The following is a 49953-nucleotide window of genomic DNA, read 5'->3' as shown; positions in this document are numbered from 1 at the left end:
GGTCAAAAACACTGTCATTGCTGACCATCCATTGAATCCCATTGTTTTTCATACATGCAACGTGGTAGAAATCCTTCATGACTTCCTCAAAAGATAAAACGCCCTCTTTTTTCTGACTCATGGAGTCTTCAGCCTATATAATTTTAACCATTTTCTGTGGACTTCTCTCTCCTTGGAAAAACTCTGCTTCTTAAAGCCCAACCATTGACCCGAAATCATGAGAGAGTCCAATTGGGAAAATTTATCAGCCACTGTCATTTTTTTGAGCTCTTTTCTTTGAACTTCATGAACTGCTAACCAGCGCCCTACTTCATTCTTGTCCTCGGTTCTTTCTTCCATTCATGGGCTCCTTCCAAAATTCTGCTGTAACTTTTATACAATTCTACAGCATAACATGTTCGTGCACATGTTAATTTTAATGATCTTTCGAGATCATCGTGTGTGATGAAAGTTCTTCCCATCGTGTTTTTTTGTAGTCGCCCGATTCATCGGGCAATCCATGCAGGGGGCACACGGCAGCCCCATAAATGGGGCGACTACAACTTCTTGCTATAGCGCTTTATCCTGAGTGGAATCGGCGCATATGCCTATTTATAATGAGGTGGCCCTGGATTTCTAGACGAAAAGACCCTGTTTACGATCCCCAAACTCCTTCGCGAAGGATTCCGCAAACTGCCTAGCTTTTAACGTATCAATCTTTTTAATCCGTAAAAGTTCATCTACAGAAATATCCAATCCTGCTTCCTTCACCTTCGCTTCAGGATTTTTCAAGAATGAATCTAAAAACTTCTCGTCCGCTAATGCCTTCCCGATCAATTGCTCCAAACCTTTTTGGCTCATACAAACTCCTTTCACAGTCCCGTTTGTTTACGAGACGCAAATTCCTTCGAAAAAGATTCTGCAAAACTTCTCGCCTTGGCAGAATCCATTTTCTTAATCTGAACGATCTCTTCCGCTGAAATATCAAGCCCGTTCTCTCTGACTTTCCCTTCTGGGTTCTTCAAAAACTCTTCTAAGAACCTTACATCCAACAACACCTTTCCAATCAACTGCTCGATTCCTTTTTGACTCATAGAAAACTCTCCTTTCCTCCGTGAACTACAACCTTTATAAGCATTTCAAAAAACTTTTAAAAAGCGGGTGATAGAGCGAATACTCTCCTCGTTCATGTTTCGTGACCAAATTCTTATTCGTTAACATTCTAAGGTAATTACGAATACCTTTTATCCTGATATCTTGCGGCATAAATGGACCATCAGAAAGATGTGCAGCCGATCTTAGAATCTCCTTTTCCCTTGCACTCGCAATTGAATAATCCACTTCAAACCTTTCTCTCACCATAATGGCTTCAATCTTCGGATAAAACTTTTTAAAATTCTTGATCGTAATCCTCTTCCCTGTGTTTAGGCTGATGAGTTCTCGCATGATAAAATGAATAAAGAATGGATGTCCTGTTGTTAACCGATAGACCTCAGCGATTACGGCTTCTTCTATTCTGACACCGATACCCGATTGCTTGATCGGCTTGAGAACAACCTCTCTAGCCTCATCCCTGGAAAACAATCCCAAGGAATATTTGATATTAAAGAACCGTGTGAGAGGTTCAGCCAACTCACGCACTTGGGTAAACATCTCTCTTCTACCCGTACAACACAAGATAAAATTGCAACCATGACGGGGCAATCCCTGAAAAATACCTCGCAAATCATACAAGGCCTCGCCACAACGCTCTGCAAGATAATGGAGATCATCCAGCATGAGAATCACCGTATCAATCCCGATCTTTTCTAAAATTTCCCAAAGATGAATGAGCGCCTCCTCAAATTGAGTCGCTAAAGATTTTTTTCGGATTCTCTTCTCGACGGACACTGAACCAACCTCTACAGAAGAGATCCTCCAATTTCTGATTTCATTTCGAATTTTGGCCACCAGAGAAGCTTGCGTCACAAAGTTGCGATCAATATCATCTATCACCTTTTCAGAAAAACTGGCGAAGGAATTGCAGGCCACGGGGACCAGCTCTATGAGACTACAAAAGATTCGACGGGGATGGGCCTCTTCCAATGCAATCGCTTCAAACTTTCTTAACACGGAGGACTTCCCTATTCCCCATTCTCCCAATATTGCGATGTTGTCCGGGGTAGGATTCTTTGTCTGGGTGGAACGTTCCACTGCGCGCCAAAATGTATTTAAGACATCCCGTCTATTCGCAAAATACTGAGGATTGACTGGATAGGTCGGAGAAAACGGATTTTTCATGACCCTGCTGTATGAAATGTTAAATATGTTAAATACAATATATTACATTTTATACATTCGAGACATCTTGTCAAGAGCAATCGCTGTCTCATTTCTTAATTTCTCATAGCCCCTTTCATCCAAAGGCCCCTTGTCTTCTATCTACAAACGTTTGTGAAAAAGCTTCTGCAAAATGCCTTACCTTCTCAGCATCCATTTTCTTAATCTATGAAAGTTCCTCCGCAGAAATATCCAACCCTGTCTCCTTTGCCCTTCCTTCCGGATTTTTCAAAAACTCTTCCAAAAACTTCCCGTCCGACAACGCCTTCCCAATTAACTGTTCAATTCCTTTCTGGCTCATAAAAACCCTCCTTCATTTAATTCGCCCAATCTCCTTCCCAACTTCAAAAAAAATTTCCATGAAAGAATGTCAATACCACTCTCAAAGAAAAGGAATACCGATTGCTTGCTGCCTTTTGCCAAATTCCTTCGCGAAAGATTCAGAAAATTGCCTTGCCTTGACAGCATCTACTTTTTTAAGCTGCCCAAGCTCTTCAGATGAGACATCGAAACCGGCCTCTTTTACCTTCCCCTCTGGATTTTTCAAAAAATCTTCCAGAAATTGCTTATCCACCAACGCCTTCCCAATTAACTGTTCAATTCCTTTCTGACTCATAATCATCTCCCCCTTTTAATGTTCAATACTCACTGCATCACCCCTACCCACCCCCAACAAAGACTGTAATTTCAATTTCAGATAACGCTCGCGTATCTCTTTGACTTCCCTCGTCCTTCCCTCTAAAAATAAAACAAGGGAAGGTAGGGAAAACGATTCTAAAAGCCTTAATACCCGATCATCCAACTCCACCACCTTCTGGAACAAATCCTCCAACGAGGTCTTTCGTAACAACCTCTCAAAAAAAACATCTCCAAGATTGGCAGAGGAATTCGCATCTTCAAATTCCAAGGATTGAGATAAGGGATGGGTAAAATGTTGTGTTTTTAAATCACGTTCCAAACTTCCAAAATCATTTAATAATTGACTGGAGGTAGCCAAAAGATCAATGATTCTAGAAAGGCAGGGTAAATCTTGTTCCTGATTTGCCATCAAAAGAACGGCAGCAACGGGCACCTTTGCAAAGGCCAATTTCTTCCCTTCCATCAAGAGCTCATCCGCTACCAAAGGTCTGATCTTTCCCCGACAATTCTTGATTTCCCAGGCCGTGGCCTGTGAGAAATCAAGCCAAGCCGTTCTAAAATACCTCCAGAAGTTCGAATGAGCAGGAAAGAGTTCATAATCAATTTGAAAACATTCCCGAATAAATTCATTGGCCAAGAGAAGCATGACTGGATTATGACCTTCCTTATGGTCATAAATATCATCTTGAATGCGAATGTAAAGGTAACCCAAAAGAGCTGCCCGAACAATTTTTTGCACCCTCTCGAGGAATAAAACTGGATCAGGGACATGCGTCTCGTATTTTTGGGCAACCCAAAAGGGCAAGAGAAGGCCGGGAAAGGCCAGATCATTGTTCAAAAAAGCCGTGCGATAGGGATAGCCCGTAGAGGCGAACTCGCCTCCGAGAGACTTGAGAGGTTCAGGGAGATGGCCGATAAAGGCATCTATCTGATGAACAATCTCTTCCACTTCTTGATGGGCATCGATTTTGATCAATAGAAAATCCCCCCACAGAAAGAAGTAACAAAAGCCAATATAAGGTATTCTAGAACAATTTCAAATAAAAATACAAAGAAAGGTTTATAAAACATCTAAAACTTCCCTACTTGCGTCCGAGACTTAAAAAGAATAGTATCGGCACTATTGAGAGGTTTTTTCATGACAGCAGAACAAATTAAGTCAAGAATTCTCGAATGGGCCAAAGGAACTGAGGCCCAAGTCATTGATCTTACGGGCACCCAAGATCATTATCAAGCCGTGATCATTTCTCCAATCTTTACTGGAAAAATGATGATGGAACAACATAAAATGGTCTATGCTTTATTTCAAAAAGAGATTCAGTCTGGGGAACTTCATGCCCTCACTCTTAAAACTTACAGTCCAGAGCAGCATGAAAATCCAAATATCAAAAATCAAAATGACAATGCAAAACTTAAAATGTCTCCCTTGCAATAGCGATAGAAATTTTGGATTTTAGTCTGTCATTTTGCATTTTGATTTTTGGATTTTGAATTAACAATGAAGGTAAACGAAAGTAATTTAAAGGAGTATTTATGTCTCATCCCCTTCATCAAAAAATAGACGAAAAAATAAAATCAAATCCTGTTCTTATATTTATGAAAGGAACTCCAGAAGAACCCCAATGTGGATTTTCTGCAAAGGCTTGTGAAGTTTTGAAAGCAGCCGGAGTGAAAAATCTCGTAGGAGTGAATGTCCTGGCCGATGACGCACTTTGGGAAGCCTTGGAGGATTACACCCAGTGGCCAACCGTTCCTCAGATTTTTATTCATGGAAATTTCATCGGCGGCTGCGACATTGTTACTGAAATGTATGAACGCGGAGAACTTCAGGAGATGCTGAAGGAAGAGGGGCATCAATAAAGGACATTTTCACAATACATTCAACATGTGTCGTCTGTGGAAAAAGATCGAGGGGTTGAACTTCAAGAATTGAAAAACCCTTTTCAGTGAATTTGATTAAATCTCTTGCTAGAGTTTTGAGATGACAAGAAACATAAATCACATGGTCTGGAGCTAAATCAGCGATTGAATCGATGACCCATGGCTCACATCCTTGACGTGGAGGATCAAGGACGACAACTTTGGGCTTAATCTTTTCTGACTGGAGCTGGAGAAGACCCCCTCTCGCATCTTTAGATAAAAAACGAATGTTTGTCATTTCATTGATGCTTGCATTTTCTTGGGCATCTTCGACGGCTCGAGAAACATTTTCGATTCCATAAACCTGTTTTACTTTCTTCGCTAAAGATAATCCAATCAGCCCTACCCCACAATAAAGGTCAACGATATTTTCTGTTCCCTTAGGGTTAATCATTTTTTCAACCACGTCACAAATCTTTTCAGCCTGGAATGTATTAGCCTGAAAAAAACTTTTGGGTGAAATTTTAAATTTCAAATCATGAATCTTTTCGTAAATAAAAGGCTTTCCGATGATCAACCTCGAAGTAGGCCCTAAAATAATATTCGTTTTTTGGGAATTGATATTTTGAATAACAGAGACAATTTGGGGGAATTGAGAGCAAATGTCTTTGGCTAAATTTTCGATTTGAGGGACATCGGCTTCTCTTGTGACCCAGATCAGCATGACCTCTCCCGTGTGGACCCCTTCTCTGACCAAAATGTGACGTAACACCCCTTCATCCTGAACCTCATCATAAGGGAAAATATCCAAAGAGGAAATGAGTTTGGCTGTTGTTTGAATCACTTGATTTGCTATTTCAGTTTGAACCAGGCAATTTTCTATTGAAACAAGCTCATGCGTTCCGGGTCGGAAAAATCCTGTAATAACTTGACCTTTTTCTAATCCTACAGGTTGCTGAGCCTTATTTCGGTAATGGTAAATCTGAGAGGAAGGCAGTGTTTCTTTAATGATCCCTTCCCTCACGCCTGGAACATTCCTTAATGCCTCTTCCACACTTTTTCGTTTGGCTACTAATTGAGCTTGCTCTTCCATATGCTGCCATTGACAGCCTCCACAGGAATAAAAATAGGGGCATGGGGGCTCCATCCTTGAAGAAGAGGGGACAAGGACTTCAAGAATTTCAGCACGGGCAAAATTTTTTCGCACTTCAATAATATCAACCTTCAGCTCTTCCTTTGGAATGGCATAAGGAACATAAACAGGAATCTGATTGATAAAACCGATGGCTTCTCCGCGTTCGGAAAAACCTTCTATCTTTAGATGATGCTTTTGGTGGAGCTTGAGTGGATTTTTCATAGGTTTTATTGTGAAGATTGGGTTTTCATCTAAGTGGATAAAAATAGATTATAGTCCACAGTCAACAGTCGATAGTCGACAGATTTAAAGGAAGTATCTTTTCTATGGACTGTAGACCGTGGACTATAGACTAATTCTCATCGATCATCCGAATCCTTGGCTCATGGCGTCCTCCCTCAAAGGGGGTCAAAAGCCATAGATCTACAAGCTCTAAAGCTGTTTCAAGCGAAATCAGTCTTTGTCCCAGGGAGATCATGTTTGCATTGTTATGTTGACGGGCCAAACGGGCTGAATCAGGATTCCAGCACAAGGCACATCGAACCCCTTGAACTCGATTAGCGACCATGGCCTCTCCATTGCCGGATCCCCCAAGCACAATTCCCCGTTCATATTCTCCCCGGGCAACGGCCTGGGCAACGGGACGAATAAAAAGAGGATAATCAACAGGGCTTTCAGAATGGGTTCCGAAATCTTTAACCTCATAGCCTAAAGCAAGGAGATGTTTTTTGATTTCTTCTTTATATCTGAAACCTGCATGATCAGATCCAATAGCAATTTTCATTTTTAAATCCTTTAAATTTTTCAACATCTTACTAAATTTTGATGAGAGAATGAAAACTAAAATCCGATTTTGGATTTTGGATAAAAACTTTAAATAAAAATGGCATAAAGGTGTCGGATATCCTAAAATTTTGACATGTTACGCTGGATTTTGATTATCATTTTTTTAAATTTCAATATTTATTCTTTGACAGAAGGAGTGGAATCTTCTCAACCGAATATTTTCCTTGAGGAAACACAAGGGGTTCTCCCCCTCTTCATCAAGGTCAAACAACGGGTCGGTCAAAAAGGGCAATGGGATTCTTATCGGGATCCGGACATCTACAATTTTACCCAGCAAGCTTCCCTCGACATTGAGTTCACGAATGAATCTAGCAACGCATTTAAAAATCTTAAATTGGTTTATTTTATTTACGTTACTTCAGCCGAGGTAAAAGATCCTCACATTGCAGGGTCGGGAAGCCATGAATTTTCTTTAGGTAGTTTGGAAACCCTTCATTACAAAACGAATGAACAATCCTTTAAGGGACAAAAAACGGCTTTTGAATATTCCCCAAACCATCGAAAGGGAGACCGGTATTATGGATATGTGATCGGTGTCTGGGAGGGAGAAAAATTGATTGGTTTTGATGCGAATCCAGGCACCCTCAAGAAAACCCAAAATCATCTTTCTAAAATTCAAGAAGGTATTTCAGAAAATCATCCCGCCGAAACAAAAATCAAGGGTAGCAACTCAAAAGCTGAAAAATTAAACTCAAAAAAACATGAATCCTGAAAAACCCTTATTTTCCAAGACCTCTCAAAAAGGTTCCAGATCGAAGACGCCCGCAAGCGACTGCGGAGGCGTACTTTTTGATGGTACGCCGCACAAAGAAGCGCAGCGGGCAACGCAGCAGATGGGCCTTTTTCAGAGGTCTCGTCCCATTTATAACGCACTTGCTAAAAAAATCCTCATCCTCGATGGCGCCATGGGCACCATGATCCAAACCTATCAACTTCAAGAAAAGGATTATCGAGGAAGGCTCTTTTCCAATCATCCTTGCGATGTTAAAGGAAACAATGATCTTCTCTCCCTCACACAACCCCCTATGATCCAAGCCATTCATCGGGCTTATTTAGAAGCGGGGGCCGATATCATCGAGACCAATACTTTTAGCTCGAATGCCATTTCCATGGCCGATTATCAAATGGAAAATCAAGTTTATACCATGAATTTTGCCTCGGCCCAACTTGCAAAATCGGTGGCAGATGAATTTAAGAAGTCGGGAGAACTTCGCTTTGTCGCGGGAGCCATTGGGCCGACGAACCGCACGGCTTCTCTTTCTCCCAATGTAAACGACCCGGGTTTTCGAGCAGTAACATTTGATGATTTGGTAAAGGCTTACATGGAACAAGTACGAGGACTCGTGGCCGGGGGGGTTGACCTTTTGCTCGTCGAAACCATTTTCGATACGCTCAATGCCAAGGCGGCTCTCTTTGCCATTGAACAATTTTTTGAGGAGAATAAAATTCGTCTCCCGATCATGGTTTCAGTCACGATTACGGATGCCAGCGGCCGCACCCTCTCAGGTCAAACAATCGAGGCTTTTTGGAATTCGATTTCTCATGTTCCCCTTCTTTCAGTTGGAATTAATTGTGCCTTAGGGGCAAAAGAAATGGGCCCTTATTTAGAAGAGCTGTCCGGGATTGCCTCTTGTTTTGTGAGCTGTTATCCCAATGCGGGGCTTCCCAACCAATTTGCAGCGTATGATCAAACCGCAGAAGAAATGGCGCATTTAATTAAAAATTTTGCTCAAAAAGGATGGGTCAATATTGTTGGCGGTTGTTGTGGAACCACCCCCCTCCATATTCAAAAAATAGCTCAAGCGGTTAAAAATATTCCTCCTCGAAAAATTCCGGTGATTGAACCCATGCTGCGTTTAAGCGGCCTTGAAGCCATGAATGCCAGGGCAGGAATCAATTTTATTAATATAGGAGAGCGAACCAACATTACGGGTTCTCCCCAATTTTCAAAAGCTATTTTGGGAGGAGATTTTGAAAAGGGGCTTGCCATTGCCCGTCAGCAAGTAGAAAACGGGGCTCAGATTATTGATATCAATATGGATGAAGGGATGCTCGACTGTGAAGCCACGATGACACGTTTTCTTCATTTACTTAGCTCAGAGCCTGACATTACCAAGGTTCCAATGATGATTGATTCTTCAAAAGGGTCGGTCATTGAAGCGGGCCTCAAATGTGTTCAAGGAAAATCCATTGTCAACTCGATCAGTCTCAAAGAGGGGGAGGAAGCCTTCATCGAACATGCAAAAAAAATCCATCAGTATGGAGCAGCCATGGTCGTCATGGCCTTTGATGAAAAAGGGCAGGCCGCAGATTACGAAAGCAAGGTCGCCGTTTGTAAAAGGTCTTATGAGGTTTTAACAAAAAGGGCAGGGATCCCTCCCCAAGATATTATCTTTGATCCGAATATTTTAACAGTTGCGACGGGGATGGAGGAGCACAATCCTTATGCGGTTGATTTTATTAGGGCTACGCAAGAAATTAAACGAATACTGCCTCACGCGTATGTGAGTGGTGGAGTGAGCAATATTTCCTTTTCCTTTCGAGGAAACAATGTCGTGCGAGAGGCGATGCATTCAGCCTTTCTCTACCATGCCATCAAAGCAGGGTTGGATATGGGCATTGTCAATGCGGGGCAGTTGGCCGTCTATGAAGAAATCCCCAAGGATTTTTTGGAGCTTGTGGAAGATGTTCTTTTGAACCGGAGGCTGGACGCCACCGAACGCCTACTTCAATTTGCCCAAACAGTGAAGAAGAAAGAAAAGGCCCCTGTTGAAGAAGCTTCATGGCGTATGAAGACCGTCGAAGAGCGCCTGTCTCATGCCTTGGTGAAGGGAGTGGTCGATTATATTGATCAAGATGTTGAAGAGGCACGGCAGAAATATGCCAGACCCATTCAAATCATTGAAGGTCCTCTGATGAGCGGGATGAATATTGTTGGAGATTTATTTGGATCAGGAAAAATGTTTCTTCCTCAAGTGGTTAAAAGCGCTCGCGTCATGAAAAAAGCGGTTGCCTATCTTCTTCCTTTTATGGAGAAAGATAAATCAGAAGCCCAATCGAAAAAGGCCGGGAAAATCCTCCTGGCCACTGTGAAGGGGGATGTTCACGATATCGGGAAAAATATTGTGGGTGTTGTTTTAGGATGCAATAACTATGAAGTCATTGATTTGGGAGTCATGACCCCTTCTTCTAAAATTCTTCAAACGGCCCATGATGAAAAAGTGGATATCATTGGTTTAAGCGGACTCATCACCCCTTCTTTAGATGAAATGGTTCATGTGGCAAAAGAATTAGATCGTGAGGGATTCAAGCTTCCTCTTTTAATTGGAGGGGCGACCACCTCTAGAATTCATACGGCGGTCAAAATTGCTCCTCACTATCAAGGGTCGACCACCCATGTTTTAGATGCCTCACGTGCCGTAGGCGTTGTTTCAAATCTTCTTAATTCTCAAGAAAAAGAAGCTTTCATCGCAAAAACGAATACCGCTTATGAAGAGCTTCGCAAAACCCATGCGGCGGGCCAAACCCGAAAAATTCTGTCTCTGGAGAAAGCCCGCGAAAAGAGGCTTCAATTAAATTTTGATCCTGCTCCATCTTGCCCTTCTTTCTTAGGTGTGAAAATTCTTGAGGATTATCCCCTTCAAGAGATTCGCTCTTATATTGATTGGACGATGTTTTTTGTAACCTGGGAATTGAAAGGTCGATACCCAAAAATTTTTGACGATCCTAAAGTGGGCTCCGAGGCAAAAAAACTCTACGAGGATGCCCAACAACTTTTAGACCGAATCATTCAAGAAAAATGGTTGAGGGCTCAAGCTGTAATTGGATTTTTTCCAGCGAATCGGATAGGCGATGATATTGAACTTTACAGCGATGAAAAACGCGAAAGCGTTATAACTACTTTTCATATGCTCCGTCAACAAATAGAGAAAGAAGAGGGACAATTGAATTTTTCTTTGAGTGATTTTATTGCCCCTAAGGAAAGAGGCGTTAAAGATTATTTGGGTTGTTTTGCGCTCACCGCAGGAATCGGTATTGAAAAATGGGTTGAGCACTTCGAGAAAAATCACGATGATTATTCAAGTATTATGATCAAAGCACTGGCCGATCGATGCGCCGAAGCCTTGGCAGAACGAATGCATGAACGGGTGAGAAAAGAATTCTGGGGTTATAGCAAGATTGAAAATTTAACTCCAGATGCCCTGATTCGAGAACAATATCAAGGGATTCGTCCGGCCCACGGTTATCCGGCCTGTCCTGACCACACCGAAAAAAAAAATCTTTTTGATTTGCTCAAATGCAAGGAAAATGCAGGGATCGAACTCACTGAAAATTTTTCCATGTGGCCTGCCGCCTCGGTGAGCGGACTTTATTTTTCCCATTCGGAATCAAAATATTTTTCGATTGGTAAAATTGGAAAAGATCAAATCGAAGACTATGCCCGTCGAAAGGGAATGAAGGTTGAAGAGATGGAACGCTGGCTGTCACCTTATTTGGCTTATTAAGCTCAATGAGACAGCAATGGATATTCTTTCGGATGCTTCAGGGATTTTAACTCAAGATCGATATCCAAATCTGGCCAGTAAAGATGGGAGTGATGAAGAAGTTCGACATGATAGATCGAAGAGACCTGAGCATTCTTAAACCAGGGATATTCTTTAAAGGAGAGAAAAAATTCCTCTCCTTTCACCAAAATCCAAAGACCCTGTCGCAAAATGTCTTGAACTTCAACTTGAGAAGTGCTTTTTCCAAGCACGGGTGATTTCATCTTTTTTCCTTTCAACTACATTTTGCAATTCTCGAAGCTCTTTTGAGGACAGTCGGTAGTGTTCGCACAAAGATACAATGGGCTCAATCCAAAATTTTGCTTCTCCCGCTGGACAAGAAACGTGTACGTGAATCTTTTTTTCCTCACGGGAGAAGAAAAAGAAACGATAATTCTTGTATCGAAACACTGTCGGGCTCATTCGCTATCTAATATATCATAAGTTCTAACTCTATATCAAATGCTTGAGGAGATGAACATGAACGGCATTTTTTATTTGAACGAGTTATTGTTTTCTTCCAAATCTTCGAGAAGAACCATCATGAGTTTGCCATTTGCATGTTCCTCTTTTTCACGGTAAGCATGAATTAAATTCCTTAGGACGCGACTGATGATGGCAGTAGCGCTCGGAATATTTTGAAGGATGTCATAGGTCACTGGGGATAGATTTTGATTGATTTTGATGATTTCCTTTGGATCTATAAACTTTCCACCATTAAAACAATCCACCAGAAAAATTTTCCCTTCAAGAGAAACCCTGGCCAGAAAATGTCTTGGAAAATTACACCCTTCAATCTCCATACTGAGGCGATGTCCAACAAGAATATAAATGATGGTGAGACTGATCGGAAGACCTAATTTTTTTTCAAGGACATACATCAGATTACTGTGAAGGGGCTCGATTGTATCAGAAGGAGCCCCTTTTAATTTCTTTGTTTGAAATAAGAACTCTGCAAGCTTTGACGCATCTTTCTTTTCATACAGAGTCAAGTACTCATGGGCTAAATCATCAAGCAAAGATTCTAGGGGAGGATGCACTCCATTTCTTTCATATTGAAACTGGGCCAAGAGACTCATCGCCATTTCTAATTTTGCTTTTTCTCCTTTTAAAAAAAACCAGCTTGACCACGCTTCCTGTAGCCATTGGCGGCTTTCGGCTTGAAGAATATCTTGAAGAACCTTTTTTTGGATCGGGGTAGGAGGCTCTGGCAAATGGATAAGGGCCTCTTCGAGTCGCGGGCCTAAAGCACGCAGCTCTTTCAAAATCGCTTCCTGAACGACAGGTGAATCGTCATCCAAAAGTTTGAGAAGATAGGGAAGTTGAGTTTCGTTGGCCATCTTGTCCTTTATCAATAAATGAATGATAACTTATTGCTTATCGCTTACAACTGAATTTTCTGGATAATGAAAATGAATCGGAATTTCCATTGCAGGATGAAGACTCTTGTGAACGGGGCAGCTCAGGGCAGCGGCTTCCAGGGCTTGCTGCTCTTTTTCCCCTAACTTTACCGGAACATAAATGTTCACGTCTAATTTCTGTACGCGGCGAGGGGCTTCCTGCATATGTTTTTCGACACGGACCTTCATCCCCTTAAGTTCGATTCCACGGCGCTTCGCAAAAATACCCATCATGGTTGCCATACAAGTTCCCAAAGCCGTTGCTAAAAGGTCTGTGGGCGAAAAACTTTCCCCTCGGCCCTGATTATCAACCGGCGCATCGGTCGAAAGAGTAGCCTTGCTAGGCCCATGAAGTGCCGAACAATGCAAGTCCCCTTCATATTCAATCAGAATTTCGACCATATTCTTCTTCCTTATTAATTTCAATGATCCTTCGAGATCATCGCAATACAGGTGGCGCAAATTTGGGGTCCCTTCGCCCGCAGGCCCTCAGTGGACGAAGGCAAAGGCACCCCTCTTTTACCTTACCCTGAACTTCTTCTATCCCACACAAAAAATTTTTGCCGGACCCTGGTCGCTGGAACCACGAGGTCCGAGGACGAAGGGACCCCAAATTTGCGCCAGACCCCGTTTCCATTCAATTTTTATTATTGATATGAGCTAACTCATCTTCCACATTTTTTCAGAGTATTCTTTCACCATTCGATGAGTATTAAAAAAACCTGCCTCGGCAATACATCGAATCATCATGTCAATCCATTCTGAGTCGGCTTGAACAGAATCTTTTCTGTGCGTGTGATAATAAAGTTTAACCAATTCTTCAAGCGCCTGATAAAGGGCATTCGCATCATCATCCATTCTTAGAAAGTGTTCACTTTCAACCATCCCCCCCTCTGAGCGAAACCCAAAAATTTTACCAATTTCAGCGTCAGCGGCTTCAGCGACCCACCCATCTAACGTGCTTAATTGAAGGACCCCATTTAAAATGGCCTTCATTCCACTGGTTCCAGAGGCCTCAAAAGGAGGCAAAGGATTATTGAGCCAAACGTCTGCGGAACTCGTAAGAAGCTTACCAAAATAGGTATCATAATTCTCAAGCATGATAATTTTCACATCATGATACATCATATTCAACTTATCGATTCGCGATAGAATATCACTGATAATCCCTCGCCCAACATTATCATTCGGATGGGCCTTACCTGCAATTAAAATTTGAATCCGTCCGACACGTCGTGCAATTTCTATCAAGCGTTCAGGATAATGCAACAAAAGTCCGGGCCTCTTATAACCCGCAATTCTTCTGGCCCAGCAGATGGTAAAAACATCTTTATCCAGTTTCCAAGGGTCTAGTAACTTACACAGATTGGTTTTATTTTCCTGATGCGCCTGCCAAAGTTTTTCTCTGAAGGGGGTATCATCGGCCAATTTCATTACATTCTTAAGCGTGGTTGGATCCTTCCGCCAAGGTCCAATTTTAGCTTGATACTCATCTAAAAGAGTGGCAATCGATTGAGAAATCCAGGTTAAATGATGAACCCCGTTTGTAATGGCCAGAAGTTTCTCTTGAAAATCAGGGAATTGAAGACGGGTTACTTTTCCATGAAGTTGAGAGACGGCATTGATCTGACAAGTGGCATTCATGGCCAGGCGTGTGAGATTGATCATGCCCTGCTGATGAGGATCCATGCTTAATTTGCGAACTAAATTCATATGTTCAGGGGGAAGGATTTTTTCTGCAAGCGTCACCGGAAAGCGATCATGACCTGCCGCAACAGGGGTATGACAGGTGTATCCAAATTTCTTCTGGAGCTTTCGACAATCCTCTTCGCTCAAACCGCTGGCCTTTTCAATATAGGCAAAGGCCGCATGTCCTTCATTCAGATGGTACCAATCAATCGCATAACCCAACTCTTCCAGAGCAAGCATCCCTCCAACCCCTAAAATGGTTCTCTGCAAAAATTTCCACCATTCATCGTCACTGCGATAGAGTCTATACGTCAATTTTCGATTGGACTCGGTATTCTCAGGAAGATGGGAATCCAAGAGAACCAGAGGAATCACATGTTGATCATCATGACTATAAATATGATATTTCCAAAGTTTGAGAAAAATCGTATCTTCTTTCAGTTGAATCTTAACCCGATTCTTTAAAGGGACGAGCCCCGGCAAAGAATAAGGGTCCCAGAGAAGCGGCATGGGAATTTGCCCATCATGAAAGAGAAATTTTTGCTCAAAATATCCCTCATGCCATAAAATACCCACCCCCACAAGAGAAATGCCTAAATCAGCAGCACTCTTTAAAGTATCCCCCGCTAAAACACCCAGTCCTCCGCTATAGATAGGAAGGTCAGGAGGACGTTCCACTTTCAACTTATGAAAATAATCCATCGCCCTCAAATTTGAAAAAACTTCATGCGGATAATGGGTCATTCTCTGATGAACATGGGTTCCTGTAAAGGGACGATAAATATTGGGAGCAATTCCATATTCCATGGAAAAATAGGCCACGGACCTTACTGAAGAAGAACTGAGTTTCTCCTCTGCTCTCTTAAGAACAGAGAAAGGTCTCCCAAAATAAGAATCCCCTTTAATGTCCTCTTTATAGCGTGTCTCCAAATGTTCAATCTGAGACAAAATTTTATTTTGAGCCATGTTTAAATTCCTTACTTTCTTCTACTTCAAAACCCATGCCCTCAATCATTTGACGAGCCTCGATGGCCTGTTGCCCTGGTGTCGTCAAATATCCTTCCACAAAAATAGAATTGGCTGGATAAATCACAAATCGCTGAAGCTCTTTTAGATTAAATTCTCGTCCCCCAGCCGCCCGAACTTCTTTTTCAGGGTTCAAAAATCGAAAAACGCAAAGAGCCAGAATCCCTTTTACAGGATCAAGAAATTTCGCCCCATTGAGCGGGGTCCCATCGATGGGATGAAGAAAATTAAGGGGAATAGAATCAATATCTATGTCCCGGACTGTAAAAGCCAAATCAAGAATATCCTCGTCTGTTTCCCCCATTCCAATAATTCCTCCTGAGCACGTGGAAAGACCAGCGGCTTTAACCGCTTGAAGCGTATTTAAGCGGTCTTCATAGGTATGAGTTTTACAAATTTCAGGATAAAATCGCTCGGAGGTATTGAGATTATGATTCACCCAACCTACACCGCTTTCTTTTAGCCTCTTGGCTTTAGGAAGATCCATGAGCCCTAAGGAACAACAAATTTCAAGGGTCGGGTATTTCTCTTTAACAGCACCCACCACTTCGACCAAATGGTCAATATCTCGATCGCTGGGACCTCGCCCACTGGTGACCATACAAAAACGTTTAGCCCCTGATTTCACAGCTTTATCAGCAGCTTCGAGCAATGTTTTTTGAGGAAGGAGGCCGTATTTTTCAATCGGGGCTTTTGAAATCACCGACTGAGAACAGTAATGACAATCCTCGGGGCAAAGCCCGCTTCGGGTATTTTGTAAAAGACATAGCTTGACCCTTCGACCATGAAAATGTTCTCGGACCGGAAGAACTGCCTCCAACACCTTTTCAAAATCTTTGGCAGGGGCCTGGAGAACATTCCGAGCTTCGTCACGCGTAATAGACTTTCCCTTCAAAACTCTTTCTGATAATTCAAGATAGTTCATTTAGATTCCCAAATAGACCACAGACTACGGACCACAGACTATACCATGGACTACGAACCTTTTAAGTCTCTGGTCTCTAGTCTCTGGTCTCTGTTCTTCGGTCTCTGGTCTCTGGTCTGTAGTTTTAATCCAAAAGTCTTAATTGTTTTCTTTAATTCTTCAACCTGATCCGTTGGAGGAGCGCAGGAGCGGCTTGCACAAAGAAAGGCGACGGCTTCCTCAGCGTTTTCTTGAGAACGGATTTGCATTCTCAAATCTTCTGATAAAACTGAATCACTCCCTGCCTCTTTTCCCATCGGTAGAACCATTTTATGAGGCCGATAGACCTGATGGGCTGCCCAAACAAGAAATCGAAAGGACGGCTCCTCTTTCTTTCCCACCACCGCAACTTTAACCGGATCTTCTAAATGAAATGCCAAGGCCCGTACATACGTTGCAACTTCCGTCCCACCTTTTTCGGCTGATGGAGCAAACGCTTTTAACGTTTCTTCAGCTTTCTCGCGATACAATTTATTTCCGGTCAGCCAGTAAAGATGATCAAGCACCATGGCCAAAATAGGATTGGCCGCAGGAGTCGGATTATCTTCAAAGGATTTATGCTGATGTTTTAAAAGTCCTAAACTTTCCTTTTCAGGAATCGTATCAAAAAATCCTCCTTTTGAATCCCAAAATTTTTCAATGCAAAAATGAATGAGCTCAATCACATGATCCCGATACTTAACGTCTCCCGTCATTTCATAGGCTTGCCAGCAGGCATGGGCCATTTGGGCCTGATCATCTAAAACATTTTTCACCCATGGTTTTCCATCATGAATGCTATGGGACATCCCCTCGCCAGGAATATAGGCATGGTCCCATAAAAAATCGACTGTTTTTAAAGCAAACGTCTTTCCCTCCTCAAACCCCAGCGCCTTAAAAACCTCAAAGTAGGCGCAAACCATCATTGCATTCCAATTAATATAAATATTTTTATCAATCGACGGTTTTCCCCGATGATCGCGCGAAGCCTTTAATAAAGCCTTTCCGTTTTCAATGAGGGCTTCAACTTCTTTCAATTCAAGCTTCATCGACTGGGCTATTTCGCTTGCGTCTTTGGCAAGAGATAAGATATTTTTCTGATTTTTCCCAGAATCTTCAAGCCCCCAATAACGCTCCATCACCCGAAAAGTCAATAAATCCAAAACCGATTTAATTTCTGAAACAGTCCAGCGATAATAATGCCCATCCTCATCCCCAAGGGTATCGGCATCCTGACTGGCATAGAACCCTCCTTTTTCCTGATCGGAAAATTCCTCCTGTATGAATTGAAATAGACGGGTTGTCGTCTCTTTAAAAAATTTTTCCTGGGTCACCTGATAGGCATGAGCAAAATTTTCCAAGAGACCTGCATTCACATCCAGCATGACTTCAAAGTGAGGAACCTTCCATTCCCGATCGACAGAATATCGGTGGAAGGCCCCACCCAACTGATCATGGATTCCTCCACGTGACATGGCTTCTAATGTCATCTTAAAAAAATCCAAAATTTTTGAGTCCCCTTTTTGAATGGACTCTTCGAGTAAAAACTCTAAAGCCCCTGAATCCGGAAATTTTGGATTTCGCCCGAAGCCTCCATATTTTGCGTCAAGCGATCGAGACATATTCTGTAAAATTGTATCGATCAACTCAGCCGAAATTTCTCCCGACTGATCGCGCCCTTCTTGAAAAGAGCTCAAACTCAAAGTTAATTCCTTCGCATCTTTTTCGAGACTCTCTTTTTTCTTTTGATAAAGCTCGGCAATTTTTGGAAGAAGATTTTTCATGCCCGGCATCCCTGACCGATCTTCCGCTGGGAAAAAGGTCCCTCCATAAAAGGCCTCTCCTTGGGGTGTAAGAAAAGCTGTCAAAGGCCAGCCTCCCTGCCCAGAAATAGCCGCCACAGCCTCTTGATAGCGCTGATCCACATCCGGTCTTTCATCGCGATCGACTTTAATCGGAATAAAATATTTCTGAATGATTTTTGCAACCTCTGGATTTTCATAACTCTCCTGGTCCATCACATGACACCAGTGACACCAAACAGCGCCAATGTCTAAAAGAATCGGTTTATCTTCCTTTTGAGCTTTTTGAAAAGCTTCTTCACCCCACGGATACCATTCGATCGGTTGATGAGCTGCGCTTCTCAAGTAGGCGCTCGGAGAGTTAATGAGACGAGGATTTGTTTTATCCATATTCTTTTCAGTGGCCATGGCAGGAAGTTCCAAAAAAAATGTCAGAAGAAACAGCGGAAATAAATGATTCCATTTTTTCATAGTTTTTTATGGATCTCTACCACAATTTTGATTTTTGATGTTTGATTTTTGATATCAATTTCCTAATGGGCCGTTACTACTTACTACATTTCTCACACTCACACGCTTTTCTTAAAGCATCAAAAGAATAAATCCCTGTATCATGTCCGTCGGCCCACGTGAGCGCAATCGCGTAGCCTCCTATTTTTCTCACACCTATAATGGTAAAACGACCGGGATGGATTCCCATTCCCCGTTTAAGATCGTGCGAGCACATCGCACAAGGGCAAATACGTCTGAGCGTTTCCCCCCGATAAATGCTCTCGTGCCCATCCTCCCACAGGATCCCAAGTTCTCCAGAAGGAAAATGTTGAATCTCTTTCGGCTGAATGGACATGACAGAATAGTACCTCGGACTGGGAATATCGTACACCCTAATTTTTTCGTGGATGATCTTCCCTCTTCAAGATACGATATGAAATATGAAAATATACACTCAAACGGGAGATCAGGGTAAAACGGGCTTGATCGGAGGAGCCCGCGTTTGGAAAGATGATTTGAGAATTGAAGCTTATGGAACCGTCGATGAACTCAATGGGGCCATGGGAATGGCCTGTGGCCTACTTGAAAATTCGAAAATTTCGAAAAAAATAAAAGTTTTTGTTGACACATCTCTTAAAAAAATCCAAAGCGAACTTTTTGATCTGGGCTGTCAACTCGCCAATCCAAAATCCCAAGGGAATCTCCCTCAGATTTCGGAAGAATCTGTTAAAAATTTAGAACTTCTCATCGATCAAATGGAAAGAGATCTTCCTCCCCTAAAACAGTTTATTCTTCCGGGTGGCCCTCTCCTTTCAGGATGCCTTCACCTGGCCCGAGGCATTTGCCGCAGGGCAGAGCGAAGGACGATTCAACTTTCAAAAAAGGAATCCGTCGATCTTGTCGCGATTCGCTATCTTAACCGTTTAAGCGATCTTTTGTTTGTCTTTGCCAGATGGCTCCAGCATAAAATGGGATTCGAGGACATCCCCTGGAAGAATTCTCGACTGGGTAAAAAAAATTAAGCGTTTAAGAGTGAAAAATAAAAATTACGAAGCTTATTGTTTATTTTCATAAAATATTGAAAATAGAATTCATTCGTGAAATAATTCATTTATAGAGTGAGGCTTGTAGAAAGGAAGGGAAATTTGGCAAAATTTGTTTTTATTGTCTTGGGCGGTCTTATGGTGGCCTTCTCTTCCCTCAGTTGTGGATCTCAAGACATTATCAAAGTGCATGATCCTTGCGGGTGCATCTCAACTTGCTCCTGTGTCCACTGTGTCCTGGTCTCCCATGTTTGCGATTGTGACCCTAAAATACAATAACCCTTCATATGGGTTCATTAAATAGTATAGAATCCTGTCGCTTTAAAAACCCAAAGCTGAAAATAAATTTCCCCGCAACAAACGGCGAAAATGGATTTCACTTTTTAATGGGGCTGTAGCTCAGTTGGTAGAGCACGTCGTTCGCAACGACGGGGTCAGGGGTTCGATTCCCCTCAGCTCCACCCTATTGTATTTTTAGCATTACCCCTTCCAAAAATATCTTTCGGCTGCTGAAAAAATTCTTTTCCTTATCTTCTCCTGAAAGGGCTTAAAGTAGCCGTAGCCTCTAGAAGTTTTCGATTCTCTACAGGCAGGATAAAACTTACTGTTGTTCCCTCGGCTGGCCGACTTTCTACAACGATTTTTCCGCCATGGGCTTCTATAATCATTTTACTGGTGGTCAGTCCCAATCGAGCCCAACCTATTTTTAATCTGATGGCTCAACTCGCCTGCCATGGTTCTGACAAGTTTCATTTCCTGCTCCCGGATTCCAGCCTCCAGCCGCTTATAATCCAGAACCAGCGCCAATTGATTTCCCAAGCGATGAAGAAGCTCCAAATCAATTTAATGAAAACTCGCATGATCACAATATTGACCTGAACGGCCTGCTCGCTGTTCAACACACTTGAAAGCATGGTTACGCCTTGCTCTGTAAAGGCATAAGGTACGCACCTAAAACCTGCGTGAAGAGTATCATTTTTCAGGCAATGGGGACAAATTTTTAATTTTGAGCAACGTTGAGCGGTTGAAGACAAAGATGATGGAATTCTTAGGGACTGATGAAGGAAAGAGATGGATGGCGTTGCGAAAGAACAATGTTGAGCCAGTCTTTGGAAATATCAATTTCAATGATCTTTCGAGATCATCGTGTGCGATGAAAGTCCAGAGTCTCCCTATAGTTAACCCCAAAAACTGGACCACCTGTTAAGATAGAAAACTGTGTCAATAAAAGGACAGGAGGTCAAGCTTAGACTACGACTTCTTTTATTCTTTTAAAAACAACAAAAACAAAAAAGGTGACATTTCTAAATTGGCTTTACACATTTGGAAAAATCCATTGTCATTATTTTAATCGAATGTTACATTGCTCGGATCATGAATGTTCAAGGGGCTCAAAAGCCTCGAGTGGAAATTCCAGAACTTAGAGAAGAAGGGGCTCCCAAAGAAGGTAACCCTCAAACGCTCGATCGCCGACTCTTTATGCAGTTTTTATGTTTCACGGATTGTCGAGAGGTCAACACACTTGTTGAACCCCTTCGAGCTTCTGGTTTAGAAGGCGTTCTTTATTTAGATGTGAATGATCCTCAAGGAGTTGGGCTTTTGGTCTTGAGTGAAGATCCGGATGTCTTTACAAAAAAGATGAGACCTCTTCTTCTTTTAAATCCTTTCGTTCAGCTTAGCCCCCGGCCAGAATTGACGATGTTGGGCCGGACTTACTCAAGCGGCCATGAACAAAATTTAGAAGATTGGCTTTTAGCTAAGCCGCGTCGTAATCTTTCAAATCCCGCCCTGTCCTGGGCCGTTTGGTATCCTTTGAAGCGCAAACCTGAATTTGAACTTCTTTCCAAGGAGGAGCAGCGGGGAATTTTGATGGAACATGCGAAGCTGGGCATGAGTTATGGGGCCGCTGATTTGGCGCATGATGTTCGTCTTGCCTGTCATGGACTCGATCAGAATAACAATGAATTTGTGATTGGCATTATCTCGTCCAAACTTCACTCCATTTCTCGGCTTGTTCAAGACATGCGTAAAACTCAGCAGACGGCCAAATACATTGAGTCCATGGGACCCTTCTTCGTTGGGCAAGTTTTATTCTCATCGGTAAGACTTGAAGTTTGAAGTAATGGGTTAGCTTGTATTTTTTTATCGTTGCCATCCAATCCTTTCTTTCATCGCACATGATGATCTCGAAGGATCATTGAAATTGATATCACTGTTGTCCGGTTAGAAGATTTAAAACATAGCCTGAAGAGCCGCAATTCCTTAATGTAGGTCGGTTTAAGGGGAAGATATTTGCGATGGATGCAAGCATGATTAACTGATCAGTAGTGATGTCCATTAATAAAAACCCGATGGGTCGCATCAAAGAACAAAATATTAATAAAATATTCGACGAATATTTGTATAATATTCGTCGAATATTTATTGACATGGTTGTATCGTTCTGGTAAGGTTTTAACATGCCGCTCGACATTTCCTCTGTCCTAAAAGAAGGCAAAGGCCAAAAGATTGAATTCAAGGAAGGACTTTCTTTCTTGGCCCCTGAGTTCGTTGCGTTTGCGAATGCAAGCGGAGGGAGGCTTTATGTTGGAATCACGGATCGGGGAGAGGTTCACCCCACGGCCCTCACCAACAGACTCAAAAGTCAAATCACTGATATCGCCAGAAACTGTGATCCTCCCATCGAGATCAAGATCTCTCAAGCAGACGACAAGGTCATCACGGTCGAGATCCCCGAAGGTAAAGACAAACCCTACAAATGCAAAGAGGGATGTTTCCTCAGGATTGGACCCAATACTCAAAAATTAAAACGGGATGAAATTGTTCAGCTCATACAACATGCAGGAAAGATACACTTTGATGAGCTCATCAATGAGCGCTTTATTTTCCAGAAAGATTTTGACAAGGACGAGTGGGAAAAATACAGAAAACTGGCTGGCTACCCTTCCAACATCGAAAGTAAAGACGCCCTTGTCAATATCGGGGTTGCATCGCATCGAGAAAAGAAAATTTTATTGACGAACGCCGCCCTTTTATTCTTTGCAAAAAATCCCCAACAATTCTTTCCAGAGGCCAGCGTCACATGCCTCAAGTACCGAGGACAAACCCGTTACGATATTATCGATCGTTACGAATGCAAGGGAAACATTTTAAAACAATTGGAAGAAACCCTCACCTTTTTCGGACGCTACAATGCACGGCAGATCAAGATCACTGGCGCTCCTAGGCATGAAGAGTGGGAAGACTATCCATCCGTTGCCATTCGAGAAGCCGTGATCAATGCCCTGATCCATCGGGATTATCTCTATGACATCTCTCACATCTACCTTCATATTTATGACGGGCATTTGGAATTGGATAATCCCGGCGGATTCATTCGAGGACTGAGTTTGGAAGATCTTGGCTCGAAGGCTGCCCGTCGAAACCGCATGCTGGCGGATCTCATGCAACGGGCAGGCTACATTGAAAATGCCGGGACAGGGATACTCAGAATACAGGAGGCCTTAAAACGCAACAACAATCCGCCCGCCCAAATTTCAGCAACAAACTTCTTTTCACTGCGACTGATCGCCAGACCTAAAAACCTGACAGAGGATGATCTCACGGATCGCCAAAGAAAACTCTATGCCTTCCTGACCCAAAGAGGAAAGGTCTCTACGACAGATTGCACCCAAATCATGGGAGTCGGGTCTGATACCATCCTGAGTGAATTGAAGGCATTGCTCTTGAAAAATCTTATTCAGAAAACAGGAAAGGGTAAAAACACGAGATATTTTATATGAAACGTCTTGTTCTTCTTATTTCAATTGCGGCATTTGTTGGCGCTTTACACACGGCCCTTTATTTATCCCCCTGGGGTCACTCGCTTGAAATGAAATTTTTGGATCTTTGGTTTCATCTCCGAGGGCTCGTCCCATCCCCGGGAAATGTCGTGGTTGTTGCCATGGATGAAGATAGTTATGGCACTCTGGGTCTTTCTCCAACTCAGGCCTGGCCAAGGATCAAACATGCTGAACTCTTAAAGAGATTGAGTGAGGCCGGAGCGAAACGTGTTGTTTTTGATGTTTTATTTTTAGGGGAAAGTCTCGATCCCGAAGTCGATCAGAAATTGGCCATGGCCTTTCACCTCATACCCACGGTTCTGGGAGCGGATTATGGTGTGATCGAAGAGGGGTCTTATCATAAGGAAGGGCTCGTTCTTCCTTTGAAAGATTTTCGGAAACATACTCAAACAGCTCTGGTCGGACTCCCCGAAGAAGAGGGATATATTCGAAGATTTTGGGTGAAACGATCGGAACTCACATCAAATTTTTCTACACTGGCCGAAGTAGCCGTGGGGGATAAAATTTCTCACCTACCCGATGAGAATGATCTCATTAATTATTATGGCCCTCCTCGGACCCTTCCCACCTATTCCTATTATCAAGCCCTCGAACAAGAACATCCTCTCCCTCCAGAAACCTTCCGCGACAAAATTGTTTTTGTGGGACTCTCTTTACGGACAGAATTGGGCCCGGCCCAAAAAGATGCCTACTTAACCCCTTTTTCAAAAGAAGGGCGTATGTTCGGTGTCGAAATCCATGCAACCGCAGCGGAAAATCTCATTCGTCAAGATTGGATTTCTCAAAGCCCCTTCAATCTGGAGGCCCTCTTTTTAGCGGTCTGGACCTTTATGTTAAGTCTTCTTCTCTTTCGATTCAAACCCCAGAGAGGAATCTGGATTCTTCTAGGGGCTGAAACCCTTTGGGTTTTGGCAGCCTACATGAGCTTTTTGAAAGAGGTTTTTCTGCCAGGGGCCGTTCTAAACGTGATGATTCTTCCCTTTAATTTTCTGGTCAGCACCCTTTACTATTATGTCATCACCCGCCGTAAAAAAAGGCAGCTCCAACGAGCCTTTGAATTCTACCTCTCCCCAGAAATGGCTCGTGAGGTCGCCCATCATCCGCAAGCTTTGAGGCTTGGGGGAGAAAAGGTGGTTGCAACAGCTCTCTTCACAGACATTGAAGGCTTCACAGAAAAGGCAGAAGGGATGACTCCAGAAAATGTGGCCACCCTGCTCAACGCCTATTTTACTGAGGTGATGGACGCCATTTTTGAGAAAAAAGGAACTTTAATTAAATTCATTGGGGATGCGGTGTTTGCCCTTTGGGGAGCTCCGATTAAGACCGATCAACATGCTCAATGGGCTTGTGAGACGGCCCTTGCCATTCAAGAAGAGATCAAAAAATTTAACGCTTCAGGCCGATTCCCTCCCCTTAAAACCCGCATCGGCATTCATACAGGACCGATGGTCGTTGGGAATCTGGGCTCCAAGCGAAGGTTTGACTTTACCGCCATTGGAGACTGCGTCAATCTGGCCTCCCGCGTCGAAGGCCTTAATAAATATTTTGGGACTCAAATTTTGATCACCGATGCCGTCCTTACTCAATCAAAATCGATCGCCCATCTCGAGTTAGGATCGGTTCAAGTCGTTGGGAAAAAAGAATGTGTCCCTCTTTATACTTTGCTTCATGAACCTCTTCCTAAAAGCATCGAAACTTCATGGATGAGCGCCCTTCAAAAATTTAAAAATCAAGATTGGGATGAGGCCTCTAAATTATTCGAAAAACTTTATCTCAAAAATACTCTTCTGAAGAAATCCTGTGAACTTTATCTTGAACAAATTAAATTTCATCGTGTTCACCCGCCCGCTCAAGAATGGAAAGGGGAAATTGTTTTTACTGCTAAATGATGGGATGGATTACAATTCAATGGATGGGACTATTTCGAATCCAGCTCTTTTAAAATGTTTATCAAACGTAAATACCTTTTGAATGTTTCTCCTTTTCATGAGGACAAATGAAATGCAATCCGTAAAGCTGACTTTCTGATCGGCGTATTTTTCAAAGAGTACGATCGCGTTTAACTCGTCTTCCTCGTCTGGGCGAAGGATGATCAATCTTTTTGAGGAATATAGATTTTTCGCTCTTTCAGCAGCAAAGCAATATCCTGTTCGACGAGCCAGTAGGGTAAACATTTCGTCAAGAACAAAATTGCTGGTGAAATGGCTTTCATCGGAGTTTTCGAGCAAAGACCAGTATTTTGAGGATAATGCGTGATACTGATCGCGACTTGTGAAACGAGGGAGAAAAGCACTGGTGTCAATAAAAATCACGCATCATCTCCATAGAGATAATCGTCGTGTCTTTCCGACAGGTCTTTTGGAACTTTTCCACGAAAGACAGCTTTGTCGGCAAAAAAAGGATCTAAAGACTTTGTATTTTTTGTCTTTCTAATAGCCTTTTTCAATGTTTCTCTTACGAATTCCCCAAAAGAAATGCCCATTTTTTGGGCCATTTGCACGGCCTTGAATTTTAAATCTAATGGCAACATGATCGTTGTTCTGTGCATATCTCCCTCACTTATATATGCATCATATCATAGCCATAACTTTTGTCAATCCCTATTCAGATCCCTTGTTATAAGTGAGCAATGTTTTTGCATTCTTGAAACGGGTTGGAAGTTTGGTATTATCAAAGGCGCTACTCTGCCCGCCTCGCCCGACTTGAAGTCAGTCAAGTCGTGGCGGGTTTTCAACTTGTCGAGGACGATGCCGGGTAAAAGACAGGTAAGTTTTTAAAGGAGTTTGTTTGCTTAAATTTTTCATCATTGAAAGATATGTTTATGATTCTCATTGGCTTGTGTGCTTTTCTAGCGACTTTCCTTGGAGGGTTATTTGCCCTTAAATTTAAGGACAAGCTCCATCTCTTTATTGGGTTTAGCGCAGGGGCTGTGATTGGGGTTGCCTTTTTCGACTTACTCCCCGAAGCCATTGAACTGGGGAACAAGGTTCATACCCCTTTATTCATCACCTCCCTTACAGGACTTGGATTTGTGATCTATATGTTACTGGATCGGACCTCGCTTCTTCACTCACATCCCGATGAGGCGTGTAAAAACCCTATTCATCATGAGAGAAGGGGACAACTGGGGGCCGGAAGTTTATCCCTTCATAGTTTGATCGATGGGATTGCGATTGGACTTGCCTTTCAAGTATCGCAAGCAGTCGGAATCACAGTCGCCATTGCAGTTCTTGTTCATGATTTTTCCGATGGAATCAACACCGTCAGCATCATTCTAAAAAACGGTGGAGAAAAACCCTTGGCCTTTCGATGGCTTTTAGTGGATGCCCTGGCCCCTTTGATCGGAATTTTTTCCACTCTCTTTTTTACACTCACCGCTACTGTCCTGGGCGCTCTACTGGCTATTTTTGGAGGTTTTTTCCTTTATATTGGAGCCAGTGACCTCTTGCCTGAAAGCCATCATTCCCATCCCACCCGATGGACGACCTTTATGACCCTTTTAGGAATTCTTGTCCTGTACATTGTCATCCGATTTTCCAATTAGTTAATTTCTACTCCAGATAAAAATACTAGAAATTCTAAAAAGGGCTGTTATAATCCATCCCATTCCAAAAGTTGTAAAAAAACTGAAATATTATTTTTCTATGCATGGACTGAGTTGGTGGCTTCCTGAAGGTATTTCAACCTATAGTGGCAAGGTTGACGCGATTTTTTATGTCATTCTTGTTATTACAGGGGTTATGTTCTTTCTCGTCGAAGGGGCTGTTCTCTTCTTTGCTTTTCGTTATCGTGATCGCGCAGACGGATCCAGGGCAAAATACTTTCATGGAAATGTTAAGCTCGAAATCATTTGGACTTTAATTCCCACGATTTTACTTGCTGTCTTGATGGTCAAAAGCGAGCAAGGTTGGACTGAGATTAAAACCAACATGCCTCAAAACCCCGATTTAGAAATCGAAGTGACGGCTCAGCAGTTTGCTTGGAATATTCATTATCCCCAAAGTGAAGTGACCACCTTAAATCAACTTCATGTTCCCGTAGGGAAAAAAGTTTTGGTTAAATTGACTTCAAAGGATGTCATTCATAGTTTTTTCATTCCGACCTTTCGCTTAAAACAAGATGCAGTGCCAGGAACAAATATTCCATTATGGTTTGAAGCGACAAAGACAGGAAATTATGATTTGGTCTGTGCCGAATTTTGTGGGCTTGCACATTATCGCATGAAGGGGTATATCACCATCGAGACCCCGGAAGAGTTTGAGAAGTGGCTCGATCAATCGAAAAAAGAAACTGAGAAGAAGGGGGGAGAGGATGAGTGGTAAAAAGTAGTTCAAAGTTCAAAGTTTAAAGTTAAAAGAAAAAGCAAAAACTAAAAATCAGAAAAGATAAATTTAATGAAAAAATTTTTAAGAAAATATATTTTTGCGACCGACCATAAAATCATTGGCCTTCAATTCCTTTTTACCGCCTTGATTTTTATGTTTTTTGGAGGTCTGCTCGCCATGGCCATTCGCTGGCAATTGGCCTGGCCAGGGGAAAAATTACCCATTTTAGGGATCATGATGCCGGAAACCTACGATGTCATTTTCACCATGCATGGAACCTTCATGATTTTCTTTGTGGTCATTGCCATTCTCGTCGGAGCCTTTGGAAATTTCCTGATTCCACTCATGGTTGGAACCCATGATATGGCCTTTCCCAAAATCAATATGGCTTCCTATTGGCTTTTCTTTATTTCCTGTGTCATTATGGTCGGAAGTTTCTTTGCACCTGGGGGAGCTGCGGCAACCGGTTGGACCGCCTATGCGCCGGTGAGCGTCATTGCCTCCAAAGGACAAACCTGGTGGCTGGTCAGCCTCATTTTTCTTGGAACGTCTTCCATTCTAGGATCCTTTAATTATTTAACCACGATCATTAATCTGAGGGCCCCAGGTATGGGATTTTTCAGAATGCCCATGTCCGTTTGGGGTCTCTTTATCACCGCCATTCTTTCTCTTCTGGCTACACCCGTATTGACCTCGGCTCTTGCCATGCTCCTTTTGGATCGTCTTTTGGGGACAACCTTTTTTCTGGGGGGAGTGGGACAACCCGTATTATGGCAGCATGTCTTCTGGTTTTATTCACACCCCGCCGTTTACATTATGATTTTACCGGCGATGGGAATGGCCTCGGATATTCTTTCGGTTTTCTCCCGCAAACCTCTCTTTGGATATCATGCGATGGTCTATGCCCTTTCGGCCATCGCAGGACTGGGATTTATCGTATGGGCCCATCATATGTTTGCAACAGGCATCAATCCAACCTTGGGAACCACCTTCATGGTCTCAACCATGCTGATTGCCGTTCCCACAGGGGTTAAAATCTTCAACTGGTTGGGAACACTTTTTGGAGGGAGAATTCGTTTGACCACACCCATGCTGATGGCCATTGCCTTTGTTTCCATGTTTGTCATTGGGGGTTTAAGTGGAATTTTTCTTGCCGCAACCGCCGTCGATATTTTTTTACATGACACTTACTTTGTCGTTGCTCATATTCACTATGTCTTATTTGGTGGAAGCATGTTCGGCATTTTTGCAGGCCTTTATTTTTGGTATCCCAAAATGTTTGGCCGCATGATGAATGAAAAATTAGGGAAAATTCACTTTTGGTTTACGTTTGTTTTTTATAATTTCACTTTTTTCCCCATGCATCTTCTGGGGATTCACGGCATGCCTCGGCGAATCTATGATTATAGACAATATGGGTTTCTTCAGGGGCTTGAACCGCTTCAAATTTTCATTTCGATCAGTGCCTTTGCCCTTTTCCTAGGCCAAATCCCCTTTGTCTATAATTTCTTTGTCAGTTTATTTCGAGGGAAGAAAGCAGGCAATAACCCCTGGCAGGCAAACACACTTGAATGGACGATTTCGTCGCCGGCACCCCATCTGAATTACGAGGTTATTCCCAAGGTTTACCATGGGCCCTATGAATACAGTGTCCCCGGGAAGAAGGAGGATTGGACACCTCAGAATCAACCATGAAAATGAGTCCATAGTCAACGGTCAACAGTCCATAGAAAAAATACTTTCTTTAAAGCTGTCGACTGTGGACTGTGGACTGTAGACTTGTTTTCATCCACTTAGGTGGACAAAAGTTTATAACAACAATTATGAATACAACTCAAAAATCTAGTGGAGTCCATCGTTTCGCAACCTTCGTTGCCATTTGCACTTTCTTTTTACTTTGTGCAGGGGCCTTGGTCACGAGCACGGGATCTGGATTGGCTGTTCCGGATTGGCCCCTTTCTTACGGGCAATTTTTTCCCCCCATGATTGGCGGCATTCTTTTTGAACATGGGCATCGGATGATTGCAGGTTTTGTAGGTTTTCTTGCACTGCTTCTCATGGCGAGCCTCCTTTGGAAAGAAAACCGTCGATGGGTTCGTTGGATGGGTATCGCCGCTTTTCTCGTTGTCATCGCTCAAGCCCTTTTAGGTGGAATCACCGTTCTTTTTATGCTTCCTGATCCCATCTCAATCAGTCATGCCGGCCTTGCTGAAATTTTCTTTTCTTTGGTGGTCAGTCTCGTCCTATTTACTTCTCCTCGATGGATGGCCTCTTCTGAAAATTTATCCTCCAAAGATTCAAGTCAAACTCAAGAGAAGGGTATCTCATTAAAATTTTTATCACTCATGATGACACTCATGATTTATGTTCAGATCCTTTTAGGGGCTTATTTTCGACATTCAGGCCTTGGAATCTGGGCTCATGTTTTTGGAGCATTCGGGGTAATCTTTTTCGTGGGTTGGATGGGAATTCGTGTTTTGAGAAAGGGTGCTGAAGAAAAATTTTTGGTGAAATGGACCTTGTTATTGTTGATACTCATGAGTACCCAACTTATTTTAGGCCCTGTTTCTTTAATTGCAAAAATGGCGGCAAAAGATTTTATCCAACCTCAAATCTTCAAAGTGACTGTCACCGTCATTCATCTGGCATTAGGGGCATTGATGCTTGTAACCAGCCTTGCAATTACGCTTTGGAACTTCAGGTTAAAACCTCTGAAAAAGGCCCATCTGCTGCGTTGCCTGCTTCGCTCTAGGACCTTTTTGAGAGGTTTTGTGTTATAGGTTATATTCCTTTAAAAAAGAAGGTTTACCCCTTTTGCGTGGGAGAAGGAATTTGTTCATGATAAAGAAATTCATCTTGAATTTAAATCGATGGCGGGACTACTTAGAATTGACCAAACCGAGAATCAATTTTCTCGTTTTAGTTACGACAGGGGTCGGTTTTCTCCTAGGATCACACCCGCCTTTTATTTTTCAAAGATTCATTCACACCCTTTTGGGAACAGCTTTGACTGTGGCAGGCTCCGGCGTACTGAATCAATGGTTGGAGCGAGACTTGGATGCAAAAATGAAAAGAACCGCTCAGCGCCCCCTTCCTGCTGGAAGACTTCATCCTCGTCAGGCCCTCATCTTCGGAATTATTTTATCAGGGATAGGCCTTTTCTATCTTGCCTTCATGATTAATTTTCTAACGAGCTTCCTTGGATTCATTGCTGGGTCAACTTATCTTTTTATGTACACCCCTCTTAAAACACGAACCTCGCTCAATACCATTGTCGGAGCCATTCCGGGAGCCATTCCTCCCATGATGGGATGGTCCGCGGCCACAAGCCAAGTTAATTTCGAAGCTTGGGTCCTTTTTTCCATTCTCTTTTTTTGGCAATTACCCCATTTCTTGAGTCTTGCAAGTTTATACAAAGATGATTATGCCGAAGCAGGTTTTCAAATGCTTCCGAGTTTGGATTTAAATGGAGGCATGACCATCCGCCAGATTATTCTTTATACCTCGGCACTGATGGCTGTCAGCTTACTACCGACACTCAAAGGAATGACCGGATCCGTTTATTTCTTTGGTGCCTTATTTTTAGGTCTTGGTTTTCTGGGGATGGGACTTCGTTGTGCATTTTTATTTTCTAAGAAAGATAAAATACGCGAGGCCTATAAAGGTCTTTTTCATGCCTCCATCATTTATCTTCCTGTGATGCTCATTTTAATGGTGGTGGATAAGATTTAGATGGATACAAGTTTTTATAAGGAGATAGATCAATGAGTCATGCAGCAACCATGAATCAGGAAACACTTCTCGAGCGACCTGTGGGAATCGATAATGCCAAGCTGGCAACATGGCTTTTTCTTTGTTCAGAAATCATGTTCTTTGCGGGCCTCATTGGGTCCTATATTGTTCTACGCTTAGGGGCCCTCCATTGGCCCCAACCTGGTAAGATTCTGAACATTCCTCTGACTGGATTTAATACCTTCGTTTTAATCTGTAGCAGTGTCACCATGGTCAAGGCCTTTTACTGGTGTGAAATGGGAAATCAAAAGAAATTGAAACAGCATATTTTTTCCACCTTTCTCTTTGGAGTCCTCTTTCTTTCCATTCAGGCCTTTGAATATCATAAACTTTATGTCCATCATGGGCTTCACCCTGAAGGAAATCTTTATGGAACCTGTTTTTACATTTTGACGGGTTTTCACGGGTGTCACGTCCTAGGGGGAGTGATTGCGATGTTTGTTCTCTTGATTAAATCGCTTCTAGGTCATTTCACAAAAGAACATCATGCCCCTGTGGAACTGGTAGGACTTTATTGGCATTTTGTTGATTTGGTGTGGATTATTTTGTTTACGATTGTATACTTAATTTAATGCTAAAGGATAACTATGAATCAAGAAAATGAAGAAGCCAGTAAAAGTTTTTCTCACCCTAACTACATGGGTGTATGGGGGTGGTTATTGGGGCTGACAGCCTTGGAAGTGGCAGCGCTTTATCTCCCCATTCTACAAGGAACGAAAATCATCATTCTTGTAACCCTTGCCATTACGAAGGCACTCCTGGTCGCAATGTATTTTATGCATCTTAAATTTGAAAGAGTGATTCTCATTGCCATCATTCTCTATCCCATTATTTTATCGATTACGCTCACTCTATTAACGGGCTTAAGCCTCTACCGATTTTAATGGAAAATCGCTTTTTCTCCCTACAAAAATTGCTTTACCTACTCATTTTCATCGGGGTAGGAAGTATATTCTTTTGGATTTCCTGGATACATTTTCATCACACACCTCAATTAAAAAATAATCCTATCCCTATCTATGGTTCTTTACCCCCTTTTTCTCTTATCGAGGCCGAGGGTCGACAAATCACCCAAAATGATTTTTTAAATAAAATTTCTGTGATTGATTTTATTTTCACTCGTTGTCAAGGCCAATGCCCTTTCATGAGTGAAAAAATGAAGGATCTTCAAAAAATTTTACCTAAGGATTCTCGATTGCAATGGGTTTCCATCTCGGTCGATCCTGAATGGGACGAACCTCCAGTCCTCCAAGAATATGCGAAGAAGTATCAAAATGCCCTTTCACCCTGGTTGTTTTTGACAGGAAAAAAAGAAATGATCTTTTCTCTGATGAAAGAGGGTTTTCACCTGGGGGTATCCGAAGCGGGAGGAACAGTGGAAGAACCCATTCTCCACAGCAACCGATTTGTTTTAGTGGATCCTCAAGGCCAAATCAGAGGATATTATCCAGCCACAGACGAAGACCGATTTGAGCAGCTAAAAAAAGATATTCTTACTCTGCTCCATAGAACCCACGAGAGGCAAGAAACATGATTCCTTTAAAAGTCTTTCCAGCCCTGAATGCAACGCTCAATGGAACGTGTGGCGTCTTTCTAGGCTTGGGTTATTACTTCATTCGTAGAAAGAGGATTTTACCTCATAAAATCTGTATGCTCTCGGCTTTTTCTGTCTCGATCGTCTTTCTAGCAAGTTATCTTTACTATCATGCCCATCACGGGGTAACCCATTTTTGGGGGACAGGATGGATCCGCCCCCTTTATTTTTCAATTTTGATCTCCCACACCTTCTTGGCTGTGGTGATTGTCCCCCTTGCTTTGATCACGCTTTATCAAGCCTGGAAAGAAAGGTTTCAAAAACATGTAAAAATTGCCCGCTGGACTTTCCCTTTATGGCTTTATGTTTCAATCACCGGTGTGATAATCTATTGGATGCTTTATATGAAATGAGTCCACAGTCAACAGTCAATGATAGACAGATTTAAGGGAAGCGTTTTTTCTATGGATTGTGGATCCGTTTTTATTGTTGTCGTAAATTTAAAATCCAAAAATCAAAATGCAAAATGACAACCTAAAATCCAAAATTTCTAATGCTATTGCAGGGGAGACATTTTAAGTTTTACATTGTCATTTTGATCTTTGATATTTGATTTTTGGATTTTCATGGTTGATCTTAAAATGAAACTTAAACTCAAACTTTTATTTCTATATCTCTTTTTTTTGATGAACCAAGGAGCTATCTTCGCCTGCCCTGCTTGCAAGGATGCGCTTGGAACAGAAGGGGCTTTAAGTTTAGCCCGAGGATATTTTTTGAGCATTATGATGATGCTCAGCCTACCTTTTATTCTTACAGGAACCTTGGCCTTTTTAATTGTGAGAACTTATCAGCGAAAGAAAAAGATTTTGGAAAGCGTAGGAGCCCCTGTCTAAAAAAGCTCATCCTTGGTTTTTTATTCCAACCCTTTACTTTGCAGAGGGAGTCCCTTATTGCATCATTAATACCGTTTCTGTCATCTTCTACAAACGCCTCGGCATCGAAAATACTCAAATCACATTTTGGACCAGTTTTCTTTATCTGCCTTGGGTCCTTAAAATGTTCTGGGGGCCATGGCTTGATCTTTATTCGACCAAGAGAAATTGGATTTTTTTTACGCAAGTTTTCATGGTGTTGATCTTGGGGGGAGCTGCGCTTTTCCTTCGGCTTCCTCATTTCTTTCTGATCACACTTCTCCTTTTTACCCTTGGAGCTTTCATCTCTGCCACTCACGACATTGCGGTCGATGGATTTTATTTGTTGTCCCTTTCAAAAGACCATCAGGCCATGTTTGTCGGAATTCGTTCTTTTTTTTATCGTATGGCCATGATTTTTGGCTCTGGTTTTTTAGTTTATTTTGCAGGGAAACTCGAAATCCTTCTTCAAAATATCTCTTTAAGCTGGACTGTGACTTTAGGATGTTCTGCCATTCTTTTTATATTTTTATCTCTTTATCATCGTTTGATTTTACCTTTTCCAAAAGAAGATGTTTCTATTCTTTTGATTCAGAAAGAAAAAACATCCTGGAAAAAAGTTTTTGACTCCTATTTTAGTCAAGAAAAAATTGGGGCCATTTTGGCCTTCATTCTGCTTTATCGTTTGGGAGAAGGCATGTTAGTAAAAATGGTCTCTCCCTTTTTCCTGGATCTAAAAGAAGCGGGGGGGCTTGCCATGAGCACTTCCCAAGTGGGAATGGTTTACGGAACCTTTGGAGTCTTAGCTTTAATTTTAGGAGGGATTTTGGGAGGGGTTGGACTTTCGAAGTTTGGTCTTAAAAAATGTCTTTGGCCGATGGCCTTAGCACTTAATTTACCAGACGTCTTTTATGTGATGATCGCCTATTTTACTCCATCTCTCACTTATATTTACCCCTTGGTTTTTCTTGAACAGTTCGGCTACGGTTTAGGCTATTCTGCCTTTTCCGTTTTTTTGATGAGAATGGCTACAAGGCGTGAATACCCGACCTCTCATTTTGCCATTTCAACAGGCTTAATGGCCCTAGGAATGATGATTCCCGGAATGATCAGTGGAACTCTTCAAAAAACTTTTGATTATCCTCATTTTTTTATTATTGTGTGTCTGGCAACACTTCCGGGGATGTTGGTCATTCCCTTTCTTCCAATAGAGGAAACCTCTTCAAATTCCCTTTTTAATTTAAAAATCAAACATCAAAAATAAAAATGACAACCTAAAATCCAAAATTTCTAATGCTATTGTAAGGGAGACATTTTAAGTTTTGATCTGTCATTTTGATTTTTGATGTTTGATTTTTGGATTTTCACTGCTACATCCCAATTTTTATTTCTCCCATCAGCGTTGCCCCTTCTTCCATGAAAAGGTTTTTGGTGGAAAGGGTCCCGATGAAAATAGCGTTTTTCTTTAAGAAAACCGTTTCATGCGTTTGAATATTCCCTTGATAAAGACCTGTTAAAATAATTTTCTTCACCCAGAACTCTTTTTTGATACTGCATTGCACAGAAGATTCAAGGGTGAGACACTCCGCCATCATTCCTCCCTCAAAAATAGCGCCAGATTTGAGGGTAATCGAATCTGCCGTCAAGTGCCCAATGAATTTTCCAGCGATGAGTGCCTCTTTCACTTTGGCCGTAGAATTGAGCACTGTTCCTGCCGCATCAATCGAGAGATTTCCATAAGTTTCAAGATCACGACTCAGGACCGATTTCACATGATAATCTTGAAGATCATTTCGATACCCACATTTTTTACAGAGAAAGGACTGGGCTTTAAGGGGAGCAGGAATTTCAATATGGCAGCGAAAGCAACTGACCAGCTTTGTTTGAGTGGTTTTGGCTTGAGAAGGAGAGGAGGGATGAAGCATTTCTTGAACTTGAATGGAAAGGTGACATTTCCCGCAGAAAAGAGAAATTCCATCCGGTCGAACATTTTGCTCGGATTGACAATGAGGACAGTGGATCACCACTGTTCGACCTGAAACCTTTTGAACCTTGGTAAGAGGAGGAGGACTGCTCACTCTTTTTATTTTCGTTCTACCAATTCACTGTGAAGCGTTTGTTTCCCGAGTTTTGAAACCACATCCGCCATTCTCTTCCCATCTGGATTCACTTCAGATTTTCCACAAAAGATAACCCCCTCTTCAATCACCAAACGTGAGGCTCGGATATCTCCAAAAAGCTGGGCCTGGGCCTTCAGCTCAACTTTATCCGTCGCAATGACATTGCCTTGAATCTTCCCTTCAATCACCGCGTTTTCGACCTGAACGTCTCCTTTGACTTCCCCGGTAGAACCTAAAGTAAACCGACCTTCAGAAATGATTTGTCCTTCAATTTTTCCATCCAATCTTAAAGCATTTGAAAACTTCAAGGTTCCTTTAATTTCCACTTCCGCATTGAGAAGATTTTCTTGATTTTGAGGATTCATAGTTTTGCTCCTTTAGGATTAGAAGGGTGATAAAGCTTACTGCTATTTTTAAGTGAATTTAAACACAGTAGGAGAGAATTTGTCACGCAAAAATCATTTTTCCAAAGTCCATTTTCCCTTGATCCTTTCTTAGTTGGTATGATAAGGTGCATGTTTCTATATGTGACAATTTCAGTCTTTTTAAGATAAAGGAGGTTTTTATGGCTCAAGAACGCAAAGGGGCGGTGACCTTTAAAGGAAACCCCCTCACCCTCATCGGTCCAGAACTGAAAATAGGGGATTCGGCTCCAGACTTTCAATTATTGGCCAATGATCTTTCCACGGTTACCTTAGCGAGCTCAAAAGGTAAAACGAGACTCTTTAATGTAGTCCCTTCTTTGGATACACCCGTGTGCGATTTACAAACCAAACGGTTTAATGAGGAATCGGCTAAGTTTCCTTCAGACATTCAAGTTTTAACAGTCAGCTGTGATCTTCCCTTTGCTCAAGCCCGATGGTGCGGACAAGCTAAGGCAGATCGAATCAAGTTTTTGTCTGATCACCGAGATCTCTCTTTTGGTCAGGCCTACGGAGTTTTGATTAAGGAATTACGTCTCCTTTCCAGGGCCATTGTTGTTGTTGATGCAAGAGATAAAATCTCATACATCGAGGTGGTAAAAGAAGTGACCCACCCTCCCAATTACGAATTGGCTCTTGCTTCACTCAAACAAAAGGTTTCATAAGTAAGATTATGAACCCTGGTTCTTCTGACAAAGATCAGAGGAATCGGGTTTTTTTTAATTTACATTAGGTTATATTAGGTATGAATAAGCCTTCGCTCTTAAGAAATCTTTTTAATCGTCCTAGCCCTATTTTAGCGGTAGGTGCACATGATGCCCTGAGCGCCAAATTGATTGAAGAAGCCGGCTTTGATGCTATTTGGGCAGGAGGTTTTGGAATTTCTGCTGCTCAAAAGTGTCTGCCCGATGCCAATTTTCTGACAATGACGGAAAACCTCGAAGTTGCCAAGAATATCAATGAAGCGGTCCTGCTTCCTGTGATTGCGGATTGTGACAATGGCTATGGAAATGCGCTCAATGTCATGAGAACGGTCATCGAATATGAGAAGATAGGGATCGCAGGGATTTCCATTGAAGACAATATCTTCCCAAAACAGTGCAGTTTTTATCCTGGCTTTCGTCGTGAGCTGGTTTCCGTTGAGGAAATGGAAGGTAAAATTCGAGCCGGTCAATCGGCAAAAAAAAATCCTGACTTTTTATTCATTGCCCGGATCGAGGCTTTGATTGCGGGATGGGGGATGGAGGAAGCCCTTCGGCGAGGCGAGGCTTATGCAAAAGCGGGTGCGGATGCCATTCTCATTCATTCCAAATCTAAACTCCCAGATGAAGTGATTCAATTTGCAAAAGCATGGAAATTAAAAGTCCCTCTGGTTGTTGTCCCCACTATTTTTGACTCCATTTCTGCTGAGTCTTTAGGTGAGCACGGTTTTAAAGTGGTCATTTTTGCAAATCAACTCATTCGTTCAGCCATTCGGTCCATGAAGGAAATGCTGAAGGAACTTAAAGAAAAAGGTTATTCGGGCGCCGTTCAATCTCATTTGATCCCTCTTGAGGAAGTATACCGATTGGTGGGCGTTCAAGAAATGAAAGAGGCGGAAGACCAATATCTTCCTATTGGGGGTGAAAAAACTCGAGCGATTATTGTGAGTGCGGGTTTTGAAAAAGATCTTATGCCCCTCATTGAAGATCGACCCAAGAGTATGCTTGAGATTAAAGGGAAAACCATTTTAGAACGTCAAGTAGAGGTTTTGAATTCTTGCAACATTAAAGATATTGTTGTTGTCAGAGGTTATCAATCTGAAAAAATACGACTTCCCAATTTGCGTTATTATGAGAATCCGCATTATGAAGAAAATTATATTTTATCTTCCTTTTTTTGTGCTGAACCTGAAATCGAGGGACGCGTCATTTTCCTTTACGGAGATATTCTGTTTGAGAAAACCGTGCTCGAAAAATTGCTCCAATCGCCAGAAGACATTTCTTTGGTGGTGGACCGTGCTTGGTATGATGCCCATCGGGATGGGAAAATTCCATTGGGAATAGAGCGAGAAGTGGTGATGATGAAAGAACCTCCTCCAACAGCTTATCGTTATCTCTCATCAGGGGCCCATCAGTCTATTGTCAAAATTGGCGAAAAATTAGATCGCAATCTTGCCCACGGTGAATTTATAGGAATGGCCATGTTTTCTCCCAAAGGAACCGAAATTCTGCGCAAAGAATATGAGCATTTAAAGCATGCTCCCAACGGAAATTTCCACGAGGCCATTTCCCTTCAAAAAGCCTCATTGACAGACATGATTCAAGAAATGATTGAACGGGGTCACTGTGTCCATGCAGTGGATATTTATAAAGGTTGGATGGAGATAGATACCTTCGAAGACTATCAGCGAGCGTGGGCGACACTGAAATAAAGTTTAAACTGTTTTGTCATCCTATGATTGATTTAAAATGCTCTAAACTTGCGCATGATTTTTGGCAAAAACTTAAAATAAAGGGTTTTAATTTTTTCACGGGTGTCCCTTGCAGCTTTCTTGAAGATTTAATTAGGTGCATCAGCACTCATGAGGATTATTTACCCGCTGTAAGAGAAGATTCTGCCATGGGAGTGGCCGTTGGAGCATATCTCGGAGGGAAGAAACCCGTTCTTCTTATGCAAAATTCTGGGCTGGGAGTTTCTTACAATGCGCTGACTTCCCTCAACCTCATTTATAAACTCCCCGTTCTAATGCTGATTTCTTTGAGAGGCTATCAGATCAAAGATGCTCCAGAACATTGGGTCATGGGAGAGATCACCCCTCATCTCTTAGATACGATTAAGATTCCTTATCGTATTCCATCACCCGAAAGCTTAGGAGAAGATTTAAAATTCTGCATTGATGAAATGAATCGTGGGCAAATCCCTGCCGCTCTTTTAATGAGAAAAGGAATTTTCGGCGGACAGTGAAAATATCAAAAACTCTTCAAAATTTTGGATTTTGATCTGTCATTTTGATTTTTGCATTTTAAATTTTGATTTTTAAAAGGATGAGTCATGGAATGAAGCGAATAGAAGCCATTCAACATATCTCAAATCTTCTCACAGATCAGTTGGTGATTCATGCCAACGGTCATATTTGCCGGGAATCATTTTCCGTAAAAGATCGCCCTGAAAATTTTTACATGATGGGTTCCATGGGGCTTGCCCCTGCGATTGCTTTGGGAGTAGCTCTCTCCCATCCTGAAAGAAAAGTCGTGGTTTATGATGGAGATGGAAGTGTTCTCATGAGCATGGGAAATCTTGCCATGACTGGAAGTCTTAAACCTAAAAATTTGATTCATATTGTTTTTGATAATGAAACTTATGGGTCAACAGGGGAGCAACCCACTCTTTCTAAATTTATTCCTCTTGAAAAAATTGCCTTAGATTGCGGGTTTCGCATTTCAGAAAAAGTAGATTGGAATGAATCCCTCACTCCTAAATTAAATAAAGTTCTGAAAGAAGAAGGACCTTCTTTCCTGTTGATTAAAGTCCAGTCCAGTGATGGAGAGCTCTGCTCTCGAGTGAAACTGACTCCTGAAGAAATCACAAATCGATTCAGGTCCTTGATGTAGGAGTTGTTGCGTTTTATAACTTTAGATGTTGAATAGTTCCTGTATGCCTTTTAGATCGACAAGTGATTCCTTATAAGGTATCATCTTTGCATGGGGAGGATTAAGCGGGGTGGTTATATTTTTGAATTTTGGATCGGTGATCATTTCCCCCGTCACGTACATGTTTTTAAAAATGGAAAGTTTCTTGCGAGGGTGGAACTAGACGTTCACCTGACTTTAATGGAAGGAAGAATCACTCGACAGATTCGAAAAATTCTGGTGGCCTTGATGAAGGAGGAGGCTTTCGGATGAAGCATAGAAGATTCAAAAAGGTTGACTTTGATAATAAAAAAAAGGTTTTTCATCTGCTGTATATTTCAGGGTTGGAGATCGAATGCCCTTATTCTGCGCTAGGAATTCGTGAAAAGGTTATAGAAGCAGGGCCAGATCAAGAGGTCAGTGGGTATTCCTTCTATTTTGTGCTGGAAGGAGGGGAAAAGAATTTTGTTCCATTTGACCAACCTCTGCATATTGCGCAGCATCCTGAGTACGTGCGAGAAACGGTTCTTTACGAGATTACCAAACAGATCAATTGCTTTATCGATCAAGAACAAGTATCAAAGCGTGAATTGTCAAGACGCTTGAGAACATCTATGTCGCAATTGGCGCGGCTCTTGGACACAACAAATTACAAAAAGGAATTTTCTCGTCTTATAGAATTAGCTGCGATATTAAATTATGAGTTCAAGTGGAAATTCAAAAAAGCTGCCTGAAAAATATATTCTCCTTAATCCAGGCCCTGTCAATACCTCAAAAAAGGTGAAGCAATCTCTTCTCCGAGGGGATCTTTGTCACCGGGAAAAGGAGTTTTCCAACCTCCTCTTAAAAGTGAGACAAAATTTGCTTAAGGCCTTTGGCTTAAAAAATTATTTTCCTATCTTTCTCTCCGGCTCTGGAACCCTGGCCCTGGAAACTGCTTTGGTCTCCACGCTCGATCCCAAAAGAAAAGTACTTGTCCTTTCGAATGGAGTGTACGGGGACCGAATTGAAAAAATTATTTCACTTCATGGATTTCGCAAAGAAATTATAAAGGTTCATTTGGGTGAGCCCCTTCCTTTAGATAGAATAAATCAACTTCTTCTTTCGGATTCTGAAATTGAATCAGTAGCCATGGTTCATCACGAAACCTCGACAGGGATGTTGAACCCCCTTCGGAAAATTGCCCAACTCAAAGGAATGAAGGGAAAAAGACTGATTGTAGATGCCATCAGCAGCCTCGGCGGAGAAGAAATTTCTTGGGGAGAAATCCCCATTCATGTTTGCGTTGGAACCGCCAATAAGTGCATTCAGGGATTACCCGGAGTTTCCTTTGTTCTTCTTCGCGAAGGGGAGTTAGAAAAAATGCATTCTTTTCCCCCTCGCTCTCTTTACCTTGATCTTAAAACCTATTGGAAAGAACAGGAGTCTGGAGGAGTTCCCTTTACCCCTGCTGTTCAAACTTTTTATGCCTTGGATACCGCCTTGGAGGAACTCATTGAGGAAGGGGTTAAAAATAGAATTCAAAGATATCAACAATACTCAGCGAGATTTCGCCAAGGATTTGAAAATTTAGGACTCGAATATCTCATTGATCCCAAATATCATTCAGGGACTTTGACAGCCCTGAAATTACCTGCAGGCGTTTCTTATGACGCTTTACATGATCAATTAAAGGCGCAAGGATTCGTGATTTATGCAGGACAGGGGGATCTCAAAACAAAAATTTTTCGTGTCGCGAATATGGGAAATTTGAAGTTGAAAGACATTGACCGATTTTTAAAATGTTTGGAAAAAATAATAAAATGAAAGCACTTATTCTTGCTGCTGGCGTCGGCAAAAGACTCTCTCCTTTTACAGATCATACCCCAAAATGCCTCATTGAAATGGGAGGGACAACTATCTTAGAACGAATGCTCTCTTGCTTGGAGAAGGTGGGTATTCGAGAAGTATTCATCGTGGTCGGTCATTTAAAAAATAAGATTTTTGAAAAAGTAGGGAATTCTTTGGGTGGGCTTTCCATTTCTTACATCGAAAATGATCGCTATCATGAAGGAGGCATTCTCTCCCTTTGGGCGGCTCGTCCTATTTTGGAGAAAGATGATTTTCTGATCATGGATGCGGACGTTCTTTTTCCATTCCCCATGCTTGAAAAATTGATCCAATCCCCGCATCGAAATTCTTTTTTGCTAGACGAGAATTTTCAAGACACCGGGGAAGAAATGAAGTTGGGAATCCAACGTGGCCAAGTGTGCGAAATTTCAAAGAACTTGTCCTCTTCCTATGAAAAAGTTGGAGAAGGCATCGGCTTTTTGAAAGTGGGCAAAGAAAATTTGCCTTCTTTAGTTTCCAAGCTGGATACATTTTACAAACGAGGGCAGGTGACTTGTGAATATGAGACCGTTTTGAATGAATGGATTAAATCTGAAAAAGTGGGATACACAGATATTCATGGACTTCCCTGGACCGAGATTGATTTTGAGGAGGATTTAAGAAAGGCCTGGTTGAGGATTCTGCCCAAAGTTGAGAAACTCGAGGAGGCAAAAAAAATTAAACCTCTTAACCGGCGTCTCTCAAGTCCCATCACCCGATTTTTTCTTAAAACACCGCTTACGCCCAATATGATTACTTTACTCAGTTTCTTTTCTGGACTGATCGGTTTGTTTTTCTTTTCAAGAGGGTCTTATCTCACAAGCTTATGCGGAGCCATTTTTTTCCAACTGTTTTACATTCTTGATAATTGTGATGGCGAGGTGGCTCGGGCAAAACATCTTTCTAGTCGACTGGGCGGCTGGCTGGATATTGGCTGTGATGGAATCATTCATACCCTTTTATTTCCATTATGGGCGTGGGGACTTTATCGAGCCAGTGGACAAAAAGCAATGCTCATTTTGGGTGGAATTTCTTTTATTGGCGTGGTGGTCACCGTTTCTATTTTCATGCTGAAAAGGATTTTTAATTCCAAAAAAATCAAGGAAGATGTTTTCAAACTCTCCGTCAAAAGAATGGGACTTCTTGCAAAAGTTTTAGAATACCTGAAGCAAGGGGATTTTTCATTTTTAGTTTTAATCGTTGTTTTTTTTAACTTCCGAGAGATGTTCTTATGGGCCTCGGCCATTGGCCTTCATCTCTTCTGGATTGCTATTTTGGTTTTTCATTTAGAGGAAGCGCCGGTAGGGTAAAAAAGCAGTCCGCTTATCCCTTACAGCTTGTAACTATTTATCATTCCCTATCTTAATCTTGATATGTGATAATGGGTCCTTACTGAGAGAAAAATCAAATGAAACTACGTCAAAAATTACTCCTGGCTTTAGGTGTTTCCTTATTTGTCTATTTTACGACTCGTGCGGGCTGGCACGCTATTTTGAATGAAATCTGTAAACTGAAATGGAACTTTATTCCTCTTCTAACCGTTTACGGTTTTGTCAACTGCTGGGATACCTTAGGCTGGAGATTTGCCTTTCATCCACGGGTTTGCTGCGTCAATTTTTTTAGGCTTTTTTGGATTCGGATCGCAGGTGAGGCTGTGAACAATACCACTCCCACGGGTTATGTAGGGGGAGAGCCTGTTAAAGCCATGCTTTTGAAACCCTACGGAATTTCAATGACTGAAAGTATGAGCTCTCTGGTGATCGCCAAAACCACCATGGCCCTTTCTCAACTTCTCTTTGTAGTGATCGGCCTTGTTTTTGCTTATAACCGACTTGATATTTCGAATGCCTTAAGAGGCGTTGTGCTGGCTTGCTTTGGACTTTTGATTATTCTTGTCTTTCTATTTCTTTTCTTACAAAGCCGCGGACTTTTTTCAGGATCGGCGAAATTTTTTATTCATTTAAAGATTGGTCGAACTTTTCTTACAAACATCATGCATAAAATCGTAGAGATGGAATCCCTCATGATGACTTTTTATAAGGAATATAAAATCCGCTTCTTGATTTCCTTTTTCTTTCATTTCTTAGGATGGCTTGCAGGTATTTTTGAAATCTTTCTGATTGTTCATTGGCTGAAACTTCCTTTAGACCTTGGGGATGCCCTGATGATTGAGGCCTTGCATCAATTGATTCGAGGGCTTGCCTTCATGGTTCCTGCAAATTTGGGAACTCAAGAAGGCGGAAATTTATTTATTTTTACCTCATTAGGATTTGGAGGGGCGTTGGGGCTTTCGGTCAGTTTAATCAGACGCGTTCGTGAACTGTTCTGGTCAGGCCTTGGATGGGTCATTATTATGAATTCAAAAGTAAACGCGGGGAAAAAACAGTAAGTAGTATATAGTAAGCAGTAAGTAGTAAGTAGTAAGAAGTATGTAGTATGTAGTAAAGAAAATCGAATCTATGCTTTTCTTCTACTTACTTCTTACTCCCTACTGTTTTTGGATGGAAGTCATACCAGGGGAGGGAATTGAACCCCCGACCTAGGCCTTATGAGAGCCCCGCTCTACCACTGAGCTACCCTGGCGTACAAAAAAAATTCGGATTTCGAACTTCGAATTTCGGATTTAAAATCGATCTATCATCAAATCCGATATCCGTAATCCGATATCCGAAAGAAAACTGGTAGCGGGGGTTGGATTTGAACCAACGACCTTCGGGTTATGAGCCCGACGAGCTACCAGGCTGCTCTACCCCGCATCTGTAATACGAAAATGACACTAAAAGAAAATATTATACGACTTTTTCCAATAAATTCTAGACTATTTTTTAAGGCAAATGGGGGTGCTTATTTTGATTTCAAATCTTGAGCTGCTTCAGGTCTTGAGCTGCTTCAGGAGGCTTTTCACAATAGAGAAGACGGGTGCAGTGCTCGCAAACATGAATGGATTTTCCTGCCTTTGCAACAATGGCAACTCCTGCAGAAGCCGCTAGAAAGCAGCCTTGGCAAACCCCATTGATCAGTCGAACAATCGCATTTTTATAACGTCTCTTCGCACGATCATAAGCACGAATAAACTCGGAAGGAATGCCCACTCGATGATCCGCAAGCTCCTGAATGAGCTCGAGTTTAGAAGCCTTGGCTTTCTTTCGTAGCTCTTCCTCAATTTCTTGAATTCTTAAGAGAGATTTAACTTTTGAGCTCATAAATAGCTGGGGCAACTATAATCTCAAATCAGTTTCAAGGCAAGGTTAAAAATGGATGGATGGACTGGACCAAAGACCAGAGACTAGAAATTCTTAAGAGTCCGTGGTCCATGGTCTGTAGTCTGGGGTCCGCGGTCTTTGATTGATCATCAAAACTCCTTCTGATACAGTCATTCATTGAATAAGAAAATAGAATGAATCATTATAAAGAAGAGAAAAAAGCCAGGGAATATGATGAGCGAACCTGTTTTGTTATGTTGGAGTGGAGGGAAAGACAGTTCTCTTGCGCTTCAGGCTTGTCTTGAAAACTCAAAGTTAAATGTAAAAGCACTTCTCACCACGATCACAGAGGGCTACGACCGAATCAGCATGCACGGCGTTCGGTACCGCCTTTTACAGGAACAAATCACTTCCATTGGCCTTCCCTTGGAAGAAGTACGCATTCCTATTCAAGCCTCTAACTTAATTTATGAAGAGTCCATGTACAAAATTCTAGAGAAATATAAAAAAATGGGTATTTCAAAAGTTGTTTTTGGAGATTTATTTTTACAAGATATTCGAAGCTACAGAGAAAAGAATCTTGCTCAACTTGAAATGACAGGTCTTTTCCCTCTCTGGCTCAAAGATACGAAAAGACTCGCTCACGATTTTATACGTCAAGGCTTTAAAGCCATCTTAGTCTGTATCGATCCTAAACAAATGAATCCTTCCTTTTGCGGCCGTGAGTTTGATGAAAAACTTCTCAAAGACCTTCCTTCCTCGGTGGATCCCTGTGGTGAAAATGGGGAATTTCATACCTTTGTCTATGACGGTCCTATTTTTCAATATCCCCTTAAGGTCAAAAAAGGAGAAATCGTTGAGCGGGATGGATTTTGGTTTTGCGATCTTTTATAGCCTGAAGCGCCAAGATTTGTTATAAGAGGAAAGAGACCGGAGCTAACAATCCATGAATGTCCGACGCGATCAACTTTTTCGATTTTTCTTTCTTGGTGTTTTTCTCTTTCTCCTTTATCAAATCTTAAACATTCTCTCTCCTTTTTATACAGGGATTTTGGGATCCATTGTCTTAAGCCTCATCTTTTTCCCTCTGCATCGCTTGAACTTGAGAATGGTTGGGAAAAAAAGGATTAATCTTGCATCCTTTGTCTCGACATTTTTCGTGGTGGTTCTCATCGTTCTTCCCTTTATCTTCCTTTCTTGGCTTTTGCTCAACGAAATTAAAACACTTTCTCCCATGATTAAGCAATTAGGCATTACGCTCGAGAAATGGCGTCAGGGGGAAATTTCAACCGATGTTCATTGGTTAAAGATAATTGAAGATAAGCTTAAAAGTCTTCTTGATTTAACACAGGTTGATTTTCAAAAAATGCTGGCTGAGACAGCAGGAAAACTTGTGAACAACCTTTATCTTTTAGGAAAGAAACTTCCAAGAAACGCCTTAGCCCTTGTCTTTAATGTTTTGGTCATGATCTTTACTCTCTTTTTCCTTTTTCGAGATGGTCCTTTCCTTTTTAAAAAAGCAAAAGATCTAGTTCCCATGGAACCCAAGCATAAAGACCAAATTGCAGATCTTCTTTATTCGACCCTGACAGCCGTTGTCCGGGGAGTTTTCATTGTGGCTGCAGCCCAGGGAATAGCAGCTGGAATTGGATTTCGCATTATGGGAATCCCTGCCTTTGTTGTTCTGGGATTTACGACCATGTTTACAGCCATGATTCCTTTTGTGGGGGCAGGAGCCGTCTGGATTCCCGTTTGTATTTGTTATTTCATAAAGGGGGCCACCTGGCAATGGATTTTCTTACTCATTTGGGGTTCAGGAGTTGTCAGTTTGGTTGATAATTTCTTAAGACCTATTCTCATTGGACATCGCATTAAACTGCCCATGCTTTTTCTTTTTTTTGGAATTCTAGGAGGAATTAAGGTCTATGGCCCCATGGGTCTTTTTTTAGGTCCCTTGGTTGTTGCTCTTGCAATGACTTTTATCAAAATTTATGGTGAGGAATATCAGGAGTGAACATCTCTCTCATTAAAAATAATTGGGCAAGCAGAGGATTTAGCTGTGATCTATGGACCGATCCTCCAGGGCAAGTCTGGGAAAACTATGTTCACGACGTGGATGAATTATTGATGATTTTAGAAGGCGAGGTGGAGTTAGAAATGCAGGGCCAGAAAATGTGTCCTAAAAAGAAAGAGGAAATTTTGATTTCTGCTCACGTGATGCATTCCGTGCGCAATAAAGGTTCGGTCGCTTCAAAATGGCTTTATGGCTATCGAAACAAATAGAAAAAAATTGGAAGAAAGTTGATTGATGTGGGATTATTTTAGAGCGGGTCGTTGCAAGAAAATCCTCAACAAAGGAGAACGATCATTGATGCGTAAAAAGACATTAACCCTTTATACAACCATGCTGTTCATGAATGAAAGCATAGGAGGTTTTTCAATGAATCCTCGTGTCAAATTTCTAGCCCGCCTTTTGTTCGTGGTATTTTGCTCATGCTCATGTCTGGGAAGAGCCGATCAAACAATAGAAGATTTCTATGAACATGCTAAGCCGCCTGCTGTAAGGTTAGTGGTTAAAGATGTCCCGGGAGCAAATCCTGTGACCCAGCTCGAGCTTCCTGCTGTTCTTGCCATACTCAAGTACGAATTGACGACGGGCCAGTGGCCTAACCTGTCGAATACAAAACGTCGGGAGCTTATATCGATCTTGGATGATGCTAACGCCCAATGCGTGATCACGAGGAAACAATCTACATGGGCCTGTTCAGCGGGAGGACAAACGATTGATAAGAATAAAGTCCTGTTGAATCAAGATGGACTCTATTTTAATGGATCTCCCAGAAGCCATTTTGATATTGCAAAATTGCTCCTGCACGAACTGGGTCATTTGCATCAGGAGAGATATAACATTCTTTGGCGGCCGGGCAAAATCAAGGAATGGTTTCCCCAAGATCTTGAAAAGCAATTATCGCCGACAAATTTTTCTCCGGAAAAGGTTAAAGAAGTGACGAAGCTTCTTGCCCAAGGGCGGGGAGAAATTGTAGATCGTGGACCCGTATGGGAGGCAGAGCGCCCGGGGACAATTCTTTTGAGCCGATGGGCAGGGCTTTGGGATGGCGGTGATACTTATACCGTCCATGTGAAGGTAGCGGGCGATACGGTTGAGGCCACTGTCCGTCACGGGCCTGATCTTGGAAGAGAGGATCCGCAGCGTATATTCAATTGCAAGGTCTCGGCGGGTGGGCGCCAACTCGATTGTCAGTGGGAGTCCGACCCGGAGTATCGAGATGGGCAAAAGCATGGGAAGAGGTCTGGGACAGGGACGTACACCTTGGTGCCGGGTGATACCCCTGACGGTGATACTGTCAAAGTGGAGGCTCATGAAGAGACCACTGCATTTGTCAAATATGGCAGCGAAATGCACCCTGGGAAAATATGGAGTGGAACTTGGACGCGGAAAAGAGAATAGCACATGACTTATGGCCATTGCTATTGTGACTTGTGGGATAAGGATCCGGCCCATTTTGAAAGGCAGGGAATACCCCGAGGTTATTGCGGAATTTGTGAACGATGTGGCAGACCCGGACATACGCGGCATTACCCCGGTCCTGTTCCGTACACAGGATCGTGGTGTAATCGCTGCTACCGTATCATCCCGTGGACAAACCCGGCCCTGTGGATTCCCCGAATTTTCATGATTCTGATTGCCCTCGTACTGGCCTGGATCATCTGGAAGATTTTTGCTCGAATTTACGCCTGAATATTTTTGCACGTTCAACGTAATCAAATACCGTTTTGTGATACGCGTCGTTTTCGTAACGAGCCACGCCTCCTACATTCGTTTTTACCTTGAGCTGGCTGTGAACGGCTTGTAGGGTAGACCGAACCATGGGATCGTTGGGTTCAAAGACTTCGAAGAACCACAAGGCAAAGAGACTCGCATCGAGCTTCATTTCGAGTGTGTATTTTCCATTAGAGTCCATCTGGGCCGTTTTTGCAAATCGGTTTAGACTGGGATTAAATAAATAGAGCTTCATCGATTTTTTGATTTCTTCAGTGGCTTGACGGTATTTGAGAGAAAGATTTTTTTCCCCGAAGGCTTCAGCAAAGTTGGCCGCTGCCTTTAATCCTGCAAAAACAGTCGAGACGGTAAAGGTGTGGACGCCCCGCTCCTCTTCCCATAAATCATAAGAGGGTTTTGGAAGCTTGGTTTTTTCGTCCCGATAGTTCACCATAAATTCTGCCGAGAGAATAATTAAATCGCGGTAAAGCGGTTTAATAAATTCCACATCATGAAAACGATCAAAATGTTTCCAGAGGGCCCACAACACGAGGGCGGTTTCATCTTCCTGAATCGGGAGTTCAGGTTCATTGTTTTTCCACCAGGGATGCCACGTGCTTCCGACCGATCCATCGGGCGTAAATTTATGAAGAAAATATCCGCCGGGATCCACAATTTGGCTGCAAAAATTAAAAAAGCGGCGGGAGATTTCTGAATAACCTGCCTTGATGAAAGAGGCTGCGACCAGAGCCCCATCCCTGGGCCACATGTAAGAATAGGTATCGCGTGAAAAATCCATAATATCTGTATCGTTGGAGGCCAGAAT

The 49953-nt window shown here is 42.2% G+C and carries 54 protein-coding genes and 3 tRNA genes; 33 read left to right on the top strand and 24 right to left on the bottom strand.

The window, feature by feature from the left end:
- Nucleotides 1-117 precede the first annotated feature (117 nt).
- The 6 genes from HYS07_06120 to HYS07_06095 form a co-directional block, all read right to left on the bottom strand.
- Nucleotides 118-339, bottom strand: coding sequence for a hypothetical protein (locus HYS07_06120; protein ID MBI1870751.1), 222 nt, complete (start codon nucleotides 337-339; stop codon nucleotides 118-120).
- A gap of 276 nt (nucleotides 340-615) precedes the next feature.
- Nucleotides 616-840 (bottom strand): hypothetical protein, encoded by a 225-nt coding sequence (locus HYS07_06115; GenBank protein ID MBI1870750.1) that lies wholly within the window; start codon nucleotides 838-840, stop codon nucleotides 616-618.
- 11 nt (nucleotides 841-851) lie between these two features.
- The gene (locus tag HYS07_06110; protein ID MBI1870749.1) at nucleotides 852-1073 is read right to left on the bottom strand and encodes a hypothetical protein; all 222 of its coding nucleotides are present in this window, start codon (nucleotides 1071-1073) and stop codon (nucleotides 852-854) included.
- A gap of 34 nt (nucleotides 1074-1107) precedes the next feature.
- Nucleotides 1108-2259: an AAA family ATPase gene (locus HYS07_06105; GenBank protein ID MBI1870748.1), complete on the bottom strand. Its 1152-nt coding sequence runs from the start codon at nucleotides 2257-2259 to the stop codon at nucleotides 1108-1110.
- A 421-nt stretch (nucleotides 2260-2680) separates the two neighbouring features.
- Nucleotides 2681-2914 carry a hypothetical protein gene (locus HYS07_06100; GenBank protein ID MBI1870747.1) on the bottom strand — a complete coding sequence of 78 codons (234 nt, stop codon included), beginning with the start codon at nucleotides 2912-2914 and terminating at the stop codon, nucleotides 2681-2683.
- Nucleotides 2915-2929: 15 nt separating this feature from the next.
- A complete protein-coding gene (locus HYS07_06095) occupies nucleotides 2930-3913 on the bottom strand; it encodes a class 1 isoprenoid biosynthesis enzyme (protein ID MBI1870746.1) in 984 nt (327 codons plus the stop codon).
- Nucleotides 3914-4075: 162 nt separating this feature from the next.
- On the opposite strand from HYS07_06095, the gene HYS07_06090 reads away from it, so the two are divergent.
- Together HYS07_06090 and grxD are read left to right on the top strand one after the other, a co-directional pair.
- A complete protein-coding gene (locus tag HYS07_06090) occupies nucleotides 4076-4372 on the top strand; it encodes a BolA family transcriptional regulator (GenBank protein MBI1870745.1) in 297 nt (98 codons plus the stop codon).
- 98 nt (nucleotides 4373-4470) lie between these two features.
- Nucleotides 4471-4797, top strand: a complete 327-nt coding sequence (gene grxD / locus HYS07_06085; GenBank protein ID MBI1870744.1) for a Grx4 family monothiol glutaredoxin — start codon at nucleotides 4471-4473, stop codon at nucleotides 4795-4797.
- Here grxD and rlmD read toward each other — a convergent pair.
- Together rlmD and rpiB are read right to left on the bottom strand one after the other, a co-directional pair.
- Nucleotides 4736-6154 carry a 23S rRNA (uracil(1939)-C(5))-methyltransferase RlmD gene (rlmD, locus tag HYS07_06080; protein ID MBI1870743.1) on the bottom strand — a complete coding sequence of 473 codons (1419 nt, stop codon included), beginning with the start codon at nucleotides 6152-6154 and terminating at the stop codon, nucleotides 4736-4738. The genes grxD and rlmD overlap by 62 nt on opposite strands.
- A gap of 130 nt (nucleotides 6155-6284) precedes the next feature.
- Nucleotides 6285-6716 (bottom strand): ribose 5-phosphate isomerase B, encoded by a 432-nt coding sequence (gene rpiB, locus HYS07_06075; GenBank protein MBI1870742.1) that lies wholly within the window; start codon nucleotides 6714-6716, stop codon nucleotides 6285-6287.
- Between the two features lie 135 nt (nucleotides 6717-6851).
- Here rpiB and HYS07_06070 point away from each other — a divergent pair, with 135 nt between their 5' ends.
- Nucleotides 6852-7490, top strand: a complete 639-nt coding sequence (locus tag HYS07_06070; protein MBI1870741.1) for a hypothetical protein — start codon at nucleotides 6852-6854, stop codon at nucleotides 7488-7490.
- Between the two features lie 121 nt (nucleotides 7491-7611).
- Nucleotides 7612-11283, top strand: coding sequence for a methionine synthase (gene metH / locus HYS07_06065; protein MBI1870740.1), 3672 nt, complete (start codon nucleotides 7612-7614; stop codon nucleotides 11281-11283).
- Between the two features lie 2 nt (nucleotides 11284-11285).
- On the opposite strand, the gene HYS07_06060 is transcribed toward metH, so the two are convergent.
- From HYS07_06060 to HYS07_06025, 8 genes are all read right to left on the bottom strand, one after another.
- The gene (locus tag HYS07_06060) at nucleotides 11286-11546 is read right to left on the bottom strand and encodes a DUF2442 domain-containing protein (protein MBI1870739.1); all 261 of its coding nucleotides are present in this window, start codon (nucleotides 11544-11546) and stop codon (nucleotides 11286-11288) included.
- Nucleotides 11506-11745: a DUF4160 domain-containing protein gene (locus tag HYS07_06055; GenBank protein MBI1870738.1), complete on the bottom strand. Its 240-nt coding sequence runs from the start codon at nucleotides 11743-11745 to the stop codon at nucleotides 11506-11508. The genes HYS07_06060 and HYS07_06055 overlap by 41 nt, the downstream gene beginning before the upstream one ends.
- A gap of 71 nt (nucleotides 11746-11816) precedes the next feature.
- A complete protein-coding gene (locus HYS07_06050; protein ID MBI1870737.1) occupies nucleotides 11817-12662 on the bottom strand; it encodes a hypothetical protein in 846 nt (281 codons plus the stop codon).
- A gap of 30 nt (nucleotides 12663-12692) precedes the next feature.
- The gene (locus tag HYS07_06045; GenBank protein ID MBI1870736.1) at nucleotides 12693-13124 is read right to left on the bottom strand and encodes an OsmC family protein; all 432 of its coding nucleotides are present in this window, start codon (nucleotides 13122-13124) and stop codon (nucleotides 12693-12695) included.
- A 258-nt stretch (nucleotides 13125-13382) separates the two neighbouring features.
- The gene (glgP, locus tag HYS07_06040) at nucleotides 13383-15377 is read right to left on the bottom strand and encodes an alpha-glucan family phosphorylase (protein ID MBI1870735.1); all 1995 of its coding nucleotides are present in this window, start codon (nucleotides 15375-15377) and stop codon (nucleotides 13383-13385) included.
- Entirely contained in the window at nucleotides 15364-16362 is a 999-nt protein-coding gene (gene bioB / locus HYS07_06035) for a biotin synthase BioB (protein ID MBI1870734.1), read from the bottom strand. Before bioB ends, glgP begins: the two co-directional genes overlap by 14 nt.
- A 50-nt stretch (nucleotides 16363-16412) precedes the next feature.
- A complete protein-coding gene (locus HYS07_06030; protein ID MBI1870733.1) occupies nucleotides 16413-18653 on the bottom strand; it encodes a thioredoxin domain-containing protein in 2241 nt (746 codons plus the stop codon).
- A 76-nt stretch (nucleotides 18654-18729) separates the two neighbouring features.
- Nucleotides 18730-19029: a DUF971 domain-containing protein gene (locus HYS07_06025; GenBank protein MBI1870732.1), complete on the bottom strand. Its 300-nt coding sequence runs from the start codon at nucleotides 19027-19029 to the stop codon at nucleotides 18730-18732.
- A gap of 85 nt (nucleotides 19030-19114) precedes the next feature.
- On the opposite strand from HYS07_06025, the gene HYS07_06020 reads away from it, so the two are divergent.
- From HYS07_06020 to HYS07_06000, 5 genes are all read left to right on the top strand, one after another.
- On the top strand, nucleotides 19115-19696 hold the full coding sequence (locus HYS07_06020; protein ID MBI1870731.1) for a cob(I)yrinic acid a,c-diamide adenosyltransferase: 582 nt from the start codon (nucleotides 19115-19117) through the stop codon (nucleotides 19694-19696).
- A gap of 409 nt (nucleotides 19697-20105) precedes the next feature.
- Nucleotides 20106-20178: transfer RNA gene (locus HYS07_06015), tRNA-Ala, on the top strand.
- An 862-nt stretch (nucleotides 20179-21040) separates the two neighbouring features.
- On the top strand, nucleotides 21041-21835 hold the full coding sequence (locus HYS07_06010; protein ID MBI1870730.1) for a chlorite dismutase family protein: 795 nt from the start codon (nucleotides 21041-21043) through the stop codon (nucleotides 21833-21835).
- A 341-nt stretch (nucleotides 21836-22176) separates the two neighbouring features.
- Nucleotides 22177-23499, top strand: coding sequence for a putative DNA binding domain-containing protein (locus HYS07_06005; protein ID MBI1870729.1), 1323 nt, complete (start codon nucleotides 22177-22179; stop codon nucleotides 23497-23499).
- A complete protein-coding gene (locus HYS07_06000; GenBank protein MBI1870728.1) occupies nucleotides 23496-25448 on the top strand; it encodes an adenylate/guanylate cyclase domain-containing protein in 1953 nt (650 codons plus the stop codon). The genes HYS07_06005 and HYS07_06000 overlap by 4 nt, the downstream gene beginning before the upstream one ends.
- Before the next feature lie 9 nt (nucleotides 25449-25457).
- Here HYS07_06000 and HYS07_05995 read toward each other — a convergent pair whose 3' ends face one another.
- Together HYS07_05995 and HYS07_05990 are read right to left on the bottom strand one after the other, a co-directional pair.
- Nucleotides 25458-25871 carry a type II toxin-antitoxin system VapC family toxin gene (locus HYS07_05995; GenBank protein ID MBI1870727.1) on the bottom strand — a complete coding sequence of 138 codons (414 nt, stop codon included), beginning with the start codon at nucleotides 25869-25871 and terminating at the stop codon, nucleotides 25458-25460.
- Nucleotides 25868-26107 (bottom strand): hypothetical protein, encoded by a 240-nt coding sequence (locus HYS07_05990; protein MBI1870726.1) that lies wholly within the window; start codon nucleotides 26105-26107, stop codon nucleotides 25868-25870. The genes HYS07_05995 and HYS07_05990 overlap by 4 nt, the downstream gene beginning before the upstream one ends.
- A 273-nt stretch (nucleotides 26108-26380) precedes the next feature.
- On the opposite strand from HYS07_05990, the gene HYS07_05985 reads away from it, so the two are divergent.
- The 11 genes from HYS07_05985 (at nucleotide 26381) to HYS07_05935 (ending at nucleotide 35385) form a co-directional block, all read left to right on the top strand.
- Nucleotides 26381-27103: a ZIP family metal transporter gene (locus HYS07_05985; GenBank protein MBI1870725.1), complete on the top strand. Its 723-nt coding sequence runs from the start codon at nucleotides 26381-26383 to the stop codon at nucleotides 27101-27103.
- Between the two features lie 100 nt (nucleotides 27104-27203).
- Nucleotides 27204-27881: a cytochrome c oxidase subunit II gene (gene coxB, locus HYS07_05980; protein MBI1870724.1), complete on the top strand. Its 678-nt coding sequence runs from the start codon at nucleotides 27204-27206 to the stop codon at nucleotides 27879-27881.
- A 72-nt stretch (nucleotides 27882-27953) separates the two neighbouring features.
- The gene (locus HYS07_05975; protein MBI1870723.1) at nucleotides 27954-29579 is read left to right on the top strand and encodes a cbb3-type cytochrome c oxidase subunit I; all 1626 of its coding nucleotides are present in this window, start codon (nucleotides 27954-27956) and stop codon (nucleotides 29577-29579) included.
- Between the two features lie 128 nt (nucleotides 29580-29707).
- A complete protein-coding gene (locus HYS07_05970; GenBank protein ID MBI1870722.1) occupies nucleotides 29708-30664 on the top strand; it encodes a heme A synthase in 957 nt (318 codons plus the stop codon).
- 58 nt (nucleotides 30665-30722) lie between these two features.
- The gene (gene cyoE, locus HYS07_05965; GenBank protein ID MBI1870721.1) at nucleotides 30723-31616 is read left to right on the top strand and encodes a protoheme IX farnesyltransferase; all 894 of its coding nucleotides are present in this window, start codon (nucleotides 30723-30725) and stop codon (nucleotides 31614-31616) included.
- Between the two features lie 32 nt (nucleotides 31617-31648).
- Complete coding sequence (locus tag HYS07_05960; GenBank protein MBI1870720.1) at nucleotides 31649-32248, top strand: heme-copper oxidase subunit III; 600 nt, start codon at nucleotides 31649-31651, stop codon at nucleotides 32246-32248.
- 15 nt (nucleotides 32249-32263) lie between these two features.
- The gene (locus tag HYS07_05955) at nucleotides 32264-32560 is read left to right on the top strand and encodes a cytochrome C oxidase subunit IV family protein (protein MBI1870719.1); all 297 of its coding nucleotides are present in this window, start codon (nucleotides 32264-32266) and stop codon (nucleotides 32558-32560) included.
- Entirely contained in the window at nucleotides 32560-33210 is a 651-nt protein-coding gene (locus HYS07_05950; protein MBI1870718.1) for an SCO family protein, read from the top strand. The genes HYS07_05955 and HYS07_05950 overlap by 1 nt, the downstream gene beginning before the upstream one ends.
- A complete protein-coding gene (locus tag HYS07_05945) occupies nucleotides 33207-33623 on the top strand; it encodes a DUF420 domain-containing protein (GenBank protein ID MBI1870717.1) in 417 nt (138 codons plus the stop codon). The genes HYS07_05950 and HYS07_05945 overlap by 4 nt, the downstream gene beginning before the upstream one ends.
- 228 nt (nucleotides 33624-33851) lie before the next feature.
- Nucleotides 33852-34103 (top strand): hypothetical protein, encoded by a 252-nt coding sequence (locus tag HYS07_05940; protein MBI1870716.1) that lies wholly within the window; start codon nucleotides 33852-33854, stop codon nucleotides 34101-34103.
- Nucleotides 34096-35385: an MFS transporter gene (locus HYS07_05935; GenBank protein ID MBI1870715.1), complete on the top strand. Its 1290-nt coding sequence runs from the start codon at nucleotides 34096-34098 to the stop codon at nucleotides 35383-35385. The genes HYS07_05940 and HYS07_05935 overlap by 8 nt, the downstream gene beginning before the upstream one ends.
- A 106-nt stretch (nucleotides 35386-35491) precedes the next feature.
- Here HYS07_05935 and HYS07_05930 read toward each other — a convergent pair whose 3' ends face one another.
- Together HYS07_05930 and HYS07_05925 are read right to left on the bottom strand one after the other, a co-directional pair.
- Nucleotides 35492-36199 carry a polymer-forming cytoskeletal protein gene (locus tag HYS07_05930; protein MBI1870714.1) on the bottom strand — a complete coding sequence of 236 codons (708 nt, stop codon included), beginning with the start codon at nucleotides 36197-36199 and terminating at the stop codon, nucleotides 35492-35494.
- 5 nt (nucleotides 36200-36204) lie between these two features.
- Nucleotides 36205-36606: a polymer-forming cytoskeletal protein gene (locus HYS07_05925; protein ID MBI1870713.1), complete on the bottom strand. Its 402-nt coding sequence runs from the start codon at nucleotides 36604-36606 to the stop codon at nucleotides 36205-36207.
- Between the two features lie 200 nt (nucleotides 36607-36806).
- On the opposite strand from HYS07_05925, the gene tpx reads away from it, so the two are divergent.
- The 9 genes from tpx to HYS07_05880 all read left to right on the top strand — a co-directional run bounded on the left by tpx (nucleotide 36807) and on the right by HYS07_05880 (nucleotide 44532).
- Nucleotides 36807-37328 (top strand): thiol peroxidase, encoded by a 522-nt coding sequence (gene tpx / locus HYS07_05920; protein ID MBI1870712.1) that lies wholly within the window; start codon nucleotides 36807-36809, stop codon nucleotides 37326-37328.
- 80 nt (nucleotides 37329-37408) lie between these two features.
- Complete coding sequence (locus HYS07_05915) at nucleotides 37409-39076, top strand: isocitrate lyase/phosphoenolpyruvate mutase family protein (protein ID MBI1870711.1); 1668 nt, start codon at nucleotides 37409-37411, stop codon at nucleotides 39074-39076.
- A 23-nt stretch (nucleotides 39077-39099) separates the two neighbouring features.
- Entirely contained in the window at nucleotides 39100-39609 is a 510-nt protein-coding gene (locus HYS07_05910) for a sulfopyruvate decarboxylase subunit alpha (GenBank protein MBI1870710.1), read from the top strand.
- 92 nt (nucleotides 39610-39701) lie between these two features.
- On the top strand, nucleotides 39702-40256 hold the full coding sequence (locus HYS07_05905) for a sulfopyruvate decarboxylase subunit beta (GenBank protein ID MBI1870709.1): 555 nt from the start codon (nucleotides 39702-39704) through the stop codon (nucleotides 40254-40256).
- Between the two features lie 90 nt (nucleotides 40257-40346).
- Nucleotides 40347-40547 (top strand): DUF4160 domain-containing protein, encoded by a 201-nt coding sequence (locus HYS07_05900; GenBank protein ID MBI1870708.1) that lies wholly within the window; start codon nucleotides 40347-40349, stop codon nucleotides 40545-40547.
- On the top strand, nucleotides 40544-41008 hold the full coding sequence (locus HYS07_05895; GenBank protein ID MBI1870707.1) for a hypothetical protein: 465 nt from the start codon (nucleotides 40544-40546) through the stop codon (nucleotides 41006-41008). Before HYS07_05900 ends, HYS07_05895 begins: the two co-directional genes overlap by 4 nt.
- Nucleotides 40974-42080: an alanine--glyoxylate aminotransferase family protein gene (locus HYS07_05890; GenBank protein MBI1870706.1), complete on the top strand. Its 1107-nt coding sequence runs from the start codon at nucleotides 40974-40976 to the stop codon at nucleotides 42078-42080. The genes HYS07_05895 and HYS07_05890 overlap by 35 nt, the downstream gene beginning before the upstream one ends.
- Nucleotides 42077-43453: an NTP transferase domain-containing protein gene (locus HYS07_05885; protein ID MBI1870705.1), complete on the top strand. Its 1377-nt coding sequence runs from the start codon at nucleotides 42077-42079 to the stop codon at nucleotides 43451-43453. The genes HYS07_05890 and HYS07_05885 overlap by 4 nt, the downstream gene beginning before the upstream one ends.
- A 98-nt stretch (nucleotides 43454-43551) precedes the next feature.
- On the top strand, nucleotides 43552-44532 hold the full coding sequence (locus HYS07_05880; protein ID MBI1870704.1) for a flippase-like domain-containing protein: 981 nt from the start codon (nucleotides 43552-43554) through the stop codon (nucleotides 44530-44532).
- A gap of 122 nt (nucleotides 44533-44654) precedes the next feature.
- Here the strand turns inward: HYS07_05880 and HYS07_05875 are convergent.
- The 3 genes from HYS07_05875 to HYS07_05865 all read right to left on the bottom strand — a co-directional run bounded on the left by HYS07_05875 (nucleotide 44655) and on the right by HYS07_05865 (nucleotide 45346).
- Nucleotides 44655-44726 (bottom strand) — tRNA-Met (locus HYS07_05875).
- A 96-nt stretch (nucleotides 44727-44822) separates the two neighbouring features.
- Nucleotides 44823-44899, bottom strand: a tRNA-Met gene (locus HYS07_05870).
- A 99-nt stretch (nucleotides 44900-44998) separates the two neighbouring features.
- Nucleotides 44999-45346: a hypothetical protein gene (locus HYS07_05865; protein MBI1870703.1), complete on the bottom strand. Its 348-nt coding sequence runs from the start codon at nucleotides 45344-45346 to the stop codon at nucleotides 44999-45001.
- A gap of 231 nt (nucleotides 45347-45577) precedes the next feature.
- Between HYS07_05865 and HYS07_05860 the strand changes: the two genes are divergently transcribed.
- The 4 genes from HYS07_05860 (at nucleotide 45578) to HYS07_05845 (ending at nucleotide 48815) form a co-directional block, all read left to right on the top strand.
- On the top strand, nucleotides 45578-46240 hold the full coding sequence (locus HYS07_05860; protein ID MBI1870702.1) for a diphthine--ammonia ligase: 663 nt from the start codon (nucleotides 45578-45580) through the stop codon (nucleotides 46238-46240).
- A gap of 52 nt (nucleotides 46241-46292) precedes the next feature.
- Entirely contained in the window at nucleotides 46293-47360 is a 1068-nt protein-coding gene (locus tag HYS07_05855) for an AI-2E family transporter (GenBank protein MBI1870701.1), read from the top strand.
- On the top strand, nucleotides 47357-47629 hold the full coding sequence (locus tag HYS07_05850; GenBank protein ID MBI1870700.1) for a cupin domain-containing protein: 273 nt from the start codon (nucleotides 47357-47359) through the stop codon (nucleotides 47627-47629). The genes HYS07_05855 and HYS07_05850 overlap by 4 nt, the downstream gene beginning before the upstream one ends.
- A gap of 88 nt (nucleotides 47630-47717) precedes the next feature.
- Nucleotides 47718-48815, top strand: a complete 1098-nt coding sequence (locus HYS07_05845; GenBank protein MBI1870699.1) for a hypothetical protein — start codon at nucleotides 47718-47720, stop codon at nucleotides 48813-48815.
- Between the two features lie 256 nt (nucleotides 48816-49071).
- Here the strand turns inward: HYS07_05845 and HYS07_05840 are convergent.
- On the bottom strand, nucleotides 49072-49953 hold an 882-nt coding region (locus tag HYS07_05840; GenBank protein ID MBI1870698.1), incomplete at its 5' end, for a glycoside hydrolase family 15 protein.

The organism is Chlamydiota bacterium, from assembly GCA_016178055.1.
In the GTDB taxonomy this organism is placed as follows: domain Bacteria; phylum Auribacterota; class JACPWU01; order JACPWU01; family JACPWU01; genus JACOUC01.
Note: the sequence above shows the minus strand (reverse complement) of the source record. Positions and strands in the feature narration are given on the sequence as shown.

Excerpts from the sequence above, each read along its gene's own strand:
- HYS07_06120 (MBI1870751.1), bottom strand. The coding sequence starts at position 339 with ATGGAAGAAAGAACCGAGGACAAGAATGAAGTAGGGCGCTGGTTAGCA.
- HYS07_06115 (MBI1870750.1), bottom strand. The coding sequence starts at position 840 with ATGAGCCAAAAAGGTTTGGAGCAATTGATCGGGAAGGCATTAGCGGAC.
- HYS07_06110 (MBI1870749.1), bottom strand. The coding sequence starts at position 1,073 with ATGAGTCAAAAAGGAATCGAGCAGTTGATTGGAAAGGTGTTGTTGGAT.
- HYS07_06105 (MBI1870748.1), bottom strand. The coding sequence starts at position 2,259 with ATGAAAAATCCGTTTTCTCCGACCTATCCAGTCAATCCTCAGTATTTT.
- HYS07_06100 (MBI1870747.1), bottom strand. The coding sequence starts at position 2,914 with ATGAGTCAGAAAGGAATTGAACAGTTAATTGGGAAGGCGTTGGTGGAT.
- HYS07_06090 (MBI1870745.1), top strand. The coding sequence starts at position 4,076 with ATGACAGCAGAACAAATTAAGTCAAGAATTCTCGAATGGGCCAAAGGA.
- grxD (MBI1870744.1), top strand. The coding sequence starts at position 4,471 with ATGTCTCATCCCCTTCATCAAAAAATAGACGAAAAAATAAAATCAAAT.
- rlmD (MBI1870743.1), bottom strand. The coding sequence starts at position 6,154 with ATGAAAAATCCACTCAAGCTCCACCAAAAGCATCATCTAAAGATAGAA.
- rpiB (MBI1870742.1), bottom strand. The coding sequence starts at position 6,716 with ATGAAAATTGCTATTGGATCTGATCATGCAGGTTTCAGATATAAAGAA.
- HYS07_06070 (MBI1870741.1), top strand. The coding sequence starts at position 6,852 with ATGTTACGCTGGATTTTGATTATCATTTTTTTAAATTTCAATATTTAT.
- metH (MBI1870740.1), top strand. The coding sequence starts at position 7,612 with ATGGGCCTTTTTCAGAGGTCTCGTCCCATTTATAACGCACTTGCTAAA.
- HYS07_06060 (MBI1870739.1), bottom strand. The coding sequence starts at position 11,546 with ATGAAATCACCCGTGCTTGGAAAAAGCACTTCTCAAGTTGAAGTTCAA.
- HYS07_06055 (MBI1870738.1), bottom strand. The coding sequence starts at position 11,745 with ATGAGCCCGACAGTGTTTCGATACAAGAATTATCGTTTCTTTTTCTTC.
- HYS07_06050 (MBI1870737.1), bottom strand. The coding sequence starts at position 12,662 with ATGGCCAACGAAACTCAACTTCCCTATCTTCTCAAACTTTTGGATGAC.
- HYS07_06045 (MBI1870736.1), bottom strand. The coding sequence starts at position 13,124 with ATGGTCGAAATTCTGATTGAATATGAAGGGGACTTGCATTGTTCGGCA.
- glgP (MBI1870735.1), bottom strand. The coding sequence starts at position 15,377 with ATGGCTCAAAATAAAATTTTGTCTCAGATTGAACATTTGGAGACACGC.
- bioB (MBI1870734.1), bottom strand. The coding sequence starts at position 16,362 with ATGAACTATCTTGAATTATCAGAAAGAGTTTTGAAGGGAAAGTCTATT.
- HYS07_06030 (MBI1870733.1), bottom strand. The coding sequence starts at position 18,653 with ATGAAAAAATGGAATCATTTATTTCCGCTGTTTCTTCTGACATTTTTT.
- HYS07_06025 (MBI1870732.1), bottom strand. The coding sequence starts at position 19,029 with ATGTCCATTCAGCCGAAAGAGATTCAACATTTTCCTTCTGGAGAACTT.
- HYS07_06020 (MBI1870731.1), top strand. The coding sequence starts at position 19,115 with ATGAAAATATACACTCAAACGGGAGATCAGGGTAAAACGGGCTTGATC.
- HYS07_06005 (MBI1870729.1), top strand. The coding sequence starts at position 22,177 with ATGCCGCTCGACATTTCCTCTGTCCTAAAAGAAGGCAAAGGCCAAAAG.
- HYS07_06000 (MBI1870728.1), top strand. The coding sequence starts at position 23,496 with ATGAAACGTCTTGTTCTTCTTATTTCAATTGCGGCATTTGTTGGCGCT.
- HYS07_05990 (MBI1870726.1), bottom strand. The coding sequence starts at position 26,107 with ATGCACAGAACAACGATCATGTTGCCATTAGATTTAAAATTCAAGGCC.
- HYS07_05985 (MBI1870725.1), top strand. The coding sequence starts at position 26,381 with ATGATTCTCATTGGCTTGTGTGCTTTTCTAGCGACTTTCCTTGGAGGG.
- coxB (MBI1870724.1), top strand. The coding sequence starts at position 27,204 with ATGCATGGACTGAGTTGGTGGCTTCCTGAAGGTATTTCAACCTATAGT.
- HYS07_05975 (MBI1870723.1), top strand. The coding sequence starts at position 27,954 with ATGAAAAAATTTTTAAGAAAATATATTTTTGCGACCGACCATAAAATC.
- HYS07_05970 (MBI1870722.1), top strand. The coding sequence starts at position 29,708 with ATGAATACAACTCAAAAATCTAGTGGAGTCCATCGTTTCGCAACCTTC.
- cyoE (MBI1870721.1), top strand. The coding sequence starts at position 30,723 with ATGATAAAGAAATTCATCTTGAATTTAAATCGATGGCGGGACTACTTA.
- HYS07_05960 (MBI1870720.1), top strand. The coding sequence starts at position 31,649 with ATGAGTCATGCAGCAACCATGAATCAGGAAACACTTCTCGAGCGACCT.
- HYS07_05955 (MBI1870719.1), top strand. The coding sequence starts at position 32,264 with ATGAATCAAGAAAATGAAGAAGCCAGTAAAAGTTTTTCTCACCCTAAC.
- HYS07_05950 (MBI1870718.1), top strand. The coding sequence starts at position 32,560 with ATGGAAAATCGCTTTTTCTCCCTACAAAAATTGCTTTACCTACTCATT.
- HYS07_05945 (MBI1870717.1), top strand. The coding sequence starts at position 33,207 with ATGATTCCTTTAAAAGTCTTTCCAGCCCTGAATGCAACGCTCAATGGA.
- HYS07_05940 (MBI1870716.1), top strand. The coding sequence starts at position 33,852 with ATGAAACTTAAACTCAAACTTTTATTTCTATATCTCTTTTTTTTGATG.
- HYS07_05925 (MBI1870713.1), bottom strand. The coding sequence starts at position 36,606 with ATGAATCCTCAAAATCAAGAAAATCTTCTCAATGCGGAAGTGGAAATT.
- tpx (MBI1870712.1), top strand. The coding sequence starts at position 36,807 with ATGGCTCAAGAACGCAAAGGGGCGGTGACCTTTAAAGGAAACCCCCTC.
- HYS07_05915 (MBI1870711.1), top strand. The coding sequence starts at position 37,409 with ATGAATAAGCCTTCGCTCTTAAGAAATCTTTTTAATCGTCCTAGCCCT.
- HYS07_05910 (MBI1870710.1), top strand. The coding sequence starts at position 39,100 with ATGATTGATTTAAAATGCTCTAAACTTGCGCATGATTTTTGGCAAAAA.
- HYS07_05905 (MBI1870709.1), top strand. The coding sequence starts at position 39,702 with ATGAAGCGAATAGAAGCCATTCAACATATCTCAAATCTTCTCACAGAT.
- HYS07_05900 (MBI1870708.1), top strand. The coding sequence starts at position 40,347 with ATGGGGAGGATTAAGCGGGGTGGTTATATTTTTGAATTTTGGATCGGT.
- HYS07_05895 (MBI1870707.1), top strand. The coding sequence starts at position 40,544 with ATGAAGCATAGAAGATTCAAAAAGGTTGACTTTGATAATAAAAAAAAG.
- HYS07_05890 (MBI1870706.1), top strand. The coding sequence starts at position 40,974 with ATGAGTTCAAGTGGAAATTCAAAAAAGCTGCCTGAAAAATATATTCTC.
- HYS07_05885 (MBI1870705.1), top strand. The coding sequence starts at position 42,077 with ATGAAAGCACTTATTCTTGCTGCTGGCGTCGGCAAAAGACTCTCTCCT.
- HYS07_05880 (MBI1870704.1), top strand. The coding sequence starts at position 43,552 with ATGAAACTACGTCAAAAATTACTCCTGGCTTTAGGTGTTTCCTTATTT.
- HYS07_05865 (MBI1870703.1), bottom strand. The coding sequence starts at position 45,346 with ATGAGCTCAAAAGTTAAATCTCTCTTAAGAATTCAAGAAATTGAGGAA.
- HYS07_05860 (MBI1870702.1), top strand. The coding sequence starts at position 45,578 with ATGATGAGCGAACCTGTTTTGTTATGTTGGAGTGGAGGGAAAGACAGT.
- HYS07_05855 (MBI1870701.1), top strand. The coding sequence starts at position 46,293 with ATGAATGTCCGACGCGATCAACTTTTTCGATTTTTCTTTCTTGGTGTT.
- HYS07_05845 (MBI1870699.1), top strand. The coding sequence starts at position 47,718 with ATGCGTAAAAAGACATTAACCCTTTATACAACCATGCTGTTCATGAAT.